The sequence below is a fragment of the Novosphingobium olei genome, assembly GCF_012927405.1.
GTDB classification, from domain to species: Bacteria; Pseudomonadota; Alphaproteobacteria; order Sphingomonadales; family Sphingomonadaceae; genus Novosphingobium; species Novosphingobium olei.
Genome location: NZ_JABBGM010000005.1, coordinates 113,826 through 171,292, shown reverse-complemented (window position 1 = coordinate 171,292; position 57,467 = coordinate 113,826). Strand labels below are relative to the sequence as shown.

Genomic DNA, 57,467 nt, shown 5'->3' with positions numbered 1-57,467 from the left:
CGCGCTTGGCCTGGCTTGGCTGCGGGCCAATCTTCCGCCGGAGGCCCAGCCGAAAGTGGTGCACGGCGATCTGCGCATCGGCAACGTGATGAGCCACGAAGGCCGTCTCTCCGGCGTGCTGGACTGGGAGCTCACCCACCTTGGCGATGGACACGAAGATCTGGCCTACGGTTGCATGACCGTCTGGCGCTTCGGCAGGCTCGACAAGCTGGGCTTCGGCCTGACCGACATCGATACGCTGGCACGCGCTTATGAAGGGGCTGGCGGCGAGCCGTTCGATCCCGTGCGCTTCCGTTTCTGGCTGATCTACCGCACGGTGTGGTGGGCGCTCGGTACGCTCGGCATGGGCAAGACCTGGCGCAGCGGCGTGGACCGCCAGATCGAACGTGTCGTGGTTGGCCGCCGCACCTCGGAACAGGAACTGGACCTCCTGCGCCTGCTCGAAGGCGATGCCCCTGAAGCCGAACGGGCTCGCCCGCTGGCGCCTGCACCGGCCGCGCCAGAGCCGGGTGATGGCGAACCGACCGCTATCGAAATGCTGACCGCCGTGTCCGAGTGGCTGGCCTCGACCGTCAAGGAGCGGCTTTCGGGCCGCGAGCGCTGGGAGCTTGCAGTGACGCAGAACGCTCTCGGCATCGTGCGGCGCCAGCTCGCCGGGCGCCCTGCCACGTCGGACATGGCGCTCACGCAGGATATCCTGGCCGGGCGGGTAACGCTCGCCACACCGGGCCTGCTTGCCGACTTGAGACGCCGGGCACTGGATACGCTTTCCGCCGACATGCCGAAATATCCCGCGCTCGCCCAGGCGCGCGGCCTTTGGGAGTGAGATAAATGGACTTCGACCTGCCGCAGGATCTGCTGGACTATCTCGACGAACTCGACCGCTTCATCGAAGCCGAGATCAAGCCGCTCGAGGAGCAGGACGACAATATCCGCTTCTTCGACCACCGCCGCGAATGGGCCCGCACAGATTTCGAGAACGGCGGCCTGCCACGCCACGAATGGGAAGCGCTGCTGGTCGAGGCGACGAGGCGCGCCGACAAGGCCGGTCACTGGCGCTTTTCCGCTCCCAAGAAATACGGCGGCAAGGACGGCAAGAACCTGTGGATGGCCGTGATCCGCGACAAGTTCGCGGCGAAGGGGCTTGGCCTGCACAACGACCTGCAGAATGAACATTCGATCGTGGGCAACTTCCCCTTTGTCGCGATGTTCGAACACTTCGGCACCGAAGAGCAGCAAAAGGAATTCATCTTCGGCGGCTTCGAACGCACCCGCCGCACCGCCTTCGGCCTGACCGAGCCGGAACACGGCTCGGACGCCACGCACATGGAAACGCGCGCCGTGCGCCAGCAGCGTGACGGCGTCGATGGCTGGCTAATCAACGGCGAAAAGATGTGGACGACCGGCATGCATGTCGCGACCCACGTCGCCACGTTCTGCCGCACTTCGGGCGAGGATGGCGCGGCGCGCGGCATTACCTGCCTGCTCGTCCCCGCCGATGCGCCGGGGCTGAAGGTCGAGGAATACCTCTGGACCTTCAACATGCCGACCGACCACCCGCGTGTGTCGTTCACCGATGTCTGGGTGCCAGAAAGTGCGGCGCTTGGCCCGGTCGACGGCGGCTTGGCCATCGCGCAGTCGTTCGTCCACCAGAACCGCATCCGGCAAGCCGCCTCATCGCTCGGCGCAGCGACCTACTGCGTCGAACAGTCGGTCGATTATGCCCGCGCCCGCAAGCCGTTCGGCGAAGATCTTGCCCGGAACCAGGCGATCCAGTTCCCGCTGGTCGAGCTTGCCACCCAGTGCGAAATGCTGCGTGCGCTGATCTACAAGACGGCGTGGCAGATGGACAAGATGGAGCACAAGCAGATCGAGCGCGATCTGTCGGACAAGATCTCGATGTGCAATTACTACGCCAACCGCCTGTGTTGCGAGGCGGCGGATCGCGCGATCCAGGTGCACGGCGGCATTGGCTATTCCCGCCACAAGCCGTTCGAGCACATCTATCGCCACCACCGCCGTTATCGCATCACCGAGGGCGCCGAAGAGATCCAGATGCGCAAGGTGGCCGGCTATCTGTTCGGCTACATGGGCCCGAAAAAGGCCAAGTACGCGAAATAGCTCGCTATAGTGGCGTCTCAAGAGAAAGGGGCGGCGGCCAAATGGCCCCGCCCCTTGTTCATTTCAGCGCTGGCGAGGATCAGGCGGCGACTGCAGCCTTGAGTTCGTCAACCAGGTCGGTCCGCTCCCACGGGAACAGATCGCCCTGGGGCCTGCGGCCGAAGTGGCCATAGGCGGCCGTCTTGGCGTAGATCGGCTTGTTGAGGCCAAGGTGCGTGCGGATGCTGCGCGGCGTGAGCCCACCGAGGCGGGCAATGCCGAGAATGGCCTTCTCGATTTTGTCGTCGGCCACGGTGCCCGTGTCGTGCGTATCGACATACAGCGAGAGCGGTTCGGACACGCCGATCGCATAGGCGATCTGGATCGTGCAGCGCGTGGCAAGGCCCGCCGCGACGACGTTCTTGGCAAGATAGCGAGTGATGTAGGCCGCCGAACGGTCGACCTTGGTCGGGTCCTTGCCCGAGAATGCGCCACCGCCATGCGGAGCCGCCCCGCCATAGGTGTCGACGATGATCTTGCGTCCGGTCAGGCCGGCATCGCCGTCCGGGCCGCCGATCTCGAACGCGCCGGTCGGGTTGATGTAGTACTTCGTGCCCCGCAGCAGCACCGGCGGGATCACTTCGGCAACGACCTTCTTCACGTAGGTTTCGAGCTCGGCGTACTTGGCCGCGTCGGCATTGTCGCCGGTCAGGCAGTAGCCGGGCTTGTGCTGGGTGGAAACGACCACCGCCGTCGCCGCGACGGGCAGCGAACCTTCATAGCGCAGCGTCACCTGGCTCTTCGCGTCCGGCTCAAGAAATGGGGCCGCGCCGGAATGGCGATCGGCCGCCATCCGCTCAAGGATCTTGTGGCTGTAGTACAGCGTTGCCGGCATCAGGTCGGGCGTCTCGTCGGTGGCATAGCCGAACATGATGCCCTGGTCGCCCGCGCCCTCGTCCTTGTTGTCGCCAGCATCCACGCCTTGCGCGATATGCGCGGACTGGCCGTGCAGGTTGTTTTCGAAGCGGAAGGTTTCCCAGTGGAAGCCGTCCTGCTCATAGCCGATCCGCTTGACCGTTTCGCGCACGGTCGCCTCGATTTCGTCCTGCGCGCCCGGAGCCCATGCGCCGTCTTCGTAGACACCCTTGCAGCGGATTTCGCCGGCCAGCACGACCAGCTGCGTCGTGGTCAGCGTTTCGCAAGCGATGCGCGCCTCGGGATCTTTCGAAAGGAACAGGTCGACGATCGCGTCGCTGATCTGGTCGGCGACTTTGTCCGGATGCCCTTCGGAAACGCTTTCGGAGGTGAACAGGTAATCGGTGCGCATTGGCCGGGTCCATATAAAGAAAGCTTTATGTGCTTGCTCTAGCCCACGGTCCTGCGCCTTGCAACCATCGCGATGACCAGAAGCAGGCCAGCCCAGGCAAGCGGAAGGGCGTTGCCGGTCCGGGCAAACAAAGTCGATGCGTGCGCCGGGGGCACCATGCCGTCCAGCCGGCCCGCCACGCCCCGGCCCAGATGCTCGCGCACCACGCCGTCCGCATCGATCACGGCGCTGATGCCGGTCGTGGTCGCGCGCAACACCGGCAGGCCTTCCTCGATTGCGCGCAGCCGCGCCTGCGCCAGATGCTGCGGCGGTCCCCAGCTGCCGAACCAGCCATCGTTGGACGGATTGAACAGGTAGTCGGGGCGGTGCGCCCGATCCACCACTTCGCCCGAAAAGATGATCTCGTAGCAGATCTGGAATCCCGCCTTGCCGAACGGGCCGAAGTCAACGGTGCGCGGACCGGGGCCCGCGAAGAAGTCCAGCTGTCCTGCAACCAGGCGAGAAAGACCCAGCGGGGTGAGAAGCTCGCGCATCGGCAGGTACTCGCCATAGGGGACGAGATGCGCCTTGGCGTAGGACCCTTTGATCGTGCCGGTGGGATCGAGAGCGGTCACCACGTTCCACGCGCCGTTGATCGCGCCCTTGCGATCCTGCGACAAGTCCACTGCCCCGGTCAGCAGCAGGCTGCCGGGACCGATCACCCTCCCGATGCGCTCGCGCGCCATGACCGGGTCGCCGGCATAGGTTGTTTCGGCATACCAGAACGGTGCGTAGCCGGTGCGCAGGTAGTCGGGCACTGCACTCTCTGGCCAAAGCACCAGGCGGAGGTGCCCCGGGTTCCTCGCCAGTGAAAGCGCGGCAATGTTCTGGAACTGGCTTTCAAACAGCCTGGGATCGTTGATCTCGTCTTGGCGCAGGTTCGGCTGGACAAGCGTGAAGGGAAGGGTGCCGGTATCGTTGTGGCCGTGCATCGGCAGCAGGAACAGCACGACCGGCACGAGCGCATGGCCCACGGCCGCCTTCCGGTTGCCCTTGGCGAGGGCCCGTTGCGCAAACAGCCATTGGCCTGCGAGCAGGACGACGAGGCCCGACAGCGCATATGTGCCGAGCCACGGTGCCACTGCGGCAAGGCCCGGCCTGCCAAAGCCTCCCAGCGCGACCGCACCTACCGGATTCCAGGCAAAACCCGTAAACACCCAGGCTCGCATCCATTCGGTAACGATCCAGAAGGCCGCGAACGCCGGAAGGATGGCGGCGCGCGCCTTTTGCGTCACCAGCCACGTAGCAAGGGTCGCGAGGGCGGGGAACACCGCCAGATAGAGCGCCAGCAGCACCACGGCGATCCAGCCGAGCCAGGCAGGCATCTGCGCCTGATAGGTGAAGGCCGTGGCGATCCAGCCGTTGCCCACGGTGAACAGGCCAACGCCGAACAACCAGCCGACCAGAAACGCCCGCCCCGGACCGCGGGCCCGTTCGACCAGTGCGATTGCCACGGCAAACGACACCAGCGTAATCGGCCACATTGCCAGCGGCTGAAATCCGGTGGCGGCAAAGCCACCTGCAATCAGCGCAAAGATCGGGCGTGCGGTCGCCATCACCTTGGCACGGGAAGACTTGGCCTTGGGGGCAGACGCGTCGGGCAGGCGGGTCATGAATCCTCGGGCTCGTGGGTGCGCAGGCTATGAACGGCAAGGGGGCCGATCGCAAGCGATCGACCCCCTATAATGGTTCCGTAACAGGACTGGCCCGTCAGCCTTCTGCTGCAGCAGTTTCGGCCGGAGGAGTCTTGCGAGGACGGCCACGGCGCTTGGGTGCCGGTGCCTCTTCAGCCGCGGCTGCGACGGGAGCTTCCTCGACGGTTTCCTTGCGCGCGCCGAATGCGGGCGGCAGGCTGGACGGATCCAGCGCCGGTGCCGGTTCGACACTGCCGTCGTCGTCAGCCGCCTTGCGACGGCGATCGGTGCGAGGCTTAAGGCCACGAGATGGGCGGGCATCGCGCACGAACGGGTTGTCACCTGCATCGCCGATGGGCTCGCCCTCGGCCGCACGAACCCCTTCTCCCGGAAGAGGTGCTTCGGCAACCGCTGCGACAGGTTCTGCCGCGTCATCGCGAGCGCGCTCGGGACGACGACCGCGTTCGCGGCGCTCATCGTCGCGGCGGTTGTCGTCACGGCGGTTTTCATCCCGACGGTTGTCCTCACGGCGGCCCTCTTCGCGACGATTCTCGTCACGACGCCCGTCATCGCGGCGGCCATCTTCCCTGCGGCTGTCCTCGCGGCGAGGCTCTTCCCGGCGCTGCTCGTCGCGACGCGATTGGGGGCGATCGAACGCGGGGAAATCGTTCTCCATCGAGAACTCGCCCGCATCGTCCTCGCCTTCGGCATCCTGCCAGCGGTCACCCGAGACGCCACCGTTCTGCCGCGCACGCTGCTCTTCCTGGCGGAGGCGGGTATCGGCCATCACGCGGAAGTAGTGGTCGGCGAACTGGAGATAGTATTCCGCCTGCACGCGGTCGCCGTTGAGGTGCGCGTCCTGCGCCAGCTTGCGATACTTCTCGAGCAGCTGCGGCGCATTGCCCCGCGCACGGCTGTCGATCCGGTTCAGCTGCTGTCCGCCGCCGCCACCGCCGCCGTTTTGCGGACGGTTGTTGCCGCGGCTGCGCCGGCGGTTGTTGTTGCCACGATTGTTGTTCAACTCAGGCACTTCCTTGTCTGGGGCGGCCAGTCCGGTTTCAATGCACCCTGCTGCCGCGCAACCCTCCGCCACGGCGCCACACCTGCAGCCCGTGCTATCCAGCACCTGCCTGCCTCCGGTCCGTCTTGACCGGCGATCGTGAGCAAATGGTGGAGTTGGCCGGGACGGGAAGCCTTCATCCGTCGCCCTGCCTGATGTCTAATTAGGCAAGGCGCGCGCCGTTGCCAAGAGCTATTTGGCCATTCTGGCGCATTTCCACTGCCCTTTCGCGTCCACCAAGGTCATGATGCAAACGCGTTGAAAGTCCGGCCCCTTCGGCAAGCGCCATCACATCGCGTCCCTGGGTCCATCCGATCTCGAAAAAGGCGATTCCCCCGGAAGCTAGCAAGGCAGGTATCTGCGGGATGAGCAGGCGGTAATCGTCGAGGCCGTCTTCGCCGGCAAAGAGCGCGCTCGCCGGCTCGAAATCGCGCACCGAAGGACTGAGCGGTTCTGCTGCCTCGATGTAGGGCGGGTTGGCTAGGATCAGGTCAAAAGTCCCGAGTGCCCCTGTCCAGTCGGTCGCGGTCCAATCTCCCGCGCGGATTTCTGCGCGATGGGCGAGGCCCAGTGCCTCCGCGTTCCGACGCGCCGTGGCTTGGGCCCCGGGCGAGCGTTCTACGCCGATGCCTTGGGCATCGGGCCATAGCGACAAGGCCGCCAGCAAAAGCGCCCCAGACCCCGTGCCCAGATCGAGCACCCGGGCAGGAGGCGGTTGCCCTTCGAAGGCGGTTCGGGCCGCATCGATCAGCGTTTCGCTGTCGGCGCGCGGGATCAGGACGTCCGGCCCCACCGCGAAGTCGAGCCCATAGAATTCCTGCCGCCCCACGATGTATGCCACCGGCTCAGCCTTCAGGCGCCGCTCGATCAGCGTTGCAAACGAAGATGGTGGCTCTGAGCGCATGTGGCGCAGCAGGACGTCGCTGCGCGAACAACCCAGCGCGTGCGCCATCAGAACTTCGGCATCAAGACGCGCCGTATCGCTTGTCGCTGCCAGTCGGTCGGTTGCCGCGCGCAGCGCCTCGCCGACCGTCATGCGTCCATCGCGGCAAGGCGCTTGGCCTGATCCTCGGCAATCAGCGCGTCGACCAACTCGCCAAGTCCCGGGCCTTCCAGCACTTCCGGCAACCGGTGCAGCGTCAGGTTGATGCGGTGGTCGGTTACGCGGCCTTGCGGGAAGTTGTAGGTGCGGATGCGTTCGGACCGGTCGCCGCTCCCGACCATCGCCCGGCGTGCCTCGGCTTCGGTGCCCTGCGCTTCATCGCGCATCTTCTCGTAAAGCCGCGTGCGCAGAACCTGCATCGCCTTGGCCTTGTTCTTGTGCTGGCTGCGCTCGTCCTGGCAGATGACCACGAGACCGCTGGGCAGGTGGGTAATGCGCACGGCGGAATCGGTGGTATTGACATGCTGCCCGCCCGCCCCGCTTGCGCGGTAGATGTCGATCTTCAGATCCTTGTCCTCGATCTGCACGTCGACTTCGTCGGGTTCGGGGAGCACCGCCACGGTTGCGGCGCTGGTGTGGATGCGCCCACCGCTTTCGGTGACCGGTACGCGCTGAACGCGATGCACGCCGCTTTCGAACTTCAACCGCGCGAACACACCTTGGCCCGCCACATTTGCGACCACTTCCTTGAAGCCCCCCAGCTCGTTGGCGTTGGCGCTGATGACTTCGACGCGCCAGCCTTGCTCGGCCGCGAAGCGTTCGTACATGCGGAAAAGGTCCGCCGCGAACAGGGCGGCTTCGTCGCCACCGGTACCGGCCCTGATCTCTAGCATCGCCGGGCGGACATCCGCGGTGTCGCGCGGCAACATGGCGATCGACAGGCGATGTTCGGCATCGGGCAGCTCGGCCTTCAGCCGGCCCATTTCCTCTTCGGCCAAGTCGCGCATTTCCGGGTCATCGAGCGCGGCGAGGCTTTCCAGCTCGACGCGCATGGACCGCACTTGCTCGGCCACGCGCGCCACCGGCTCAAGCTCGGCATAGTCACGGCTCGCGGCGATGAAGTCGCTCCCTTCGAGCGTGCCCGAAGCAAGGCGCGCTTCCAGTTCGGCAAAGCGCGCGATGATCTGGGACAGGCGCTGGTCGGAAACGCTCATCAGGCCGAAATGTGCGCCGGGATCGCGTGAAGCGGCAGGCGCGCCTGATCGCCGGTGCCCAGGTTCTTGACTGTCGCCTCGCCGGCGGCCAGCTCGTCGTCACCGACAATCAGCGCAAAACGCGCCCCGCTCTCGTTGGCGCGGCTCATCCGCTTCTTCATGTTGCCGCGAAAGCCCATTTCAACCGCAAGGCCACTGCGGCGCAATGTGGCTGCAAGGCCGATGCACGCTGCCTCTGCGGCCGCGCCCATCGGCACGATGGCGACATCGGCCGCCGGCTCCTTCACCTCACGCGCGTCGGCCACCAGCATCGCCAGTCGCTCGATCCCCGCCGCCCAGCCCACGGCCGGCGTCGCTGCGCCACCGAGTGCTTCCATGAGCCCGTCGTAGCGCCCGCCGCCCAGCACGGTCCCTTGCGCGCCAAGGCGATCGGTCACGAATTCGAACGCGGTGTGGCGATAATAGTCGAGCCCTCGCACGAGCGCCGGCGCACGTGTCCAGGCGACGCCCGCGGCATCGAGCCCGTCAGTAACCTTCGCGAAGAAGTCCTGCGCCTCGATGGAGAGAAACTGGTCGATCTTCGGCGCATCCGCCGTAAACGGCTTGTCGCGCGGATCCTTGGAATCGAGGATGCGCAGCGGGTTCCGCTCGAGGCGGTCCTGCGAATCTTCGCTAAGTTCATGCTTGTGAGCAATGAAATATTCGATCAGCGCGGCGCGCCAGGCTTCGCGGCTGGCGGCATCGCCCAAGGTGTTGAGCTGGAGCGTCACGCCGTTGGCGATGCCCAGTTCCTTCAGCAACTGGTCGGCCATTACCAGCAGCTCGACATCGGCGTGCGGTTCGCCCGCGCCAATCACTTCGGCGTCGATCTGGTGGAACTGGCGATAGCGCCCCTTCTGCGGCCGTTCGTAGCGGAACAGCGCTCCATGCGTCGCAATCTTGAGCGGGGCGTGCTGCTGCCAGCCGTTGGTGAGGAAGGCGCGCGCAAGGCCCGCCGTAAACTCCGGCCGCAGCGTCAGCGATTCGCCGCCGCGGTCCTCGAACGAATACATTTCCTTGGACACGACGTCGGTCGTCTCGCCAAGCGAGCGGGAGAACACGGACGTCTTTTCGAACACCGGCATCTCGACGCGGCGGAAGCGATAGAGCTTGCGCACGCGTTCGAAGGTTTCGACGACGAAACCGAAGGCTTCGGCATCGGGGCCGAAAATGTCCTGCGTGCCGCGGATGGCCTGTGGTGTTTCCTTGCTCATTGCGCGCGCCGATAGCGCCAAAGCCGCGATCTTGAAAGAGGCGCGGCGCGACGGAGCGCCTGCGCCAAACCGGCCGGACGGATGGTAAGCGACCGTGCGCGCGTCAAAGCGCATTGACGCGCCCTTGATCCAGAAGGTATCACGCAGACTACATTTCACCGGAGGTTCCGATGACGGCGATGGAAAACCCCGATATCGCGCGTGTCATGCGCCACAGCGTCCAGCATGCGCGCGACAACACCTATGAACTCGTCGACGATATCCTGAAGGTTCCCGCGACCAACTACACCGATCCCGGGCGCTTCAAGCTTGAGGTCGATCGGATCTTCCGCCGTCTGCCGCTGATGCTGGCCCCTTCGTGCGAGATTCCCAATCCCGGCGACTTCAAGACGATGGAAGTGGCAGGCGTTCCGATTCTGCTCACGCGCGGGTCCGACGGAAAGGTCCGATCGTTCATCAACAGCTGCACCCATCGGGGCACCAATGTCGCCACCGCGCCGACCGGCAATGCCAAGCGTTTCACCTGCCCCTATCACGGCTGGACGTTCGGGCAGGACGGCAGCCTTCTTGCCGTCGCGGCCTCCGCCGACTTCGGCGCGGTCGACAAGTCGTGCCTCAGCCTTAAGGCGCTGCCGGTGGCCGAACGCGCCGGGCTGATTTTCGGCAGCGTCGATCCCAACCTGAAGCTCGATATCGATGCCTTCCTGTGCGGCTACGATGCCTTGCTCGAAGCCTTCAACTTCAAGGACTGGCACTTCTTTTCCAGCCGCATCCTGCGCGGGCCGAACTGGAAGATCGCCTATGACGGCTATCTCGACTTCTACCACCTGCCGGTGCTGCACAAGGACACCCTCAATGCCACCGGCATGCTCGGAAATCGCGCGCACTATCACGCGTGGGGGCCGCACCAGCGCCTGGTCGCGCCCGATCGCGCGGCGCGCGAACTGGGCGACAAGCCCGAGAGCGAATGGACCGACGATCTTGTCCTCAACGGCGTCTGGACGATCTTCCCCTGCATTTCGATCGCCAGTTTCAACGGCGGCGGCCGCGGCGTGATGATTTCGCAGCTGCTGCCCGGCGACAAGGTCGGGGAATCCTGGACCCGGCAAATGTACCTGATGGAAAATGCGCCGAGCGCCGATCAGGAAGCCGCAGCGCACGAACAGTTCGCGTTTCTTGAGGTGGTGGTCCGCGACGAGGACTATGACACCGGCCTTCGCCAGCAGCGCGCGCTTGATCACGGTACGCTCGATCACGTCCTGTTCGGCCGCAACGAAGGGGGAGCGCAGGCTTTCCACAAGTGGACCGACCGGATCATCGCCGCGTCCGACGAAGAGCTTCCGGCGCTGTTCGCCGGGGCCGACATCGTCGCCTGACAGATACCGGGAAAGGACGCACGATGGACCAGTCCGAAATTGCGAAGATCCACGCGCTGATGGAATACGAAGCGGCGCGCACTGCGCCGCCGCGCGCCTTTCCCAAACTGCCCGACCTGCCGGGAGGGCGATATACGGACCCCCGCTTCGCCGAGCTGGAGCGGGACCATCTCTGGCGCAAGTCCTGGCTGCTTGCTGCGCACATGGACGAGATCCCGCGCGCGGGTTGCTTTAAACTGTGGGAAATCGCCGGGCAGCCGATCGTGCTGGTCCATGCCCGATCGGGGGAGGTCAACGCGTTCTACAACACCTGCAGCCATCGCGGCGCGCCGGTGGTGACCAAGGAGAGCGGCCGCAGCGCCAGGCTGACCTGCAAATACCACGGCTGGGTCTATGACGATGAAGGCAAGCTCTGTTCGATCCGCGACCCCGAAGACTTCGCCGATCTCGACTTTTCCTGCCGTTCGCTGCGCAAGGTCGCCTGCGAGCGGTATGGCCAGCTTGTGTTCGTCCGCTTTTCGCAGGACGGCCCCAGCCTGTCGGAATGGCTAGGATCGCTGAAGGAGGAGTGGGCGGAGTTCCGCTTCGACGCGATCCGGCTGGTCGATTACCAAGTGTGGGACCTAGAGTGCAACTGGAAGATCGCGATGGAAGCGAACATGGAAGTCTACCATGTTCCGAACATACACCCGACGACGGTCGCGGTTGGTCTTGATCATCGGCGCAACGTCAATTCGTTCTATCCCCACGGCCATGGCCGCATGATTGCGCCGGGTTGGGACCGGTCGGAAGGATCGAGTTACCGCGCGGCCAAGGTCGAGGGGATTGAGCGACTGCAATTCGACACCGTTGGCGAGATCGGGCGGACCTGCACGCAATCCTACAACCTCTTCCCCAACTGGGTTTCGCCACTGTCGCCCCACGGCTATTTCGTGCTCAACTTCTGGCCCAACGGCTTGAATCGCTCGAAAATGGAAGTCTGGTGGTTCGGGCCGGACTGGGGCGAGGGACCCCGACCGGCGTATTGGGATACCACCATCACCTATCTCGACAGCGTGCTTCGCGAAGATACCGAGTTCGGCGTGTGGATACAGAAAAGCCAGGAATCCTACGGCTTTGCGGGCGTTCCGCTCAGCTACCAGGAGGCGCGCATCTATCATTGGCATCAATCGGCCGACGCGCTGATCGGGCCGGAGAACATCCCCGACGAACTGCGGGCGGCGCCGGTCATCGGGCAGGAATGGATCGTGCCCGGCGATCCCCGGCTCGAGGAAATGGCGCTGCAGCAGGCGGCCGAATAGCAGTTCCCTCTTTTTGACAGGATCTTTGCGGATGCAGCTTCGCAACCGACAATGGAAGATTGCCGGCCGCCCGGCCGGCCGCGACGTGACCGAAGCCGATTTCGCGCGGGATGAGGTTCCGGCCCGCGCGCCCGAAGAAGGCGAGGTGCTGGTGCGCGTAGACCTGCTTGCGTTCGAACCGGCCATGAAGGGCTGGATGGAGAACATCGGCGGGTACGTTGCCCGAACCGAGATCGGCGACGTGATGCGGGGCAGCGGTGTCGGGACAGTCGTCGAAAGCCGCGCCCCCGGCTTTGTACCGGGCATGCAGGTGACCGGCCCGATGGGCTGGCAGGACTATGCAACCGTTGCGGCGGGCGAGCTTCGGCCGGTGAGCAATCCCGAAAGGCCTTCCGACGATCTGGGCGTGCTGGGGATCGTCGGTCTGACCGCCTATTGCGGGTTCAAGGCTATCGGCCAGCCTTTTCCCGGCGATACGGTGATGATCACCGGCGCGGCGGGCGCTGTCGGTTCGATTGTCGGACAGATTGCGCGGATCGGCGGCTGCCGCGTCATCGGCGTGGCCGGCGGACCGGACAAATGCCGCATGCTGGTAGACGACTACGGCCTGGACGCCGCCATCGATTACCGGGCGGACGACTTCGCCGCGCAAGTAGCGGCGCAGGCGCCCAACGGGATCGACGTCGTTTGGGACAACGTCGGCGGCACGATCCTCAACACACTGCTCGGCAACTTGGCCATGAACGCGCGGGTGGTGATCTGCGGCGGGATATCGCGCTCCAAGACCGGCGGCATGCCGGTCGGCCCGGAAAACTATTTCAACCTGGTGTTCAAGCGCGCGACCATGCGGGGTTTCATCCTGAACGACCACGAGGCGATGTTCGACGAAGCGCGCCGCCGCATGAGCCAATGGCTCGCCGACGGACGCCTGGTTGCCCGCGAGGATATCCAGCACGGGTTCGACAACGCGCCACGCACGCTGATGCGGCTGTTTTCCGGCGCGAACACCGGCAAGCAGCTGCTGCGCTTCGAGGAGGATCGCTGATGACCGTCTACATGCAATCGACGCTCGAACTGCGCGCGGGCGACATGACGCAGTTCGAGGCGGTGATGAAGGATCTGGTCGCGCTGGTGGAGGCCCAGGGGTGGCGGCTGATCACGGCGATCTCGCAGATCAGCGGACGGCTGCACACTGCAATCGACATCTGGTCGATGCCGGACCTTGGCGCCTACGAGCGCGGATTGACGGCGCTGCGCACCAGCCCGCAGTTTCCGGACATGGCCAAGGCGCTCGCGGCGGCGATCGAGCGCGAAACGGTGGTGTTCGGCGTCCGCGCCGGCTGGGTGCCCGAGGGGCGCGAATAGCCGTCAGGCGCTGGGCTTGCGCGGAGTGACGCGCGGCACCGACATGTCCGCAATCGACGCGATCGTACCGGTGGTTTCCAGCTCTGCCAGCAGTTCTGCCGCTTCTTCGGCGAGCGAGCCCTGGACCGCGCCGACCAGCATCATCAGCATGTTTTCGACAAGCGAGGGCAGGTATCGTTCGTCGGGCGTGCGGCCCAGGCACCAGTCATTGATCGTTGCATACTGCACGTCGGCCAGCGAACGGGCGAAGTGCGGCAGGTCGATCCAGTCACCGATGTCGCCCCGGCGCTGCTCCAGCCACGTCAGGTTGCCGCGCAGCGACATGTCGAGCAGCGTCTCGAATACGTCGCGTGCGGTGCCCGGCGCGAAATAGAGCGCACAGACGGCAGTGGTGTAGTTGCGCACGTGGAAGTTACGCCGATTGATCGAGACGGTGCGCGAAAGCCAGCCCTTGACCGACACTGTGTCGCTGCTCTGGCGCACGAAAGCGCTGTATTCGTCGAACGCTTCGCGGATGGCGAGGGCGATGAGGCGGTCCTTGTTGTGGAACGCGTTGTAGAGCGTGCGCTGCGCGACTTCGGCGCGTTGGCACAGCTTGCGGATGCTGAAACCGTCGATCCCATCTTCCGCCAGCATGCGCCGGGCTTCCTTCAGCAGCCTTCGCCTGCGCGCAAGGATCTGCGGGCTCGAATAGAGCAGCGGCCGTTCGGGATGCGGGGCAAGGGAACTGGAGGTGTCGTCGGTCTTCATGAGCGTCCGGTGCAGCGCGGAGTGGTTGCGGCCCCCGCATAGAGGACAAAGCTGTTCGCCAATTCCCTGATCTTTGCAAGGGGCGAAGGGCTTGCGCCATAAAACTAACGCGTGCACTATCTTTTGATCGACGCAGACAGGCGCGATTCTTCGGGAGAGACAGGCAATGCGGACAGTCGCGGTGATCGGTGCCAGTGGGCGCCAGGGCGGAGCGCAGGTGCGGCAACTGGTGAAGGCGGGATTCGCGGTGAAGGCGATCTCGCGCTCGCCCGATCCCTTCTATGGCGAACAGCAGCCCGACACGGTGACGGTGGTGCCCGCCGACCTCTATGACGAAGCATCGCTGATCGCGGCGTTCGATGGTGCCGACGCCGTGTTCCACACCCACCCGTTGCGTGCCCGCGCCGACCGGGCGACGATCGCCGGCAGCGTCGGCCGCGCGGCCAAGGCCGCCGGGGTCGATCGCGTGGTGTGGAACACGTCGAGCTGGATTCCCGATCGTCCGGGCGATGCTCATACCTATGTCGGCAATACCGCGGGCCTCAACGCCTTGTTCCGTAGCGGGGTGGGGGCAACGGTGTTCGGCTCGGTGCTGTTCATGGACAACCTCCTCACCAACTGGGCGCGGCCGTTCATCGTCAACGAGGGCCGCTTCGTTTACGCGCACACGCCTGAGACCGAGGCCAACTGGATCAGCCTCGACGACGTGGCGCGGATCATGATCCACTCGCTCGATCGGCCCGACATGGAAGGCGCGTGGATGAACATCGGCGGGCCCGAACGGCTCCGTCCTCCGCAGCTGGCGCAATCGCTGTCGGACGCGCTGGGGCGGGAGATCCGCTACGATGCTTGCAGTCCGGCCGAATTCGGGCGGCTTCTCGCCAACGCCTATGGCGATGCCATGAGCAAGGAAGAGCAGGACGCAACGGCCGAGCAGATCGGCAGGTTCTACGAATACAACGTGACGGCGCCGACAAGGCCGTTCGAGGTCGATGTCGCGGAAATGCAGCGGCGCATTCCGCTCGAGCTGTAGACGTTCGGCGATTGGGCCAAGCGGCAGGACTGGCGCAACAGCAATGCGCCGCGCCCGCCGGCGGGCTGAACCACCAAAGTCAGGACGCCGCCGTTCCCTCCGGCGGTGTCCAGGTCGGCAGCGGGTAGGTGGGGATCTGGCCGGTGCGCTTGATCTCGATCAGATGGGTGCGGGCCTCCTCCCGCACCTGACCGCGCACCGCCCCGATCAGCAGGAGCAGCATCCGTTCGATCAGGTGGGGCAGGTATTCCACATCGGATAGGCGGCCGAGCGTCCAGTTGTTGATCGTCGCGTACTGCAGATTGGCCATGGTCGTGGCGAAGTGTTCGGCGCTGACCCAAGGCTGCAGGTCGCCGCGTGCCTTCAGTGCTTCGACCCAGCCGGTCACCCAGCCGACCGACATGTCGCGCAGCGTTTCCCAGACATCGCGCGGGGTGCCGGGCGCAAAATAGATGGCAACGACAGCGCGGGTGTAATTGCGCACGCGGAAGTTGCGGCGGTTGATCGCGATCGTGCGGTCGAGCATCCCGTCAAGCGTGTGCGGTTCGGTGCGATAACGCACGTGGTCGTTATAGGCGTCGTACGCTTCGCGGATGGCCAGCGCGATCACGCGATCCTTGGTGTGGAAGGCATTATAGAGCGTACGCTGCGCAACTTCCGCGCGGCGGCACAGCTCGCGGACGCTGAAATTCTCGATGCCGCCATCGGCAATCATTTGCCGGGCTTCGCGCAGCAGCCGCCGCCGCCGCTCGAGGATGAGCGGGCTGACGTAAAGCAGCGGCTTGTCCGGATGCGCATCGAGCAGATCGCGCGGCGCGACATCGGGAGCCGGTGCAAGGGGGCGTGCGGCCTTCGGCATGGACTTCCCGTTTCGACGATCCTGCTGCGGATGTCCAGTTCCTATCAAAATGCGTACGCGCTGCATAAATGGATTGTGCCGAGTCCAAAAATTGATACGCTGCATCACGTTGGCGGACTCGGGCTGAACCGGGCTGCGTGAAACGAAGGAGGGGAGGCCCCATGCGGCACTCGGATCTTGCGCGACTCACATTCCTGACGACAACCGCGCGCAGCGCCACAATTGCCGCGCTCGGCCTGGGGGCATTCGCGATCTCAGCACCGGCGCTCGCCGCCGATGATCAGGCCGCTTCCCAGACCGCGCCCCAGTCCGGTGCGGAGGCTTCCGCCAGCGCACCAGTCGGCGTGCAGGACATCATCGTGACGGCACGCCGCCGCAGCGAGAGCGTTCAGACCATTCCGGTCGCGGTGCAGGCCATCAGCGCGGAAACGGTGCAGGCACGCGACCTGACCAGCCTTGAAAAGATCGCCGCGGCCACGCCGCAATTCACCGTCGCGCGTGCCTCGAACGGTGCGGGCGCGCAGCTGACCATGCGCGGCATCGGCTCGTCCGCGACCTCGATCGGCATCGAGCAGTCAGTCGCGATCGTGGTCGACAGCGTCTATTACGGCCAGGGCCGGGTCATCAACGAAGGCTTCTTCGACCTTGCCCGCGTGGAAATCCTGAAAGGCCCGCAGGCGCTGTTCTATGGCAAGAACGCTACTGCCGGCGTGATCAGCCTGACCACCGCCGATCCGGGCAAGGACCGCGAGATCCTTGCCCGCGTCGGCTACGAACTCAACGCCCGGCAGCTTTACGGCGAGGCGATCTATTCGACCCCGCTGAACGATTCGCTCGGCCTTCGCCTGGCCGTGCGCGGCTCGAAGATGTTCGGCGGGTTCTACCGCAATGCCGCGAACGTACAGTCTTACCCGACCTTCGACGTCGCCACCGGCACGACCAACGCCCATACCGCCCAGCCTGCGGCCAAGGACCAGCCGCAGGAGCGTGAGCTGATCGGCCGCGCCACGCTGAAGTACGATCCCGGCGGCGGTCTGACGATGACGCTGAAGGCGTCGGGCTCGTACAACGAGACCGAGGGCAACGGCTGGAACTATTCGGCCGTGCGCTGCCCCACCGGGGCGACCGCGCTTAACCCGGCCTATCCCTGCGACGGCGGCTTCCGCCTCTACCAGAACAACATGCCGGCCGACATTGCGCAGGCAACGCCGTACGGGCGCAGCAATGGCGAGCTCTACAACCTGTACAAGTCGTGGGCGGTCACCGGTACGATCAACTACGACCTCGAGAACGTGACGCTCAACTCGGTCACCAACTACAGCTGGAACAACAACAAGTTCGCCTGCGACTGCGACTTCCTGGGCGGCGGGGTCTGGGCGACCGAAAACGCGACGTACCATGCTTTCAGCCAGGAACTGCGCGCGCTGACCAAATTCGATTCCCCGGTCAACGTCATGGTCGGCGGACTTTACCAGAAGACCAAGCGCGAGTTCTTCCAGGCGGTCCTGTTCGCCAACATCGAGAATTCGGCGGCGCCCGATGGCATGCGGTATGTCGCCTATGCCAAGGATTCGCAGACTGACGGTGAAACGCTGTCCGCTTATGGCCAGGCGATCTGGAAGATCCTGCCGACCGTGGAGGCAACGGCCGGCGTGCGCTACACGCATGAAACCAAGAAGAGCTACTTTACCCAGCCTTACGTCAACCCGGCGCTGACCGGCATTTTCCGCCCGCAGAGCGCGGCCGCCAATGGCACGCTCTATGGCAATCAGACATTCGACGACTGGTCCCCCGACGTGACGCTGAGCTGGAAGCCGACGAGCGACATCATGCTCTATGGCGCGTACAAGACGGCCTACAAGTCGGGCGGCTTCTCGAACAGCGCGATCAACTCGTCGCTGGTGACCAACAATCCTTCGGGCGACCTTGCGTTCAATCCAGAGCGCGGACGCGGCTTCGAAGCGGGTATCAAGACCACCCTGTTCGACCGGCAACTGCGGGCGAACCTGACACTCTACAACTTCAAGTATACCGATCTGCAGATCGACTACTTCAACGCGCAGGTCTTCTCCTACGTCACCTACAACGCGGGCGCTGCGCGGTCGAAGGGCGTCGAGCTGGAGCTGGAGTACGCGCCCCGCCAGGTGCCGGGCCTCTCGCTCCACGGCACGCTCAACTACAACCGCGCGCGGTACGAGAACTTCATCGCGCCGTGCTGGTCGGGGCAGAGCATCGCTGCGGGCTGTTCGCTGCGGACGGCCGATGGCCAGCCGCGCCAGGACCTGTCTGGAGCTCCCACCGCGGCGGCGCCCGAATGGACCGCGACGGCGGGCGTTTCGTACGAGACCGATGTCGGCAACGGGCTGAAGGTCGGCGGCAATATCGACACCCGCACGACCAGTTCGTACCTGGGTTCGAGCTTCGGCGATCCCTACACCCGGCAGAAGGCCTACGCCGTGCTTGATGCCGGCTTCCACATCGGATCGGCCGATGACCGCTGGCAGTTCGCTGTGCTGGGCAAGAACCTGACCAACAAGTTCTACTTCATCGGCGGCGGCACCGCACCGCTGACGGGGGCGGGCACCGGCACCAACAACGCGACGCTGGGCGACATCATCGGGTACGGGTCGATGCCGCGCACCGTCCGGCTGCAGGCGACCTTCCGATACTGACGATCCACCGGGGGAGGGGCAGACACGAGCGACAAGGACCAACTTGGCGATGAATCTCGAAACCAGCCTGCCGCTCCCGCCGGAACCGGGCACAGCCCGGTGCCCCGGGCCCAGCACGCGCGATATCATCCTGTCCGACGGGCAGGACGTTCCGCCCGCGCTGGTCGCCGAAGCCTATACCTTCGCCGGCGACGCCGACATCGAATACGACCGGTACCTTTCGCCCGAGTTCATGGCGCGGGAATTCACGCAGATGTGGGCGCGGACATGGCAGTGGGCCGCGCGCGAGGAACACGTGCCCGATGCCGGCGACTACATCACCTACGACATCGGGCCGTGGTCGATCCTGATCGTGCGCGGCGATGATGGCGCCATCCGCGCCTACCGCAACGCCTGCCTTCATCGCGGCACGCAGCTCAAGCGATCCGATACCAGTGGCCATTCCGCCGAGCTGCGCTGCCCGTTCCACGGCTGGAGCTGGACCCTCGACGGCAAGCTCTCGAACATCCCATGCCGCTGGGATTTCCCGCACGTGACCGACGACGAATTCGGCCTGCCGCAAGTCCGCGTCGAAACCTGGGGCGGGTTCATCTTCGTCAACCTCGATTCGCAGGCGCGCCCGCTTGCAGAACAGCTCGGCCCCTTGGCCGACCACTTCACGGGGCGCTGGGACCTGGCCGACCGGCGCATCGCGCTGCATTTGCAGAAGGAGCTGCCGAGCAACTGGAAGGCAGCGCAGGAGGCCTTTCTCGAAGCCTACCACGTCTACGAAACGCATACGCAAGGGCTGGCCACGGCGGGCGATGCCAATGCGCAGTACGACCTATTCAGCGACCATGTGACGCGCTTTGTCCACACCATCGGCGTGCCCAGCCCGCATTATCGCGAGCCGCAGTCGCAGCAGGACGTCTACGACAAGATGCGCGTCGAGCCGGGCGAGGTGCCTGAAGGCCGCAGCGCGCGCTCGTTTGCGGCAGAGAGGTTGCGCGAAAGGATCTCGGCCGAAACCGGGGTGTCGCTTGATGCCTATTCCGACAGCGAGATGCTCGATTCGATCGAGTATCACCTCTTCCCGAACATGTGCCTGTTCCCGGGCGTATCGCTGCCTATGATCTATCGCTTCCGGCCGATCGGCAACGACCCGTCGCGCACGCTGTTCGACCTCGTGTTCCTCAAGCTGGTGCCGCCGGGCACGCCGCTCGACCATCCGCCCGAACCCGTGCGGGTGGGCGTCGACCAGTCCTATGCCGAGGCGCCGGGCATGAATCCGGGCCTTGGCGCGGTCTATGATCAGGACACCGACAATCTCGCCATGCAGTATCGCGGATTCGAGGGTTCGGAAAAGCGGGGCCAAACGCTGGGCCACTATCAGGAAGCGCGCATCCGCCAGTTCCATCAGACGCTCGATGCCTACCTTGCAGGAGCGTGACGGGATGGATCCGCTCGACCGCCTCGTTTCGTGGCAGGCCATCTATGACCTGAGCTGCGACTACATGCGCGCGCAGGACCGGCTCGATCCGGTGTTGCACCGCTCGGTGTTCCATGACGATGCCACCACCGACTACGGCGCCGGCTGGCAAGGGGATGCCGAAGGCTTTGTCGCCTTCGCCCAGGGTGTGTTGGCCCCGCACAAGGCCAACCATCACATGATCGGCCAGATGCGGATCGATTTCGAGAGCGAGACCCTCGCCTTCGGCGAAGTCTATTACCAGGCGCACCACCGCATCATGGGCGACGACGGCGCGGAATATGACCTGTTCGTCGCTGGCCGATACGTCGACCGGTACGAACGGCGGCAGGGTGTCTGGAAGATCGCCCATCGCACCGAACTTGCCGACTGGATCCGCAACGAACCCGCCGCCGATCTGGAAGGCGGAGCCATGATGCTGCCGTGGGGCGCCCGCAGCCCGCACGACCTGAGCTGCCGCCGCGAGGAGATGCGCGTCCGATGAGCAAGGTTCATCTTGAACAGGTCGCCGATCGTCTTGCGATCATGGATCTCCTCAACCGCTATGCCCGCGGCATCGATCGCTGCGATATCGACGTGTTGCGCTCGGTATGGTGGCCGGGGGCGAAGGCCGATTACGGGCAGGGCGAGATCGACGCGCTGGAATGGTTCGACGGCGTGATCCCCGCGCTTCTGGGCATGCGCCGCACGCAGCATTTTCTCGGCAACATGCTGATCGAGATGGGGAACGGCGTGGCCACCGCCGAAACCTATTGCCGCGCGTGGCACGAAGTGGATTCGCCCGATGGCCCGCAGGAGATGGAAGTCGGCGGGCGCTATCTCGACCGGCTGCAGCGCCGTGGCGACGAATGGCGGTTGCTGCACCGCCGCTACGTGCTCGACTGGAGCCGCAACGGACCTTCCACCGCACGCTGGGACGGCCCGCTCTACGAAGGGCTGACCCGACGCGGCAAGCGTGCCCCCCACGATCCCAGCCATACCGGAGAATGACGCGATGAGCTCCGACACCCTTGCTCTCGATTCCCGCCTCGCGCGCCTGCTGGACAAGCAGGACTGCGTCGAGCTGGTGCACAAGCTGGCCCGCGCGATAGATCGCTGCGACGCCGACCTGGTCCGCAGCGTGTTCCACCCGGACGCCACCGACGATCATGGCATGTTCAAGGGGACCGCCGCCGACTTCGTGCCGTGGGTGATGGAGGTGCTCGCCGGAATGCGGCGCACCCAGCACGTGATCGGCAACGTCCTCGTCGAAGTCGACGGAAACAACGCCCGGGGCGAGGCCTACTTCATCGCGCATCACTGCCTGCCGGGCGCCGATGGCGCGGGCGATACCTTCATGGTCGCGGCCGGGCGCTATCTCGACCGGTTCGAAAAGCGCGCCGGGGAGTGGCGAATCGCTCATCGCGGCGCGGTCTACGATTGGAGCACGACCGCGCCATCTACCGACATGTGGGACCGCGTAGCGATGCCCACCCATGCCTTCGGCGAGCGGGGGCACGCCGATCCATCCTACCGCCATTTCGAGGGGGCTTGAGACAAGCTTCGAGGAGACAAGCCATGACCGCTTCCACCGATCTACCCCGCGCCCGTGCCAAGTCCCTGGCCGACATCTCGAAACTGGCCGACCCGCCGCTCGGCAACGCGCCAATCACCCCGGACCGCTATTTCTCCAAGGAATGGGCGGATCGCGAATGGGACAAGGTGTGGACCCGCACCTGGCAGATCGCGGGGACTCAGGCGCAGATCCCCAACACCGGCGACTGGCTTACGGCGGACTTCGGACCCGAAACGATCGTCTGCGTGCGGGGCGACGATGGCCATGTGCGCGCTTTCTACAACGTGTGCCAGCATCGCGGGATGCCGGTCGTCTCGGGAGCGCAGGGCAATGCCAAGCGGCTGCTCTGTCCCTATCACGGCTGGGCTTATGATCTTGCGGGCAAGCTGAAGGTCGTGCCCGACGAGGCGGACTTCGTGCAGGGCTCGCCCTGCGGCAAGCTCAACATGGTCGAGATCAAGTGCGAGCTGTGGGCAGGGTTCGTGTGGATCAACATGGACAATGACGCGGCGCCCTTGCGCCAGTTCATGGGGCCGATTGCCGACCAGATCGATACCTATCCGATGGATCGCATGGTGCGCACCCACTGGGTGACGATCGAAGGCAACTTCAACTGGAAGCTGGTGCAGGACAACTTCAACGAAAGCTACCACGTCCCCTTCGTCCATCCGCAGACCAAGTTCGTGATGGAATACGCGCACAGCTATTGCCAGTTCGACCTCTACCCCGAAGGCCACGCGCGCATGTTCATGCCGGGGGCAGGGCCGACCAAGCAGCTGCGCGGCGGCGAGAACGAAACGCTGGAGATGCTGCGCAACGAGCTGGAATTCTGGGGGCTCGACCCTGACCAGTTCCGCGGCGGCAAGACGGGCGAAATCCGCAAGGCGCTGCAGAAGGCCAAGCGCGAGAAGGGCGAGGAGAAGGGCTTCGACTTTTCCACCTACCACGACGACCAGCTGACCGATCACTGGCACTACACGATCTTCCCGAACCTTTCCTTCAGCCTGAAGCCCGATGGCAACATCTGGCTGCGCGCCCGGCCGCACGAGAGTGACCCGGAAAAGTGCTACTTCGACATGTGGTACATGACGCTCTTCCCGGCCGGGACCGAGCGCTACTATTCGCAGTCGATGTCCGAATGGGTCGATGTTTCGGTGCCGGGCCCGCACATCCAGGGCAAGGTTCACGAGGTATCGGCGGGACCGGGCATCGACCAGGACGTCTCAGTCTGGGAGCATCAGCAGCGCGGTCTTCATTCGCGCGGCTACAAGCGCGATTACCTCGCGTTCCAGGAACGGCGCGTGCGCTACTTCCACCAGAACCTGGAAAAGTGGATGGCCGACTGACCATGGTCGAAACCACCCGCGCTGGGCAGCGGCGGATCGTGGCGCTGATGGCGCTGGTCAAGCTGGTGACGACCGCCGATTTTGCGCTCGTCAGCATCGCGATCCCGTCGATCGGCCGCAGCCTTGGCGCGGGGCCGGCGATGCTTTCGTGGATCGTCACCGCGAACACGCTGGTGCTGGCGGGAACGCTTATCCTGGGCGGCAAGCTGGTGGACCGCATCGGCCAGCGCCGCGCGCTTGCCTGGGGGATCGCGCTGTTCGGCGCAGGCTCCATCGCCGCGGGCGCCGCGCCCTCGCTTGCCTTCGTACTTGCAGCGCGGGTGGTCCAGGCCTTTGCCGTCGCACTGCTTTCGCCGGCGGCCTTCTCGCTGATCACCGTCCTGCTGCCCGAAGGCGAACCGCGCCACCGGGCGATGGGAGTGTTCGGCGTGACGCAGGGTTTTTCGCTGATCGTCGGCTTGCTTGCGGGCGGCGCGCTCGTGACCGCATTCGGCTGGCGCGCGGCCTTCTTCGTGAACCTCCCGCTGCTCGCCATCGCCTTGGCCATGGCGCTGCGCTGGATTCCGCGCGGTGCCGCGCGCGCCGCGCCCGAACGGCTGGACCAGATGGGTGCCGCGCTGCTGACCACGGCGCTCGTGCTGTTCGTGGGCGCGGTGGTCCTGTTCGGCAAGGGCGTGGCGGCAGAACTTACGCTGGCCATGATCGCGGGTGCGGTCGCTGCGGCCATCGCCTTCGCCATCGTCGAACGCCGCGTCCCCGCACCGTTGGTGCCGCCCGTCCTGTTCGCCAACCCGCTCTATGCGCTCTCGGTCTGGCTGCTGCTGCTGGTCCTGGCCGGCGTCGGCGGGCTGCTGCTGCTGATGCAGCTCTATCTCCAGCGCGTGGCGGGCTATTCAGCGGCGCAGGCAGGGCTCGGAGCCATGCCCTATGCCATCGCGGTGATCGCGGCCGGGCAGGTCGCACCGCGCCTGCTGGCGCGCTTCCGGCCGCTCGTCCTGGCGCGCGGTGCGGCAGTGCTCAACCTTGCGGGGCTTGGCTGGCTCGCCTTCGCCATCGGCCTGCCATACGGGTTGGGTGTCGCACCGGGCATGGCTGTGGCCGCGCTCGGCAGCGTCACCTGCTTCATTGCGCTGATGCACGGGGCCCTGGCGACGCTGCCGTCCGAACGACAGGGACTTGGCAGCGCGGTCCTGTTCACCGCCCAGCAGGTCGGCACCGGCCTTGGCGCGACCATGACCATGATGCTGCTCGACGGCACGGGTACTGCCCCCGATGCGGCGGCTTTCCGCGCGCCGTTCCTGCTGCTTGCCGCAGGGGTCGCGCTTGCCCTTGTCACCCTGCTCGCCGTCGCGCGGTTGCCGCGCCTTTCGCCTGCCTGATCACGCCACAAGGACCCGTCCCATGCCCATCCTCATTGCCGGCACCATCGATTTCGACCCCACCCGCGCCGAAGCCGCGATCCGCGACGGCGAGCCGTACATCGAGGCTTCGCGCCGCGAAAAGGGCTGCATCGCCTACAATTGGGCGCTCGATCCGCTGGTCCCGGGCCGCGTCCATGTCTACGAAGAGTGGGAGGACGAACCCGCGCTTGCCGGACATTTCCGCGACCAGAGCTATGTCTCGATGCGCGATCACCTCGGCCAGTACGGACTGATCAAATCTAGCGTGCGCAAGTATCGCTGCGACGCAGTGGCGAGCGTCTATGACAGCAAGGGCGTTCCCCGGCCCGACTTCCAGGCGGAGGGCGAATGATGCGCGGCTTTTCGGGGGATCTGGCCGACCGCATCGCCATCCGCGAACGGATCGAGGCCTACAACGACGCCGTCTTTCGCAAGGACGCCGAAGACTGGGCCGAATGCTGGGCGCAGGATGCGCAATGGCAGGTTGGTGATCACGCCGCGTCCGGTCGCGAAGCGATCCGCGACCTGTGGGTCCGCCTCATGGCCGGGTTCGACGCCGCCTCGATGTACGTCAACCACGGCGCGCTGGCCATCGACGGCGACCATGCCGACAGCCGGTGCTACATGCTCGAGATGTTGAAGGGGGCCGACGGCAGCGAACGCCTGGTCTCTGGCCAGTACGACGATATGCTGCGGCGGGACACGGATGGGATCTGGCGCTTCACAGCGCGACGCTACACCGTCCTGCAGGTGCGCTGACGTCCTTTACGATGCGGGCTAAGGCCCCGCGCGCTTGCGCGGCCGCCTGCTTCGCGCCAAGTTGCGGTGATGAAAAAATCGTTCGGGTTCGCGATCTTCCCGCTGCTTGCCGCCTCCATGCCCGTTCTGGCGCAAGTCCAGCCGGCCACCAATTCTCGCCCGGCCACCGCGCCGCTGCCGCCCCCGCTGCCAGAACCGCAGGACGTGCCTTATGCCGGCACCATCGCGCTAGATGTCGATGCGAGCGATGTCGTCACGGGGGCCATGCGCGTGATCGAAACCATCCCGGTCGCGCAAGGGACACAGCGCCTCACCCTCCTTTCGCCGCGCTGGCTTCCCGGCAAGCATGGTCCGCGCGGACCGCTCGCCGAACTGACCGGACTTACCTTCACTGCCGCTGACGGCACCGCCTTGCGCTGGCGGCGCGATCCGGTGGCGGTGGAGGCGTTCCACGTCGATCTTCCCGCTGGCACGCGCGAGATCGTCGCGAAGTTCATCTACACCTCACCCCTGCGCGATGCCGAAGGCCGCGTTGCCGTCACGCGCGAGATAAGCAATCTTCAGTGGGAGACGGTCAGTCTCTATCCCGCCGGGCACTACGTTCGCCAGATCCGCGTGCGCCCAACCGTGCGCTTCCCCGCCAACTGGAGCGTGTTCACCGCGCTCGAAGGGCAGAAGGCCAGCGCCGGCCGCACCGCCTTTGCCGAGACCGACTACGAAACGCTGATCGATTCGCCGATTTTCGCCGGCGCTTATGCCCAGCGCTTCGACCTGGGACGCAACGTCGCGCTTGATGTGGTTGCCGACAAGCCCGGGCTGCTGGCGATTCGCCCTGAAAACCTCAGGACTTATCGCAACCTCGTCGAAGAAGCGCAGGTGCTGTTTAGTGCACAGCATTTCGACCATTACGATTTCCTGCTGGCGCTGACCGACCGGATGGGCGGGATCGGGCTCGAACACCACCGTTCGAGCGAAAGCCAGATGGAACCGCGCACCTGGGTCGACTGGGCGGCGAATGACTGGGACCGTAACGTCGTCCCGCACGAATTCGTACATTCGTGGAACGGCAAGTTCCGCCGTCCCGCCCGGCTGTGGACGCCGGACTATTCGCGGCCGATGCAGGGTGATCTGCTTTGGATCTACGAAGGCCAGACGCAGTTCTGGGGCAATGTGCTGGCCGCGCGATCCGGCGTCCAGACCAAGGACACCGTGCTGGGCATGATCGCCACCACGGCGGGGCTTTACACACAGTACCCCGGACGGGCGTGGCGTTCGGTAGAGGATACCACGTTCGATCCCGTCTTTGCGGCGCGCAAGCCCAAGCCGTTTTCCTCGCTCGCCCGCAACGAAGAGTATTACGGCGAAGGTATGCTGGTGTGGCTTGAAGCCGACCAGATCATCCGCGCAGGCACCGGGGGAGCCAAGGGCCTCGACGATTTCGCGCGCGCGTTTTTCGGCGTGCGGCCCGGCGATTGGGGCGTCATGCCCTATGAACTGGACGATGTCGTCGCCGCGCTTCAGGCGATCTACCCCTACGACTGGGCCGGATTCCTGGCGACCCGGATTCAGAGCCCCGGCCAGCCCGCCCCGCTGGCCGGCATCGAGCAAGGCGGCTACAAGCTGGTCTGGCGGGACACGCCCAACGCTTACGACAAGGCGAGGATGGACGAGACGAAAACGCTCAACCTCAACCATTCTATCGGCCTCACGCTCGACAAGGCCGGTGCGGTCAGCGCCAGCCGCTGGGACGGACCGGCGATGCGCGCCGGCATCGTCACCGGCATGCAGATCGTATCGGTCAACGGCGTCACCTACGACGGCGAAGGGTTGAAGGCCGCGATAACCGCCGCCAAGGGTACGGCGGCCCCGATCGCGCTGGTGGTGAAGCGCGACGACCAGGTCTACCCTCTGACCATCGATTATCACGACGGGCTGCGCTGGCCGTGGCTCGAACGGGCGGGCGATGTGGCGACCGGCGGCCTCGACCGCCTGTTTGCGCCACGGGCCACCGCACGGAGCAAGGGCGCATGAGCATCGGCCTGCGCCTGGGCAAGCGGATCGCGCCCCCTCGGTTCATCCTGTTCCTCGTCCTGCTCGTGAGCGTTTCGCTCGGCTGGCACGGTTTGATGCATTCCAGCGGCTGGGCGGATTCTCTTGCCATGGGCTTCGATTTCGCGGCCATAGCCTTCCTCGTTTCGCTATGGCCGCTCTTGGGTAAATGCGACACCGACACGATGCGGCGCCATTCGGCGGAAAACGATGCGAACCGGATACTTGTGCTGGGGATCACGACCGTGCTGACTGCCGTGGTCATGGCGGCCATCGCCGGCGAACTGCCCGAAGCGAGCAAGGGCAGCCACCTTGCCATGCTGCGGCTGATCGGCACGCTGGCGCTGACCTGGGCCTTTGCCAACACCGTCTACGCGATGCATTACGCCCATCTCTACTACTCGGCGGATGGCGAGCAGGGGAAGGATACTGGCGGGCTAGACATCCCGGGCACGAAGACGCCCGATTATCTCGATTTCGCCTACTTCTCCTTCACCCTCGGCATGACCTTTCAGACATCGGATGTCGAAATCACCTCTCGTGAGGTGCGGCGCATAGCGACACTGCATTCGCTGGCGGCCTTCGTGTTCAACATCGGGGTGATCGCCTTCACCATCAATGCCCTTGGCGGAAGCTCGTAAACGCCAGCGCACTCTAATCCATAAGTCTTGTTGCAGCGCACAAGGGGCTTCGCTAGAGCCCGGCCCAACTTGGGCAAAACCGGCCGTCCCACGGCCCAGCAGCGAAGGCAGACCATGCGCATCGACATGATTCCGACGGGCGACAATCCCCCCGAATGCCTCAATGTGATCATCGAGGTTCCGGTTGGTGGTGAACCGGTCAAGTACGAATTCGACAAGGCTTCGGGCGCGCTGTTCGTCGATCGCATCCTGCACACGCCGATGCGCTACCCTGCCAACTACGGCTTCGTGCCGCACACGCTCTCGCCCGACGGCGACCCGCTCGATGCGCTGGTCATTGCCCGCTCGCCCTTCGTGCCCGGCTCGGTAGTGCGCGCGCGTCCGATCGCGGTGCTGAACCTTGAAGACGAGCATGGCGGCGATGAAAAGCTGGTCTGCGTCCCCGACGACAAGACCTTCCCATATTACCGCGATGTTGCCGAGAAGGGCGACCTTCCCGAGATCGTGCTGCAGCAGATCGAACACTTCTTCACCCACTACAAGGATCTGGAGAAGGAAAAGTGGGTCCGCGTCGGCACCTGGGGCGGCGCCGAGGATGCCAAGCGCATCACGCTCGAGGCGATCGAGCGCTACAACGCCGACAAGGCTGACTGATCAAGCCGGAATGATGCGCCGCATCCTTGCGCGGCGCGTCATTCTACGGGGCGGCTGGTATCGAGCAGATCCTGTCCGTCCTTCTTGCCGGCGCGTTCGCGCTCCGCCATCTGCGTGATGTGGCTTTCGGGCGCGACGTCGGCACTGGCTGACACCGACGCAGCGCCCGGCGCCGGGGCGGCAGGCGAGCGCGCATCCTCGTCCTTGCGCTCCAGCCGGACGCGCGAACCCGGCAAGGCGGCGGGGAAGCCGCCTTCGCGAAGGGCATGGCGCACCGCCTCCATCGCATTCGTGCGCGCCTTGCCGAAATCGCTGTGTTGCTGATCGACCCAGGCGCCGAAGCGCAGCACCTGCGTCGCCCCGGCAATATCTACCAGCTCTGCCCCGGGCTCCGGCTTGGCCAGCACGAAATCAAGCTTGCGCAGCACGTCGAGCCCCACACCCCGTGCGTGGCAAGGGTCGGCATCCTGCGCCAGCGGATAGTCGAACGTGAACTTGCGCTGCGGGTTGGCGGTGAAGTTCAGGATCACCGCCTTGAACACGGTGCTGTTGGGGATGCGCAAGTGATTGCCATCGCCGGTGATCAGGATCGTCGCCCGGCTGGTGAGGCGCACGACGGTCCCTTCGTGATTGTCGATCCGCACCGAATCGTTGGCGCGGAACGGCTGGCGCACCGACAGCATCAGCGACGAGACGTAGTTGTCGATCGAATCCCTGACGGCAAACCCCAGCGCGATGCCGATCACGCCAGCGCCACCCAGCACGGCGCCGAGCAGGGCGGTCGCGCCCAGGATTTCCAGCGCCAGAACGATCCCGCCCACGACGAAGACGAAACGGATCGCCGTCTCGATCAGTTCGGCCAGGAATGGATTGGGCGCCACGCGGGCCCACAGTCGCTTGCGCCCGGCAAGCGCGTAACCGGCAAAGCCGACCATTACCGCGACAAGCAGCGCAACGCCGATCAGCGGCAGCGCACGCCAGAGCCCGACTATCCTGTCGGTGACGCCCGACACCGCAGGGCTGAGATTGCGTTCGACCTGAAGATTGCGATCAAGCCGGTTCTGGACCGTCACCACGCCCGAAAGCCGCCCGGCGATGCTGGCGGCCTGGTCGATCGCGGCCTGGTCCGCAACCGTGCCGGTCAGCGTCACCACGCCCGCCGAAACCCGTACCGTCACCGGCTGCAACGCGGGGATTTCGGCGAAGATCGTGCGGATGCGTTGCGCCACCTTGGCATCGTCGTTGACGGCCTCGTCCGTCGCGATTTCCCCGCTCGGCTGTGCCGGGGGCGCGCTGGCGGACGGCAGCACCGAGGGGCTGGACTGCGCCAGCAACGGCGGCGCCACGCTGACGAGCAGGAGAGCGAGCAGGGGGCGAATGACGGGGCGCATGCGAAGGCAAGCGCCCCGCACCGCAACCTGTTCCCGAAAAGGGCGGGCTCAGTCGCCTGCCACGCTCATCCCGTCGATCCGGATGGTCGGCACGTCGATTCCGCGCTCGATCACCAGATCGTTGGCGACACGCATCGCTGCGAACATGTCGATAAGATTGCCCGCCACGGTGAATTCGGCGATCGGCCCGGCAATCTCGCCGTTCACGATGCGCAGGCCCGAAGCGCCCCGGCTGTAATCGCCGGTCACGCCGTTGACGCCCTGTCCGATCAGTTCGGTCACATAGACCCCGTCGGCAATGTCGGCGATCAGCGCGGCGGGGGTCAGTTCGCCGGGCTGCAGCACCAGGTTGCTGGGCGTGACGTGCGGCGCACCCGATCCACCGCGACCGGCGTGGCCGGTGGGATCGCCACCCAACTGGCGCGCAGCGGCGCTGTCCATCATCCAGCCGGTCATGCGGCCATTGTCGATCAGCTTGCGCGCCGCCGTGGGCAGCCCTTCGCCATCGAACGGGCGCGAGCGCAGGCCGCGCAGCCGGTGCGGTTCATCAAGCAGGGTGATCGAGGAATCGAACAGCTGCTCGCCATCCTTGCCCAGCAGGAAGCTGGCGCGGCGGGCGATCGATGCGCCCGACATCGCGCCCAGCAGGTGGCCGATCAGGGAACCGCCGACGCGCGGATCAAACACCACGGTGGCGGGGCCGCTGCGCACGCGGGCGGGGGCAAGGCGGCGCACGGTGCGCTCTGCGGCAAGCCGGCCGATCTCGGCAGGCGCGGGAAGGTCAGCGAAGAACCGGGCGCTGCGCCACGCGCTGTCGCGCTGCATGCCGCTGCCTTCGCCACCGAGCACGCTGGCCGAGATGCTGAAGCTGGTGGCACCGTACGAGCCGGAGAACCCGTGACTGGTGACAAGCGCGAAGATCCCCGCCCCGGCACTGGCGCTGGCGCCTTCGCTGTTGGTGATGCCCTGCACCGCGCGGGCGGCGTCCTCGGCTTCCTCTGCCAGCGCGCGCAACTGTGCGGGCTGGACCGTGTTGCGATCCTCCAGATCGAGCCGGGGTGTTTCCCCCTGAAGCAGCAGTTTGGAAGGCGCGAGGCCGGCGAAGCGGTCCACCGGCGCCAGTCGTGCCATCGCCACCGCGCGTTCGGCCAGTTCGTCGAGCGCGGCGTCGCCAAGGTCGCTCGATCCGATCGAGGCGGAAGCCCCATCGACGAACACGCGCAGCGAGATTTGCTCGCTTTCCGAACGCTCCACGTCCTCGAGCTTGCCCAGCCGGACCTGCACCGCTTCCGCGGAGCTGCCATGATAGCTCGCATCCCCGGCTTGCGCACCCATGCGGCGGGCACGTTCGATCAGCGCATTGCAACGCTCCTCGGCCTGGTCGGGCGACAGCATGTGAAAAGCACCTCCTGCGGGATGGAAGACGCGCGCCTTAGCGCGTGGGGCGTCCTACCACAATCGCGCGGGAAGCGGCTCAGAACAGCGTGGACACAGCCTTGAACAGCGCGGTCAGCAGAAAGGGAAGGCCGATCGAGCATGCCCACACGATCAGCTGGTCGCGCCGGCAGGCAGAACGCAGCGCGGGATCATGCGCGGCTGCATCGTCAAGATGCTCCCAGCGCCGCTCGAACCGGCGGAACAGCGGAATGACCGCAGCGACCAGCACCACGAGCGCCAGCATCGGCAGCATGGAGGCGGAATGCCCCACTTCAATCGCCTGCATCGTCACGAAAATCTGCAAGCCGGTATAGACCAGCAGCCCGTAAGCGACGGTGTCGCTCATCCGCTTGCGCCAGTCGACGGCTCGCCTCGAAAAGGCCGACGTCCTTTCCATCTGCCACCCCGCTTGTTTTCACTCTCCCGCAAACGAGTAGAACATCTGTCGCTGCGGGTTTCAAGCAAGTCTTGGTCCCTCTGTGGAACGGGGGCGCGCACTCGTCGTTCCATGCACAAATCCTGCCAGATCGGCTCGCACGGGCTTTGCCGCGCCCGCGTTGACCGCTATGGCTGCAACCGACACTTTCGATTCAACAGCCTAACGGTCACCAAGATCCGATGAATGCCGAGACTGCCGCCAGCGCGGCCACCGTATCGCCGCCGTCAGCCGTCGGCACCATTCCGGGCGGCCTGGAGGTCGTCTCGATCGCCAAGAGCTATGACAAGCGGGCGGTGCTGACCGACATTTCGCTGTCGGTCGGCAAGGGCGAAGTGCTTGGCCTGCTTGGCCCCAACGGCGCGGGCAAGACCACATGCTTCTATTCGATCATGGGGCTGGTGCGGCCGGATTCGGGCCGGATCCTGCTTGATGGCGTCGATATCACCAAGCTGCCGATGTACCGCCGCGCGATCCTCGGGCTTGGCTACCTGCCGCAGGAAACCTCGATCTTCCGCGGCATGACGGTCGAACAGAACATCGCCACGGTGCTCGAGCTGATCGAGCCTGACAAGGACGTGCGCGCCGCAGAGCTCGACCGCCTGCTCGATGAATTCGGCCTCACTCGGCTGCGCACCAGTCCGGCGATGGCACTGTCGGGCGGCGAACGCCGTCGCTGCGAAATTGCCCGCGCGCTTGCCGCCAAGCCGTCGATCGTCCTGCTCGATGAACCCTTCGCCGGCATCGATCCCCTGTCGATCAGCGACATCCGCCATCTGGTGAAGGACCTCAAGCGTCGCGGCATCGGTGTGCTCATTACCGATCACAACGTGCGCGAAACGCTCGATATCGTCGATCGCGCCTGCATCATCTACGGCGGGCAGGTGCTTTTCGCAGGCAGCCCTGAAGCGCTCGTCGCCGATCCCAACGTGCGCCGGCTTTACCTCGGCGAAGGCTTCACGCTCTAAAGCGAGCAGCCGGGGGGAGGGACAAGATGGCGCTAGGACCACGGCTGGATCTCCGCCAGAGCCAGTCGCTCGTCATGACGCCGCAGCTGCAGCAGGCGATCAAGCTGCTGGCGCTGTCCAACCTCGAGATCGAGACCTTCATAGGCGAGGCGCTCGATTCCAATCCGCTGCTCGAACTGGGCGAAGCCGCACCGGCCGATGCGCCGGAGGCTCCGGAGGAGCTGCGCCGCACGCATCTCGAAAGCTCGCCCGTCGACCAGCTCGTCGGCGAAGGGCGCGCCGACGAGGATCGCCCGCTCGACATCGACCCGACCGCGCTCGACCGCGATCGCGATACCGGGGATGGGAGCGGGGGCGAAGGCGGCACAGCTTTCGATGGCGAACAGCGTATTTCGGGCGGCGGCGAAGGCCTCGAAATCGACGAGCGCGGCAGTGTCGAGGCGACGCTTGCAGAACATCTCCACGCCCAAGTCGGCGCGGCGGCGCGCGATGACCAGCAGCTGTTCGTCGCGCGCTGGCTGATCGACCAGCTGGACGAGGCGGGCTACCTTTCGCTGCCGCTGTCGGAAGCGGCCCAGGCGCTCGGCCTGCCGCTGGCGACGATCGAGGCCGCGCTCGAACTGGTCCAGTCGCTCGATCCCACCGGCGTCGGCGCGCGCAGCCTCTCAGAATGCCTGGCGCTCCAGGCCCGCGAGGCCGATCGCTACGATCCGTGCATGGCGCGCCTGATCGACAACCTCGATCTCGTCGCGCGGGGCGAACTCGCCCGCATCAAGCGCATGTGCGGCGTGGATGACGAGGATTTCGCTGACATGCTGGCCGAACTGCGCGGCTACGATCCCAAGCCCGGGTTGCGGTTCGGTGGCGGCGTGGCCGAAGCGGTGGCGCCCGACATTCTGGTGCGCGCCAGCGGCGGCGGCTGGGACATCGCGCTCAACCAGGCGACGCTGCCGCGCCTCGTCGTCAACCGCCGCTATTACGTCGAAATGCGCGGTGCCTGCGTCGCCAAGGAGGCCAAGGCTTGGCTGGGCGAAAAGCTGGCCGATGCGAACTGGCTGCTGAAGGCGCTCGACCAGCGGCAAAAGACGATCCTGAAGGTCGCGGCCGAGATCGTGAAGCAGCAGGACGGCTTCTTCCGCCACGGCGTCGCGCATTTGCGGCCGTTGACGCTGCGCACCGTCGCCGAAGCGATCGAGATGCACGAATCGACCGTCAGCCGCGTCACGTCGAACAAGTACCTGCATTGCGAGCGCGGCACGTTCGAACTGAAGTACTTCTTCACGTCGGGCGTTGCCTCCACCGATGGCGAAGGCGCGGTTTCGGCCGAAGCGGTCAAGGCCGCGATCCGCCAGCTGATCGATGCCGAAGATCCCAAGGCGATCCTTTCGGACGATGCGCTCGTCGACCTGCTGAAGGGACGCGGGTTCGATCTCGCACGCCGCACGGTCGCCAAGTACCGCGAGGCGATCGGCCTCGGCAGTTCGGTACAGCGGCGCCGGCAGAAGGCGCTCGCCGGGGTGCGCTGACCGCTATTCCGCTGCGGCGCGGCCGGGCCGCTCGGCCATCATGTGCTGGACCATCCCCTGCAGCCGCGCATCGAACCGGGCGAGCACGTCCTTCTCGCCCGCGCTGTCCCAGTGGGTGATCAGCTCGCGACCGTTCCACCAGTGCAGGGCATAGCCTGGCGCATCGGCAATGATCAGCGCCCGCTCGTCGGGCTGGTCGGGATCGAGCGGGCGCAGGTCGAGCCCTACCTGCGGCGCGGTCGAAGGGCAGGTGGCGACGATGTGGCCTTCCCACCGCGCGGTAATCGCGCGGTGGATATGCCCGCAGATCAGGCCGACGACGTTGGCGCGGCCTGCCAGTACGCCGGCGAGGCGCGCGACCCAAGGTTCGGCGGGGTCGGTGTTCATCCACGCGATGCCCACTTCCATCGGCGGGTGGTGCAGCACGATCAACGTGCGCTGGTGGGGCGCTTCATCCAGGCGTTCGGTCAGCCAGCGCGCGCGTTCGTCACAGAACGCGCCGCCGTGGCGGCCTTCTTCCAGCGTATCGAGTACCAGCAGCCGCAGCGTCGGGTCGTCGATCGCGTACTGCAGGAAACCGCCGGCGAACGGCGCCTGGGGGAACACCGACCGGAACGTCGCGCGCTCGTCGTGGTTGCCCAGCGCGAAGTGCACGGGGAAGGGCAGGCCATCGAGCGCCTCGCGCAGCCGTTCGTAGCTTGCGACGTCGCCGCGATCGACCAGGTCGCCTGTCAGCAGCAGCAGATCGGGACGGGGCGACAGGCCCGAAAGCTCCGCGAGCACGCGGTCGAGCCGCTGGCGGTTGAACTCGTCGGGCGTGTCCGGCTCGAATCCGAGATGGATGTCGGTGATCTGGGCAATCAGCATGAAACGCGGCCTAGCGTGCCAGTGCCACGCGGCGCGGCCGGTCCGCATCCGCCGTGGTGACAATCGCGCGCTTCTTGCGCTGGTCGGCTGGCTTCCACGGCTGTCCTCCCGTCGGATCGTTGGCGTCCATATGGTACGCATGGCACATCGCACAGCCCGACTTGACCGGATCGGTCACGTGCGCGCCTGCCAGCTTCGTGCCGGTCTCGCCCACGTGGCACGAACGGCAGCCCCCCGGGCCATCGAGGCCCGGCACCAGCAGGTCGCGTGCATCGTTCGAGCTCTTGGCGCCGGTGTGGCAGGTGGCGCAGTCGGTCTTGCGGTGATCCGAATGGTCGAACCAGCCTACGTGGTAGTAACGCGTGTTCTGCGCCACCGGCTGGACGGTGAAGCCGTCGGTCGCGGCGCTGCCGCCACGGGTGATGACGTGGCAATCGGCGCACATGCCGCCCTGGCCGAACACCTGGGCCACCGCCTGATCACCGCGCACGGGATAGAAATGCACCGCCCGGGCATAATCGGCCGCGCTCGCCGCGCGCGCCGCGTCCCCGGGAATGCGGCGGCCAAGGCCCGAAAGCGTTGCCGGCCGGGCCGGCGCGCCGCCGCGATAGAAAGCGCGCAAGTCGGCCACGACCTGTTCGGGTTCGCCATGGCGCAGCGTGCGGAACGTGCCCCCCACCTGGTCGAAGGTCAGCGAATGGCAGCTTTCGCACGCCTCTTCCATCACCACCGGCTTGAACCGCGCGCCGCCAGCCTCGGTCTTGTGGCAATCCTGACAGCCGAGTGCGTCATTCGCCGCAAAGCGCCCCGGACGGCGGCGGACCATCTGCGCCACGCCGTTGCTGTGCGACAGGTGCTGCGCGTGGGTGAACTTGAGGCCGTTCGCCTCCTTCAGCCCCGGCGCCCAGCTTACTTGCGCGAACACCGGCTTGCCTCCCGGCGCCACCGCCGCGATCAGCGTCGGGCGGAACTGCGGGTGGGCCGTTCCGAAATCGGCGGCATTGTCGAGTTTGCTGTCGGGCAAGCGCGTCCTCAATCCGTCGTGGCAATCGGTGCAGAATTGCTGCCGGGTGGCCGGCATAGCACCTGCCCCCTCATGCTCGGTGTGACATGCGACACACCTGCCTTGCGGACGGTTGAACGCGGTGGCCACCGCCTGGGTCAGCCGCGCCATGCCCTGCGGTTCGCCGCGCGCGCGCAGCAGCCGTGCGCCATCGGGAATGTGGTTGTGCGCGTCTTCCTTGTGGCACGACAGGCAGGCGTTGTCGGTCACCGCGACGAAGGCCTTTGTGTGGCAGGCTTGGCAGTCGTTTTCCAGGTTGTGGTGGGCAAGGCTGAGGTGCCCGGACGACCAGGCGGTATCGCCATGGATTCCGGCAGGCCGCCGCGCATCCTTGTGCATCGCCAGCGGCTGGTAGGTCGCATAGGACCAGATCGGCACCGCCAGGAACGCCACCAGCATTAGCACCGCAAAGGCCCAGGCCGACACGCGCTTGCCCGGCAGCAGGCCCTTCAGCGTGAAGGCGGTGCCAAGGTCGATGTCCTCGGCGCTTTCCGAAACGACCTCCACCCGCCGCACGGTCAGCACCGCCGCGCCGCTTTCGCCATCGCGCGAAACCGTGATGCGATGGCCGCCAAAGCCCAGTTCCGCACCCACGCCCAGATCGATGCGCGTACGGGTGGTGCTGCGCCCGTCGGCTTCGAACGGCTGGTCGCCCACCGATTCGACCAGCAGTGTGCCATCGCCCTCGATTACCGCGTGGGCATGGCGCGGATCGACCGCAAGGTCGGGCAGGTGGACGGCACAGGCCGAATCGCGGCCGATCAGCAGCTCGGCGCCTTCCACCGTGGTGGGGCGGACGATCTCCTCGCCGTTGGACTTGAGCGCGATCTGGCGGACCAGGAACGTCATCGTGCGGCCCTTACCAGTAGAAGAACACGGCGATCACGTGCGCGGACAGCGCGGCGATCAGGGCGAAGGTCACCGGCACGTGGACATAGAGCCACGCCTGCAACCAGGTCTTGAGCTTCAGATGCCGCCGCATGCGCGACAGCATGGCCTCCTTGCGCGTGAGCAGCGCGTCCACCTTGTCGAGCGGATCGTCGGCGCGGCGCGGCAGGAAGGCGCGCCGCTGGCGCAGTTCGGCTGCCGCGCCGCGCGTGGCATCGCGCGGGTAGCGGCCGGTCAGGCGGTTCCAGAACGTTCCCGCGAAGGGATCTTCTTCCAGGCTGCGGTTCACCAGCGTCGCGCTTTCCGCGTCGAGCGGCTGCGCGGCATCGTGGATCTGCCGGTCGAGCGAGCGGATCGCCTCGACCATCTGCTTTTCGGTGATCGCGCCTTCGGCGTCATAACGGTTTTCCGAAAGGGCGCGTGGCAGCGAGGCATAGACCCAGATGCCGAACATGCCCGAAACGATCACCAGCATCATCAGCGCCCAGGCCAGCGTGTGCACGTTCCAGCCGAAGGCAAAGCCCGAATGCAGCGTGCCGACCACGATCAGCAGCATCCCCAGATAGACATGGGCGCTGGTCCACGCCTTCAGGCTCCAGCGCCCCGGCGTGATCGCCCGCTTGCGCACCCCCAGCATGGTCAGCCACAGGATCAGCAGCGCGCCGATCGTGCCCAGCGTATAGCCCAGCCAGCTCGAACCGAAGTGCCCGGCGGGCAGCGGCACCCAGATGTAGAGCGCGATCAGGAGCACCGCGAGCGCGGCGGAGATCTTCAGCCAGCGGAAGTCGCGGTGGGCCAGGAAGCCCTCGTGCGTGCTCGTGCGTTCGCGGCTGGCGCCGGTGCGGCGGCGCGGTGCGATGCTCGCCATACCGTCAGGCCCCCTCGTTCTCGAGCCGCGCGACGGTCAGGAACTCGTCGGGCGAGACGCGGATGGCAGCGCCCGTGGGGCAGGCGCGCACGCAGCTGGGGCCGCCTTCGATTCCCGCGCACATGTCACACTTGATCGCCTTCTTGCGGTCGAGCGCTTCATCCACGGCGGGATCGCCGGTGTACTTGGTGTTCTTCTTCGACCACTTGTAGGATGGTTCGCCCGGCCCCGGCCCCTTGCCGAAGAACAGCCAGCTCAGCAGGCCGGGCTTCTTCGGTGGCACCTTGTCCATGCGGATCACGCCATAGGGGCAGTTGCGCTGGCAGTTGCCGCAGCCGATGCAGGTGTCGTTGATCCGCACTTCGCCGTCGGGTCCGCGCTGGATCGCGTTGGGCGGGCAATCGGCCATGCAGTGCGGGTGTTCGCAGTGGCGGCAGCTGGTCGGCACGTGCAGGTGGGCAAAGCTCTTGCCCGCCTCGCGGTCCAGCCGCGACAGGCCGTCGTGGCTGTCGGCGCAGGCCTTCTCGCAGTTGTCGCAGCCCACGCACAGCCGCTCGTCGATCAGCAGAACGTCGGTCGCTTCGCCAAGGCCCTGGCTGACAAGGAACTTGGCCTGCTCGGAATAGAGGTCGACGACGCCCGAAAAGCTGTCCTTCTTCGATTCGACGAAGGCGTTGGTGCGCCGGCGCACCTCCATGTCCTTGCGCGCGCGCTCCAGCAGGGCGGGCTTCGCCGCCAGCACGCGGCCGAAGGCTTCGCCATCGACCTTGATCACCTCGCTCTTGATCGCCGCGCGCACCGTGGCGGTGCGCTGCCCGCCATCGATCAGCGCCATCTCGCCGACATAGGAACCGGCGGGAAGGTAGGAGAGGAACACCGGCTTTCCACCGACTTCCTTTTCCACAATCATCGAGCCGACGCGGATGACGTAGATGTCCTTGTCGTCGTCGCCTTCCTTGATGATCGCATCGCCCGCGCGGACCGACATGATCTTGGCGGTCTTCACCACCTCGGCCACATCTTCCTTGGTCAGCCCCGATCCGAACATCTGCAGCAGCTGGCGCTCGATCGAGATGCGCTCGATCGCGCGCTTTGCGGTCGGCACCTGGCTCTGCAGCTTCAATGCGGCGTTGCGGCTGATCTCTACGCAGATGCAGTCTTCGGCGGCCACGATCGTTGCGCCGCGCCGGCGGCCCGAAATGAGGCCGACTTCGCCGAAGATAGACCCTTGCGGGATCGGCACCACCTTGCTGGCATCGTTGGGGGCTAGCCGCACGTTGACCGATCCGTCGGCAATGGCGAACAGCGACGATCCGGGATCGTTCTTCTCGAACACCGTCGCGCCGGCCGAATAGAAGCGTGCATCGGAATCGAGCATGAACTCGCGCAGCTGCAGCGTGGTCATGCCTTCGAGGATGCTTACCCGCGTGCGCAGGAACTCCAGCCATTCGTTGACGCTGCGCTTGCCGGGCAGCCCTGCGAACTTGGCTTCGAGCAGCGGTTCGTCGGCGGGCTTCAGGTCGCGGTTGCCGGCGATGAACTCGACCACGTCGTAGCCCTGGTTCATGCAGTGCTTGATCAGCGGATAGCCGGCCAGCGCGCCGATCACGAAAATGCCGGGCGCGCTCGATTCGAACTGCGGGGACAGCGTCGGGAAAGCCAGCCGGTCGTTGCTGGCGAATTCGATGCCGCAGCCTTCGACAAAGGCGCGTGGCGGTGCCGATCCGATGCGGGCGATGATCCGGTCGCAGCGAATGCGTTCCTCGCCATCGCGGGTGCTGAGCGTGATCCAGCCCGGCTCGATCGCCTTGGTTTCGGATTCGTAGCGGATGGTCAGCTTGCCGGCGGCATCGTCCTCCACCAGCGCCTTGGCGTTGGGTTCCTTGGCGGTGGCGAAGCTTTCGCGCACGTTGGTGGATTTGGGGCTGCGGTTGAGCACCGTCACCACATTGCCCTGCGCCGGGTCTTCGACCAGCCCGCGCGCGTTCTCGATTCCCGCATCGCCCGTGCCCACGACCACGATATGCTGGTCAAGCACGGCGTAGGGGTCGTCGAGCTGATAGGTCACGTGCGGCAGATCGGCGCCGGGGCAGCGCATCAGGTTGGGGTTGCCCTGCGTGCCGATGGCCAGGACCACCGTCTCGGCCATGATCGTTTCGCCGTTCGTCAGCTCGATCGCATAGGGCGGGGCGTGGCGCTGGATCTGCGTGGTCGTGGTCGATCCGTCGCGGGCGCGCGTGACGATCGTCTGGACCGAGCCGTCGATCGCGGGCCCGGTGCCGCGGATCGCCTTCACGTCGGCATTGTACTTCACGTTGACGCCCAGCGCGGCGGTACGTGCGTTCCAGCGCTCGAGGATATCTTCGCGCTTGCCGGCGTCGAACTCCTGGTCCGATCGCAGGATCAGCTGCGATGGCGTCGCCATCACGTGCTTGCCCTTCTGGTACTTGAAGATGGTGTCCGACAGGTGGTCGGTCTTTTCCAGCAGAACGTGATCCAGCCCCAGCTGCGCGGCGCGGCTGGCCGCGCTCATCCCGGCCGGGCCCGACCCGACGATTGCCACCTTGTAGAGCACGCTCACAGGTCCAGTGTCCCCCGCCCACAGAGAGACCGGCGCTGGTGCGCGCGCGTTTGCCCCCCTGTCGTCTTTTCCGTTTGGCGCGAACCCGTTTGGAGCCTGACCTTAGCGCAAGACGGCCCGTTTGCCAGCAGCAATTTGCCCCGCGAAGGCGACCGCCCAAGGCGGGCGGCCGCCGCAAGTGCGGCGTTCTCTTGCGCTTGGCGGCGCGTGCGCGATATGCGGCGCGTCGATAAGACGTTGCGCGCATGGGCGGCGCAGGGCAGGAGCAAGCGATGACCGAGGCTGACTCCCGATCGACCGGCACGGCGCCCGCACCAGCGGGTGCGGCATCCGGCCGCGCGGGCAAGGTTGTGCTGGGCTTTGCCGCCGCCGTGGCCCTGGCCGCGGGCGGCGTGGCCGCCTTCCGCAAGCCGCACGAAGATGTCGCGCTGGTCCAGCCGCAGCCGCCCGCGCCGACCGAAAGCCAGACGCCCTCGGTCGACGATGTCATCGCCAAGCTTGAAAAGCGGCTCGCCGAAAATCCCGAGGACGCAGAAGGCTGGCGCATGCTCGGCTGGTCCTACTTCCAGACCGAACGCTACGCCGAAGCGGCCACCGCGCTCAGGAAGGCGACCAAGCTCGATCCCGAGCATGCCGAAACCTTCTCGTTCCTGGGCGAGGCGCTGGTGCTCGCCAGCAACAAGGAAGGCCGGATCCCGCCCGATGCGCGCGCGGCCTTCGACAAGGCGCTCAAGCTCGATCCCAAGGACGCGCGCGCCCGCTACTTCAAGGCGGTGGCGATGGACCTTGCCGGCAACCACCGCCGCGCGATTAACGCGTGGTTCGCGCTGCTTGCCGATACCCCGGCCGATGCGCCCTATGCCGAAGACATCCGCAAGGTGATTCGCGACGTTGCCGACAAGTACAAGATCGACGTCGAGAAGCGCCTGGCCGAAGCGCAGTTCGCAGCGCCGGCGGGCGGCATGGCCACGGATGGCGCAAAACTGGCCGCAGGGGCCATTCCCGGGCCGACCAGCACCGAGATGCGCGCCGCCGCCGGGCTACCCAAGGGGCAGCAGGAAGCGATGATCAACGGCATGGTCGATGGTCTTGAAGCCAAGCTCAAGGCGCGGCCCGAGAACCCCGAAGGCTGGATCATGCTGATGCGCAGCCGCATGCAGCTAGGCCAGCCGGCGCGTGCGGCGCAGGCGCTGCAGGATGGCCTTGCCGCGCTGCGCAACGATCAGGAAAATGCCCGCCGCCTGCGCGAAGCCGCGTCAAGCCTCGGAGTCGCCGGCGCCTGAGGGTGGCTTTGCGCGGTTCAATTTAAGCGCTTGTGTTGCGTCGCATCATCCATTCCCGCCCGCAAGATCACGTATATTCAGGGAAAATGCCGTAAACGATCATCTTCACTTTGGAGCGGTTACGATAAATTAACCTTTAACGTTCATTCCTCCTATGGTTAATAGAGCGCAGGATCACAAACGACTGGCCATGTCGGATCCGCGCCGGGGAATGGCATTAGGGGGCACTTACATGCGTGTGCTGCTGATCGAGGACGAGCCGACCACCGCCAAGGCGATCGAGCTCATGTTGAGCGCCGAGGGTTTCAACGTCTACTCCACCGACCTCGGTGAAGAAGGCCTCGATCTGGGCAAGCTCTACGATTACGATATCATCCTGCTCGACCTGAACCTGCCCGACATGCACGGGTACGACGTGCTCAAGAAGCTGCGCGTCGCCAAGGTGCAGACCCCGGTGCTGATCCTCTCGGGCATCTCGGAAATGGACAGCAAGGTCCGCTCGTTTGGCTTCGGCGCCGACGACTACGTGACCAAGCCCTTCCACCGCGAGGAACTGATCGCCCGCATCCACGCCGTGGTGCGCCGCTCGAAGGGTCACTCGCAGTCGGTCATCCGCACCGGCAAGCTTTCGGTCAACCTCGACGCCAAGACGGTCGAGGTCGACAGCGCCCGCGTCCACCTCACGGGCAAGGAATACGCCATGTTGGAGCTGCTTTCGCTCCGCAAGGGCACCACGCTGACCAAGGAGATGTTCCTCAATCATCTCTATGGCGGCATGGACGAACCCGAACTCAAGATCATCGACGTGTTCATCTGCAAGCTGCGCAAGAAGCTCGCGCATGCTTGCGGCGGCGAAAACTACATCGAAACCGTCTGGGGCCGTGGCTACGTGCTGCGCGATCCGGACGACATGAGTGCAATCGAAGCGGCCTGAACCGCTCGACCCCCCTTCACACCTCTGCAACGGCTCGCGTCCACCAGCGCGAGCCGTTTCCTTTTGTGCGCCGGCGGCGTCCGTCGATGCTCCTTCGGTCGATGCTTCTTCAATCGATGCGTCGGAACACCGTGGTCTCAAGCTTGGGCAGGTCCTTGCCCGCCCACACGATCGTCTCGGTCATCGTGCGCCGGTCCTTTGCTACCGCATAGACCCGGGTCGAGATCGGCTGGCCCCCCTTGCCCAGCGTCATCACCAGCGTGTTCGGCGCGGGCTGGCGCAGCGAGGCGGTATCGATGGCGGCGAAGTTGCCGCTCACCGGCACCGCCACGCCATCGGTTGCAGCGGTCGAATGCGCCTTCATTACCGAACCGTCGGGCGCGGTGATCTCGACATCGGTGGTCCATTTGCGGTCCGCCCCGGTCGCAAAGGCGATCGTCACGCCCCTGGGCCGCTCCTCGGCGGGAATGCGTGCTACGTCGAGCGCCCACCGGCCGACCAGCGGCGATGGGGCCGCCGCCGCCGTCGTGGCGCGGTCAGGCGCAGCGGCGCGCCAAGGCGAATCGGTCATCGACAGCAAGCCGCCGATAGCGATGGCGGGTAGAAGGATCAGCATGGCAAGGGCTCCTTTCGAAAGGGGCCACCCCGATCGGGGCGGCATGGACCCCTGATCGGCTCCACCATCAGCCGTGTGCAGATCGATTTTCTCGTCCCGATTTTTCTGTGCCGCCGCCCAGGCATCGTGCAGCCGGGCCAGTTCGCGGCTACTGCCGATCCCGGTCTTGCGGCGCGCATCGCGCAGGCGTTCGTTGATCGATGCTTCGGAGCGGCCCAGAAGCCCCGCAATCGACTTCACTGTGTGCCCGGCGGTCAGCAAGCCCAGGATCTCGCGCTCGCGGTCGCTCAGCGCTCCCAGCGACGCATCGAGATCGGGGTCTGCCAGTTCCGCTACCATCAAGGTCGATTGATCATCACACGGCCCCGCGGGCGTCCATCCCAATTTTTTCGTGGAGCCACCGGCTCGGCGCGCGCCGGTTGCCAAACCGCGCCATGCCTGCCATCGGCCCCGCAATTTCCGAGAGAGCCCATGACCGCCCACAAGCCCGGTGACCCGACCACGATCAATCGCCTCTATGGCCGCGCCAAGGGCAAGCCCCTGCGCGCCGGGCAACAGGCGCTGGTCGACAACCTGCTGCCGCAGATCGCGGTGCCCGCCGATGGTCCGGTCACGGCCCTCGCGCTGTTCGGGCAGGATTGCCCGCTTCATTTCGAGATCGGATTCGGCGGCGGCGAACACATGGCCGCCCGTGCCGACATGCTGCCCGATCACGGCTTCATCGGCGCCGAACCGTTCCTCAACGGCGTGGCCCAGGCGCTGACCCACGTCGATGGCGATGGCGGCGCGCATCCGCCGATCCGCAACGTGCGGATCCACCATGGCGATGCGCTCGAAGTGCTGCGCCGCATTCCCGATGGCGCGCTCTCGTTCCTCTACCTGCTCCACCCCGATCCCTGGCCCAAGGCGCGCCACGCCAAGCGCCGGATGATGAACGATGGGCCGGTAGACCTGTTCGCCGCCAAGCTCAGGCCGGGCGGCGAATTCCGCTTCGGTACCGATCATGCGGTCTATCTGCGCCACGCACTTGGCGTGATGCAGCGCCACACCGACCAGTTTGAGTGGCTGGCGAAGGAAGCGCGGGACTTTCAGGTGCGCCCCGGCGGCTGGCCCGAAACCCGCTACGAACACAAGGCCCGCACCGTCTACGGGCACGAGGTCTGGTACTTCCGCTACCGCCGCAGATAGGGGCTCAGCAGCGAATCAGCTCTATTCCCGCGTCCTCGATGATCGCCGCGCTGTGATCGGAGATGTTGCCGTCGGTGATCAGGGTGTCGATTTCGGACAGACCGCACACGATCGTGCCTGATTCCGTGCGGAACTTGCTGCTATCGACCAGCAGGATGACCTTTTCGGCACGGTCGATCAGCCGCCGCTCCGCAGCGACCAGTACGGGGTCGGCCTGCATGACGCCCTGCGGACCGACAGCGGCGGCCCCCATGAACAGCCGCGGGGCGTGGAAGCGAGGCATGGATTCCTCGCCCGCAGGGGCCAAGATGATGTTCTGTTCCCTGAAAACCGCCCCCGACGGGACGAGGATGCGCGTGCTGGCCTGACCCAGCAGGGCGTTCACGATGTGCAGCGAATTTGTCAGCACCTGCAGGCCAAGGCCGTCAAGATGCGGGCACATCTGCAAGGTAGTGGTGCCGCCATCGATCATCACGCCTTCACCGGGGCGGCACAGCGCTGCAGCCGCCCTGCCGATGGCCTGCTTCCAGGACAGGTTCTGCGTGATGTTCAGATCGAACGGCGTGCCAAGAAGGTTGCGGGTGTCTGCCTCTTCTTCGCGCTGTTTCGCCCCGCCGTGGACGCGGACGAGTTTGCCGTCCTCTTCCAGGCGCGTCAGGTCGCGCCTGATCGTCGCGGGGGAAGCATCCAGCAGCGCCTCCAGATCGCGATAGCTGATGAACCCGGTCGGGCGCAGCGCCTCGATGATCATTCTTTCGCGTTCGGCCGCGTGCATGGTCGTGTTTGGCCCCTGAAACCTGCTGTGACGCCTATGCAGCAAGGATTGAGCGAATTCCATCGTTCCTGACGATGTCGCGCTCAGCCTGCGGTCACGGTCGCAGCTTCGATCATGTTGCCGATGCCGATGACGACAGTCGCACCGACAAGCAGGGCGATGCCGGTCCAGACGAGCGTACGTGTGCGGCGGCTCGCGCCCTTCCATTCCTTGAGAGCGAAACCCCACAGCGTGGAAAACAGGATGATCGATGCCATGTGCAGCGTCCAGGACGAGAAGCCGAAGCGGCCCATCTGGCTTTCGCCCATCGTGTAGAAGAAGAACTGGCCGTACCACAGCGTTCCGCCCAGCGCGGCAAGCAGCCAGTTGGCCAGCAGCGGCGCCGGCCCGCCATTCTCGGGATCGGAGACGGCGCCGAAGAACTGGCCGAAGCTGCGGTTCTTGCCGATGAGATAGGCGCACCACAGAAGATTGGTGGTCAGGCCGCCAGCAAGGACGACGCAGAGCACCGGCAGGCCCTGGCTCAGCGGATCAGTGCCGGCGGCAAGGGTCAGGTCGCGGATTGCCTGGCCGGCGTCGAGCCCCCAAGCAAAGCAGCCCGACATGCAGCCTGAGAAGACCGCGATCAGCAGGCCCTTGCGCAAGTCGAATTCGGCGACGCCTTCCGAAGCCTGGCCGCCGAGGTCCTGTTCCTTGGCGCTGCCCGCACGGGCGACCACGACGATGCCGACGAGGGTGATGAGAATGCCCAGCAGGGTGAGTTGTCCGCTGGACTTGGCCGCGATTTCGCCAATGGTGCCGTGGAAGATCGGCGGCCCCATCGTCCCGATGACAGTGGTCAGCCCTAGCGCCACCGCCATGCCGAGCGAGAGGCCGAGATACCGCATTGTCAGCCCGAAGGTGAGACCGCCAAAGCCCCACATCGCGCCCCAGAACCAGCACCAGGCGAGCGTTTCGCGTGGAGCCGACGAGAGCACACCGAGCAGGTCTTCGGTGCGCAAGGCAGCGAAGACCCAAGGGGCGATCGCCCATGAAAACAGGCCGCCAGCAAGCCAGAACACTTCCCACGACCAGCGCTGGATGCGCTTGTAAGGCACGTAGAAGCTGGCCGAGGAAAACCCTCCGATCCAGTGGAAAAGCACGCCCAGCAAAGGGTTCCCGCCCATCGATCCAATCCCTTCCTTGTCGTTTTATCGTTGTGCGAGGATCGACCGGTCGATCTCGGCAATGGAGGTGACGCCGGTGAGCGTCATCGCGACGCGCATCTCGGCGTCGATCAGGCGGAGCATGTGCTCGACCCCGGCCTGCCCGCGCGCGGCAAGGGCAAAGGCCCAGGCCCGGCCAAGCAAGACACCTTTCGCCCCGAGCGCCAGCATGCGCAGAACGTCCAGGCCCGAACGCACACCCCCGTCGGCAAGCACGGTGAGCTGGTCGCCCACAGCCTCGGCAATGGGAGGCAGCGCCTGTGCGGTGGACAGCACGCCATCGAGCTGTCGGCCGCCGTGGTTCGAAACGACGATACCATCGGCGCCGATCGCGGCGGCTTCGCGCGCGTCCTCGGGATCGAGCAGCCCCTTGATCACCAACGGACCGTTCCATTCCGAGCGGATGAAATCGAGATCCTTCCACGAGATCGAGTTGTCGAAGTTCTCGCGCATCCAGGCAAAGAAGTCCTCGATCCCGGTCTTGCCCTGCAGCTTGCGGGCGACGTTGCCGAGCGCGTGGGGCCGGCCCATGACGCCCACGTCCCAAGCCCAGTCTGGCTTCATTGCACCTTGCAGGGCGCGGCGCACCGCCCCCTGCAGGCCCGGCGCGCCGGCAAGGCCCGAGTGGTAATCGCGATAGCGGCTTCCCGGCACCGGCATGTCGACGGTGAAGACCAGCGTCGAGCACTTGAGCTCGACCGCTTCCTGCAACAGCTCGCGGACGAAGCCGCGGTCGCGGATCATGTAGAGCTGGAACCAGAACGGCCGGCTGGCGGAGCGGGCGACTTCGGCCATCGAGCAGGCAGAGACGGTCGAAAGGGTAAAGGGGATGCCCGCCGTTTCGGCTGCGCGCACGGCTTGGCATTCGCCGCGCCTTGCGTTCATCCCGGCGAGGCCGATCGGCGCAAGGGCGACAGGCAAGGCCTGTCTCTGGCCGAACAGCTCGGTCGAAAGGTCGAGTTGCGACATGTCGCGCAGCACCCGCTGGCGTAGCGCTATGTTTTCGAGGTCGGCGATGTTCCGGCGCAGCGTCACTTCCGCATACGAGCCGCCGTCGATGTATTCGAACAGGAACCGGGGCAGCCGCTTGCGGGCGAGTTCGCGGTAGTCGGGGATCGAGGCGGCGATCATGCGGCGTTGCTCACGTTTGCGGCTTCCACTTCTGCCAGCCAGCGACTGCGATAGGTATCGAGATCGGCATCGAGCGGTCGCACCCGCACCAGGTCGCCCTGCGGTTTGAGGCCCGGATCGATCAGCCGCAGGGCACCGAAGGATACATCGTTGTGCGCGATGGCGGTGAAGACCTGGCAATCCGGGCGAAGTGTGGCGAGTGCGCGCACGAAGACTTCAGCTTCGGCAAAGCGCCCTTCAACCAGCAGGCGCTCCGATGCGCCGATAAGGTCCAGCGACGTGTCGGCGACCAGCGCGGCGTAAAGGCAGGCAAGGGCCCGGCGTTCGTACCAGTCGTCCGGCCGGTTGACCCAGGTGAAGGTCGCGTTCGGGTACGGGCCGCAACCGCCGCACAGGGTGGGCAGGATCATGCGGTTGTTCCTGAGCACTTCGGGCACCGCCGCAAGCAGCGCCGGCTGATCGGGCTTGATGTCGACCCTGCGAGTATCGATCTCGATCAGCGTTTCGATTTCGCGCCCACCCATGAAGCGCGCCGAGGGCACCGGATTGCCGTAGGCATCGACATTGACCAGGCAATCGCGCTCTTCCGGCAGCACCGCCGTGTCAACGGTCCGTGCCGGCACTCTTTGCGGTGTCCGCATCGCGATGAACCAGGTGCCGGTCGAAAGGACGGTCGCTTCGTTGTCCGCAATCTCGGCAAATCCGCGCGCGGCGAGAAGCGCGGCGTTCGAATCGTGCAACCCCGCCAGGACTTCGACGTCCGGTGAAAGACCCGTGGCTGCCGCGATGTCCGGCGTCAGCGTGCCGACTACATCACTCGCACGCACGACCGGCTTCAGCTTTTCGGCCCATCCCATGCGTTCGGCGAGGGGCGAGAAATCCTGCGCTCGCGGGTTCCAGAGGTCTGAATGACAGCCCAGGCTGGTGACCTCGCTGACCGCGCGACCGGTCAGGAAAAAGGCCCAGTATTGCGCCCAGGGCACCAGCGCGGCGCGGGCCATGATCTGCGGATACAACCGCTCCATCCAGAACAGTTGCGCGCCGAAATTCAATCCGCCGGAAAGCGCCGGGGAGCCTGTGACCGAAAACGGGTCCCGTGCCGCGCGATACTCGGCAAGCAATTCCTCGGGCAGCTCTTCTTCATAATCGAGCGGCGGAAAGGCCAGCCGGCCCTGATCCAGCGCGCAGACTGCGGCGCCGTGGCCAACGGGAACTATCGTCCGGACCGGATGCCCGGCGTGCCGTCCAAGCGTTTCGAGCAGCCACTGTGCGGTGCCCCCGGCGTCGAGTCGGCGCACTCCATCGACTTCGATCGGCGTATTCGGCCGCACCTGGCGGTCGAGCATCTGACCGGCCGGGTCCCAGAGACTGACCTTGCTGAGCGTCTTGCCCAGATCGATGACAATGGTGGTGCCGTTCGGCACGCTGCTCTCCCTGCTTTGCGTTAAATGATCAATATCGATCATTGTTGATCATTTCCAGTAGAAATGTTAGCAGCACCTTCGTACGGCGCAACGCCGACCTGATGCTTCAAAGGGATGCCATGAACGCCCAGACCTCGATTTCCGCAGCCGCGATCCCTTTCGCGGTGCCAACCAGCCGCTGGGACGACTCGGTCGCCGCGACGCTCAGTCCCGCGCAACTGCTGCTTTATCGTTCGAACCTGCTCGGAAGCGATCTTACGGTCACGAACTTCGGCGGCGGCAACACGTCGGCCAAGCTGGAGGAGGTCGACCCACTGACCGGCGAGAAGGTCGAAGTGCTGTGGGTCAAGGGATCGGGCGGCGACATCGGCTCGATGAAGCTCGATGGCTTCGCCACGCTCTACCAGTCGAAGCTGCTGGGGCTCGAGGCGCACTATGCTGGGCCCGACGATGACGACAAGATGGTCGGCTACCTGCCGCATTGCACCTTCAACCTGAATGGCCGCGCGGCCAGCATCGACACGCCGCTGCACTCGCTGCTGCCCTTCGCACACGTCGATCACGTCCACCCCGATGCGATCATTGCGCTCGCGGCCTCGTCCGGCGGGGAAGCGGCCACAAGGGAAATCTGGGGCGGCAAGATCGGCTGGCTGCCGTGGAAGCGCCCGGGCTACACGCTGGGCGTGATGCTGCGCGATTTCGTCGAGGCGAATCCCGGTGTCGAAGGCGTCATGCTCGCTGGCCACGGCATCATCTGCTGGGCCGACAGTGCCAAGGCCTGCTACGAACATACCGTTTCGCTGATCGCGGATGCTGCGGCCTACCTCAACGCCAAGCTGGGCGACAAGCCCGCGTTCGGTGGCCAGAAGGTCGCGCCGAATCCCGATCGCGCCGCCATCGCCGCCGATCTGATGCCCCGCCTGCGCGGCTTCATGACCGGCGCACGTCGCAAGCTCGGCCACTACTCGGACGATGCCGAGGCGCTGGAGTTCGTTGGCTCGGTCGAGTTTGAGCGCCTCGCCGCGCTCGGCACCTCGTGCCCGGACCACTTCCTGCGCACCAAGATCGCGCCGCTGACGCTCGATCCGGCGCGCCTTGCCGACGATGCCTATCTCGCCGAGCAGATCGCCGCCTATCGCGATCTCTACGCGGCCTATTACGAGCGCTGCAAGCGCGGTAACAGCCCGGCGATGCGCGATTCCAACCCGGTGGTCGTGCTTGTCCCGGGCGTCGGTCGCATCACCTTCGCCACCGACAAGACCACCGCCCGGCTTGCGGGCGAGTTCTATGGCAATGCCATCAACGTTATGCGCGGGGCTGAAGCGATCGGCGACTATATCGCGCTCGATGAACAGGAAGCATTCGACATCGAATACTGGCTTCTCGAGGAGGCCAAGCTGCAGCGGATGCCCGCGCCCAAGCCGATGGTCGGCAAGATCGCGCTCGTCACCGGCGGCGCGGGCGGCATCGGTGCGGCGACGGCCGCCCGATTCCTGCGCGAAGGCGCGTGCGTGGTGCTGGCCGACCGCGACGCCACCGCCGCCGAAGAAGTGCGTGCGGGGTTTGCGAAGCAGTTCGGCAAGGACGTGGTCCGCGCCGTGGCCTGCGACGTCACCGACGAAGCGCAGGTCGCCGCCGCGTTCGAATACACCGCGCGCGAGTTCGGCGGGCTGGATGTGCTGGTCGCCAATGCTGGCATCGCTTCGTCGGCACCCATCGAGCAGACCACGCTCGACCTGTGGAACCGCAATTACGACGTTCTGGCGCAGGGGTATTTCCTGACGGCCCGCGCCGCCTGGCCGCTGCTCAAGCGGATGAAGGAGCAGGGCGGTTCGTCGGTCGTGTTCATCGGTTCGAAGAACGCGGTCGCCGCTGCAGCTGGCGCATCGGCCTATGCCTCGGCCAAGGCAGCCGCCAACCACCTCGCACGCTGCCTCGCGCTGGAGGGCGCGCCTGAAGGCATCCGCGTCAACGTCGTGAACCCCGATGCGGTCATCCGCGGCAGCAAGATCTGGGACGGCGACTGGCGCAAGGAACGCGCGGCCTCGAACGGCATCGACGCGGGCGACGAACTCGAAGCGCACTATCGCAACCGCTCGATGCTCAAGCGCGACGTGCTGCCCGAAGACATTGCCGAAGCTGCCTACTGGCTGGGTTCGGAAGCATCGGCCAAGTCCACGGGCAACATGATCAATGTCGATGCGGGCAACGTGCAGGCCTTCACGCGCTGACGCCCTTGGGAGAGGATAAGGCAATGAAAGCCAGAAAAGCCGTTCTGCTTGCCCTGAATCTGGCCCTGACTGTCGCGGTGACTGCGCCTGCCTTCGCGCAAGGCGGGCCGCCGCCTTCGGAACCGGTCGCCGCGCCGGCCGAACCCGGAGCGATTGCGCTCTATGGAGACAAGACCCCCGGCAGCGCGGCCAGCGAACAGTGGATCAAGTTCATGGGTCGCGACCTTGCCGTCCGCAATGTCACCCGGCCTACGATCACTCCGGTCCTGCCTGATCCTGCCAAGGCCACGGGCGCGGCAGTGGTCGTCGCGCCGGGCGGGGCGTTCATGATGCTCGCCATGGACCACGAAGGGTGGAACGTGGCGCGCGCGCTGGCCGATCGCGGCATTGCTGCCTTTGTACTCAAGTACCGCCTCAACCCCACACCCAAGGACGATGGCGAAGCGGGCAAGTTCATGGGGGCGGCGCTGCAAAGCGAACTGGGCCATCCGATGACCGGCGAGCTGCTGGGCAAGTCCTCCGCGCCCGCCGACGGCAAGGCCGCTGTGGCGTGGGTTCGCGCCCATGCCACCCAATACGGGATCGACCCGGCGCGCGTCGGCATGATCGGTTTTTCTGCAGGCGCAATGACCACGCGCCGCGTCGGTCTCGATGCCGACACACCCTCGCGCCCGGCCTTCCTTGGCTACATCTACGGTCCGCAGGATGCCGAGCCGGTGCCCGCCGACGCGCCGCCGATGTTCGATGCCATTGCGCTCGACGACAGCCTGTTTCCCAGCAAGGGCTTTCCGATCGCGCAAGCCTACCTCGCTGCGAAGCGTCCGGTGGAAATCCACGGCTATCAGCGGGGCGATCACGGCTTCGGTCTCGGCGTACCCGGCACGACCACCACTCTCCTGATCGATCAATTCACCGCGTGGCTCTCGATGCAGGGCTTCCTCACGCGAAAGGACAGCAAGTGACCCTTCCCATTTCCGCAGACCTGATCGCAGAGCGCAACACAGCCCACCTCGACGCGTTGGAAGACGATTACGCAGCGCTCGGCCGCAAGCTCGCGCGCAGCGGCATCGACATCGATGCGATCAAGGCAAAGGTTGCCGGATTCTCGGTTGCCGTTCCTTCATGGGGCGCGGGGCGCGGCGGCACCCGCTTCGCCAAGTTCCCGATCCCGGGAGAGCCGACCAACATCCACGAAAAGCTGGAAGACTGCGCGGTCATCCAGCAGTTGAGCCGCGTCACCCCGCGCGTGTCGCCCCACTTTCCTTGGGACAAGGTGAGCGACTACAAGGCCCTGCGCGATGAAGCCGCCAGCCTCGGCCTCGGCTTCGATGCGGTCAATTCCAACACCTTCCAGGACCAGCAGGGGCAGGCGCATACCTACGCCAACGGCTCGCTGTCGGCACAGGATGCCGCCACACGCCAGCAGGCGGTGGACCACAACATCGAATGCATCGAGATCGGCAAGCAGCTGGGCTCGACCGACCTGACGGTGTGGGTGGGCGATGGCACCAACTTTCCCGGCCAGCAGGATTTCGCGCGCAGCCTCGACCGCTATCTCGAAGGCGCCGCGCAGATCTACGCCGCGCTGCCCGATGACTGGCGCATGCTGCTCGAACACAAGATGTTCGAACCGGCGTTCTACTCGACCGTGATCAGCGACTGGGGCTCCTCGATCCTCGCAGCGCAGGAACTCGGCCCCAAGGCCAAGTGCCTCGTCGACCTTGGCCACCATGCGCCCAACGTCAACATCGAGCAGATCGTCGCGCGCCTCCACCGCTTCGGCAAGCTGGGCGGCTTCCACTTCAACGACAGCAAGTACGGCGATGACGATCTCGATTCCGGCTCGATCAACCCGCACCAGCTGTTCCTCGTGTTCAACGAGCTGGTCGAGGCCGAGAACAACCCGCGAGACGGCTTCAACCCCAGCTACATGATCGACCAGTCGCACAACGTGACCGACCCGATCGAATCCATGCTCTCATCCGCCGAAACGATCGCGCAGTGCTTCGCCAAGGCGCAGCTGGTCGATCGCGCCGCGCTCCACGCCGCACAGGAATCGAACGACACGATGATGGCCTTCCAGGCGCTGCGCCGGGCCTACAACCTCGACGTCGCACCGATCCTCGCCAAGGCGCGGATGGAGGCCGGCGGCGCGATCGATGTGCTCGAAGCCTATCGCCTCAGCCAGTATCGCGGGCGCAAGGCGCAGGAGCGCAAGGCCGTGGGCCTTGGCGCGGGCATCGTCTGAAAACCAGCCAATAACAAAGACAAATCGGGAGTGAGCAGCATGAACCTTCGCCGTGGCGTTTCGCTCGCCAGCATCCTGGCAACCACCACGCTGCTCACGCCGGCCGCCTTGGCAGACGCGCCAGCGGCACCCGCGGCGCCGGCCTCCGCGCCCAGCCTTGAGCAGGAGTTCCAAGACCCTCCGGCGGAGGCGCGGCCGCGCGTCTGGTGGCACTGGATGAACGGCAATGTCACCAAGGATGGCATAGCCAAGGATCTGGCCTGGATGAAGCGGGTGGGCATCGGCGGCCTGCAGAACTTCGATGCCGGCCTCGCCACGCCGCAGATCGTCGATCACCGGCTGGTCTACATGACGCCCGAATGGAAGGACGCCTTCCGCTTCGCTGCGTCAGAGGCCGACAGGCTGGGTCTCGAACTCGCCATCGCGGCGTCACCTGGCTGGTCGGAAACCGGTGGGCCCTGGGTGAAGGCGCAGGACGGCCTCAAGAAGGTCGTCTGGAGCGAGACGGTCATTGCCGGGGGCAAGCGTTTTACCGGCAAGCTGGCCTCCCCACCGCAGGTTACCGGCCCGTTCCAGGATCTCGAAGCGTCCGATCCCATGGCTTCGCTGGAAGGCGGCCATGCCTTTGTCCCGCCGCGGTTCTACACCGACATCGCAGTCTTGGCCGTGCCGCATGCCGCAGTCGTCGATCCATTGCCGCAAATGGCCGATCGTGATGGAAAGACACTGGATGCCTCCGCGTTGAACGACGCCAGCCTGTCGACCGGCATTGTCCTGCCACGCGGTTCTGCCGAAGCGCCGACGACACTGGTCGCGACGTATGCCAGGCCGCAGTCGATCCGCTCTGCGACGCTGTATATTCCGGGCGCCAAGGCGCTGTTTGCCGGTGCCACCGTCGATCCCGTCCTGGAATCGAGCGATGATGGCAAGCTCTGGCGCAAGGTCGCCGACATCCCCGTGACTGCCGCCCCGACGACGATCAGCTTCCCCGCCGTCACGGCGCGCCAGTTCCGCCTTGTGCTCAAGCCCGCGCCATTCCGTGGATCGAACCTTGGCGATCCTATGCCCGGTGTCGAAGCAGACAGCGGCTTCATTGCGATGATGGCCGCTGCCGCGAAGGCACCGTTCGACATCAAGCAGTTCCGCCTGTCGTCTTCGGAGCGCGTCGACAAGTTCGAAGCCAAGGCGGGCTTTGCCATCGAGCGCGACTACTACGCACTGGGCACGCCCGATTCCGCTGCCGCGGGCATCGATCCCGCAAAGGTCATCGACCTTACCGCCAGGATGAAGACCGACGGCTCGCTCGACTGGACGCCGCCCAAAGGCTCGTGGCGGGTCATCCGGCTCGGCGCCAGCTTGCTCGGCACCACCAATCATCCCGCCCCGCCCGAGGCCACTGGGCTTGAGGTCGACAAGTTCGACGGGGCGGCTGTGCGCGGGTATCTCGAACACTACCTCGGCATGTACAAGGATGCGGCCGGTCCGGAGCTTGTGGGCCAGCGCGGCGTGCGCGCGCTGCTGACCGATTCCATCGAGGTCGGCGCGGCCAACTGGACACCGAAGATGGTTGCCCAGTTCAAGCGCCTGCGCGGCTATGACCCCACGCCGTGGTTCCCCGCGTTGACCGGTACGCTGGTTGGCAGCCGGACGCAGTCCGACGCCTTCTTGCGCGATTATCGCCAGACGCTGGCCGACCTGATGGCCTCCGAACATTACGGCACCGTCGCCAGGGTCGCGCACGAAAACGGCCTCAAGGTCTATGGCGAAGCGCTGGAGGATAACCGCCCGTCGCTGGGCGACGACATCGCCATGCGCAGCCACGCCGACGTGCCGATGGCGGCGTTGTGGACCTACTCGCGCAAGGCAGGACCCAACCCCAGCTATATTGCCGACATGAAGGGTGCGGCGTCCACGGCGCACATCTATGGGCAGAACCTCGTCGCGGCAGAGTCGATGACTTCGGCGCTCGCGCCCTGGGCCTATGCGCCGAACGAACTGCGCCGCATCATCGACCTGGAGTTCGCCAGCGGCGTGAACCGCCCGGTGGTCCACACCTCGGTCCACCAGCCTGTCGATGACAAGAAACCCGGCTTGTCGCTGCTGATCTTCGGGCAGTTCTTCAACCGGCATGAAGCCTGGGCCGAAATGGCGAAGCCGTGGGTCGACTACATGGCGCGTTCCTCGCTGCTGCTGCAGGCGGGCCGCAACGTGGCCGATGTCGGCTATTTCTATGGCGAGGAAGCGCCGATTACCGGGCTCTATGGCCAGATGCGCGTGGCGGACGCGCCGAAGGTCCATGCCTATGACTACGTCAACCGCGATGCGCTGTTCGATGCGCTCGATGTGAAGGACGGCGAGGTCGTCAGCAAGGGCGGGGCGCGGTACAAGGCGCTGTACCTTGGCGGGTCTTCACGCAAGATGACCTTGCCGACGCTCCAGCGCCTCGCCACGCTGATCGAAGCGGGCGCGACCGTGGTGGGCATGGCTCCCGAAGGTTCGCCCAGCCTCAACGACGATCCAGCAGCGTTCAAGGCGCTGACCGCCAAGTTGTGGGCTGGCGGCCCGGTCACGCAGATCGGATCGGGACAGGTAATCGCCAGCCCTGACATCGACGCCGCACTGGCTGGCGTGGGTGTCGCTCCCGATTTCCGCATGGATGGCGCGAGCAAGGATGCCGAAGTGCTCTTCGTCCATCGCCAACTGGCCGATGGCGATGCCTGGTTTGTCAACAACCGCAAGCAGGCGGACGAAACGTTCGACGCGCACTTTCGTGTTACCGGCAAACAGCCCGAACTGTGGCATGCCGATACCGGGCGGGTCGAGCCGGTGTCCTATCGGATCGCCAACGGCGAGACGATCGTGCCGATGACACTGGCCAAGGAAGATTCGGTCTTCGTGGTGTTTCGCAAGCCCGCCAGGACCGACGCTCTTGTGGTCGAAAAGCCATCGCAGGTGGCGATAGCCTCGCTCGACGCGGCGTGGAACGTCGCTTTCCAGGAAGGCCGGGGTGCACCCGCGACGCTTGCTCTGCCCAAGCTCATCCCGCTGCAGACCGCGAGCGATCCGGGCGTGCGGTACTTCTCCGGCATTGCCAGCTACAGCCGCACCTTCGATCTGCCGCGGTCGGCAGCGCCGGGGCGGCCCGTATGGCTCGATCTGGGTGCCGTAAGCGATATCGCGCAAGTGTCCGTCAACGGCATCGATGTGGGCACCGTCTGGCACGAACCTTATCGCCTTGATATCGGCAAGGCCGTCCGGCGCGGGCGCAACCTGCTCCAGATCCGCGTCGCCAACACTTGGGTCAACCGGTTGATCGGTGACGCACAACCGGGTGCCAAGCGGATCACCTGGACGGCGATCCCCACCTATCGCGCCGATGCGCCGCTGCGACCGGCAGGGTTGATCGGTCCGGTGCGGTTGCTGCAGGATGAAAACCGCGCGATATCGGAAAAATGATCGATCCCCGCGCCCTGTTGACGTTCCATGCCGTGTGTGAGGCAGGAACGATCAGCGGGGCGGCGCGGATGCTCAATCTTTCCCAGCCGTCGGTTTCGAATGCCATCGCCGCGCTGGAGGCGCGGATCGGCGCGCGCCTGTTCGATCGATCGCGAAGCGGCATCGTCCTGACGGCTGAAGGGCAGGCGCTTTCGCTTCGGGCGCGCATGTTGA

General features: G+C 65.7%; 49 protein-coding genes (2 of these 49 cut by a window edge). 29 read left to right on the top strand and 20 right to left on the bottom strand.

Annotated features, from left to right (window positions below; genetic code table 11):
* Positions 1-826 carry the 3' portion of a phosphotransferase gene (locus HHL27_RS12765; RefSeq protein ID WP_338114896.1) on the top strand. It extends 437 nt beyond the left edge of the window, so 826 of the gene's 1,263 nt are visible here — the last part of the coding sequence; its start codon lies off the left edge, out of view; it ends in the stop codon at positions 824-826.
* Positions 827-831: 5 nt separating this feature from the next.
* A complete protein-coding gene (locus HHL27_RS12760; protein WP_169493814.1) occupies positions 832-2,121 on the top strand; it encodes an acyl-CoA dehydrogenase family protein in 1,290 nt (429 codons plus the stop codon).
* A 79-nt stretch (positions 2,122-2,200) separates the two neighbouring features.
* Here the strand turns inward: HHL27_RS12760 and metK are convergent, their stop codons facing one another.
* The 6 genes from metK to hisS all read right to left on the bottom strand — a co-directional run bounded on the left by metK (position 2,201) and on the right by hisS (position 9,510).
* A complete protein-coding gene (metK, locus tag HHL27_RS12755) occupies positions 2,201-3,427 on the bottom strand; it encodes a methionine adenosyltransferase (protein ID WP_169493813.1) in 1,227 nt (408 codons plus the stop codon).
* A 38-nt stretch (positions 3,428-3,465) separates the two neighbouring features.
* On the bottom strand, positions 3,466-5,022 hold the full coding sequence (lnt, locus tag HHL27_RS12750; RefSeq protein ID WP_169493989.1) for an apolipoprotein N-acyltransferase: 1,557 nt from the start codon (positions 5,020-5,022) through the stop codon (positions 3,466-3,468).
* Between the two features lie 154 nt (positions 5,023-5,176).
* Positions 5,177-6,130 carry a DUF4167 domain-containing protein gene (locus tag HHL27_RS12745; RefSeq protein WP_420874059.1) on the bottom strand — a complete coding sequence of 318 codons (954 nt, stop codon included), beginning with the start codon at positions 6,128-6,130 and terminating at the stop codon, positions 5,177-5,179.
* A gap of 193 nt (positions 6,131-6,323) precedes the next feature.
* Positions 6,324-7,196: a peptide chain release factor N(5)-glutamine methyltransferase gene (gene prmC, locus HHL27_RS12740; RefSeq protein ID WP_169493811.1), complete on the bottom strand. Its 873-nt coding sequence runs from the start codon at positions 7,194-7,196 to the stop codon at positions 6,324-6,326.
* Positions 7,193-8,257: a peptide chain release factor 1 gene (gene prfA, locus HHL27_RS12735; protein ID WP_169493810.1), complete on the bottom strand. Its 1,065-nt coding sequence runs from the start codon at positions 8,255-8,257 to the stop codon at positions 7,193-7,195. Before prfA ends, prmC begins: the two co-directional genes overlap by 4 nt.
* Positions 8,257-9,510, bottom strand: coding sequence for a histidine--tRNA ligase (gene hisS, locus HHL27_RS12730; protein ID WP_169493809.1), 1,254 nt, complete (start codon positions 9,508-9,510; stop codon positions 8,257-8,259). The genes prfA and hisS overlap by 1 nt, the downstream gene beginning before the upstream one ends.
* Positions 9,511-9,680: 170 nt before the next feature.
* Here hisS and HHL27_RS12725 point away from each other — a divergent pair, with 170 nt between their 5' ends.
* From HHL27_RS12725 to HHL27_RS12710, 4 genes are read left to right on the top strand one after another with little or no spacing between them, the layout of a single operon-like run.
* The gene (locus HHL27_RS12725; protein ID WP_169493808.1) at positions 9,681-10,886 is read left to right on the top strand and encodes an aromatic ring-hydroxylating oxygenase subunit alpha; all 1,206 of its coding nucleotides are present in this window, start codon (positions 9,681-9,683) and stop codon (positions 10,884-10,886) included.
* A 23-nt stretch (positions 10,887-10,909) separates the two neighbouring features.
* A complete protein-coding gene (locus HHL27_RS12720) occupies positions 10,910-12,187 on the top strand; it encodes an aromatic ring-hydroxylating oxygenase subunit alpha (protein WP_169493807.1) in 1,278 nt (425 codons plus the stop codon).
* Between the two features lie 31 nt (positions 12,188-12,218).
* Entirely contained in the window at positions 12,219-13,232 is a 1,014-nt protein-coding gene (locus HHL27_RS12715; protein ID WP_169493806.1) for an NADP-dependent oxidoreductase, read from the top strand.
* A complete protein-coding gene (locus tag HHL27_RS12710) occupies positions 13,232-13,552 on the top strand; it encodes an NIPSNAP family protein (RefSeq protein WP_169493805.1) in 321 nt (106 codons plus the stop codon). The genes HHL27_RS12715 and HHL27_RS12710 overlap by 1 nt, the downstream gene beginning before the upstream one ends.
* A 3-nt stretch (positions 13,553-13,555) precedes the next feature.
* Here the strand turns inward: HHL27_RS12710 and HHL27_RS12705 are convergent, their stop codons facing one another.
* Complete coding sequence (locus HHL27_RS12705; RefSeq protein WP_169493804.1) at positions 13,556-14,302, bottom strand: TetR/AcrR family transcriptional regulator; 747 nt, start codon at positions 14,300-14,302, stop codon at positions 13,556-13,558.
* Positions 14,303-14,468: 166 nt separating this feature from the next.
* Here HHL27_RS12705 and HHL27_RS12700 point away from each other — a divergent pair, with 166 nt between their 5' ends.
* Positions 14,469-15,335: an SDR family oxidoreductase gene (locus HHL27_RS12700; protein ID WP_169493803.1), complete on the top strand. Its 867-nt coding sequence runs from the start codon at positions 14,469-14,471 to the stop codon at positions 15,333-15,335.
* A gap of 79 nt (positions 15,336-15,414) precedes the next feature.
* On the opposite strand, the gene HHL27_RS12695 is transcribed toward HHL27_RS12700, so the two are convergent.
* Positions 15,415-16,194 (bottom strand): TetR/AcrR family transcriptional regulator, encoded by a 780-nt coding sequence (locus HHL27_RS12695; RefSeq protein WP_169493802.1) that lies wholly within the window; start codon positions 16,192-16,194, stop codon positions 15,415-15,417.
* A 161-nt stretch (positions 16,195-16,355) separates the two neighbouring features.
* Here HHL27_RS12695 and HHL27_RS12690 point away from each other — a divergent pair, with 161 nt between their 5' ends.
* The 12 genes from HHL27_RS12690 (at position 16,356) to ppa (ending at position 28,738) form a co-directional block, all read left to right on the top strand.
* Entirely contained in the window at positions 16,356-18,866 is a 2,511-nt protein-coding gene (locus HHL27_RS12690) for a TonB-dependent receptor (RefSeq protein ID WP_169493801.1), read from the top strand.
* Between the two features lie 49 nt (positions 18,867-18,915).
* Positions 18,916-20,295 carry an aromatic ring-hydroxylating dioxygenase subunit alpha gene (locus HHL27_RS12685; protein ID WP_169493800.1) on the top strand — a complete coding sequence of 460 codons (1,380 nt, stop codon included), beginning with the start codon at positions 18,916-18,918 and terminating at the stop codon, positions 20,293-20,295.
* A 4-nt stretch (positions 20,296-20,299) separates the two neighbouring features.
* Positions 20,300-20,818: a nuclear transport factor 2 family protein gene (locus tag HHL27_RS12680; RefSeq protein ID WP_206069584.1), complete on the top strand. Its 519-nt coding sequence runs from the start codon at positions 20,300-20,302 to the stop codon at positions 20,816-20,818.
* A complete protein-coding gene (locus HHL27_RS12675; RefSeq protein ID WP_169493798.1) occupies positions 20,815-21,324 on the top strand; it encodes a nuclear transport factor 2 family protein in 510 nt (169 codons plus the stop codon). Before HHL27_RS12680 ends, HHL27_RS12675 begins: the two co-directional genes overlap by 4 nt.
* A gap of 4 nt (positions 21,325-21,328) precedes the next feature.
* Positions 21,329-21,868 (top strand): nuclear transport factor 2 family protein, encoded by a 540-nt coding sequence (locus HHL27_RS12670; protein WP_169493797.1) that lies wholly within the window; start codon positions 21,329-21,331, stop codon positions 21,866-21,868.
* 23 nt (positions 21,869-21,891) lie between these two features.
* Positions 21,892-23,235: an aromatic ring-hydroxylating oxygenase subunit alpha gene (locus HHL27_RS12665; RefSeq protein WP_169493796.1), complete on the top strand. Its 1,344-nt coding sequence runs from the start codon at positions 21,892-21,894 to the stop codon at positions 23,233-23,235.
* Between the two features lie 2 nt (positions 23,236-23,237).
* The gene (locus tag HHL27_RS12660; protein WP_206069583.1) at positions 23,238-24,614 is read left to right on the top strand and encodes an MFS transporter; all 1,377 of its coding nucleotides are present in this window, start codon (positions 23,238-23,240) and stop codon (positions 24,612-24,614) included.
* Between the two features lie 22 nt (positions 24,615-24,636).
* Positions 24,637-24,987, top strand: coding sequence for a putative quinol monooxygenase (locus HHL27_RS12655; RefSeq protein WP_169493794.1), 351 nt, complete (start codon positions 24,637-24,639; stop codon positions 24,985-24,987).
* A complete protein-coding gene (locus tag HHL27_RS12650) occupies positions 24,987-25,394 on the top strand; it encodes a nuclear transport factor 2 family protein (protein ID WP_169493793.1) in 408 nt (135 codons plus the stop codon). The genes HHL27_RS12655 and HHL27_RS12650 overlap by 1 nt, the downstream gene beginning before the upstream one ends.
* Positions 25,395-25,463: 69 nt before the next feature.
* Positions 25,464-27,425: a M61 family metallopeptidase gene (locus HHL27_RS12645; RefSeq protein WP_169493792.1), complete on the top strand. Its 1,962-nt coding sequence runs from the start codon at positions 25,464-25,466 to the stop codon at positions 27,423-27,425.
* Positions 27,422-28,084, top strand: coding sequence for a DUF1345 domain-containing protein (locus HHL27_RS12640; protein WP_169493791.1), 663 nt, complete (start codon positions 27,422-27,424; stop codon positions 28,082-28,084). Before HHL27_RS12645 ends, HHL27_RS12640 begins: the two co-directional genes overlap by 4 nt.
* A gap of 114 nt (positions 28,085-28,198) precedes the next feature.
* Positions 28,199-28,738, top strand: coding sequence for an inorganic diphosphatase (ppa, locus tag HHL27_RS12635; RefSeq protein WP_169493790.1), 540 nt, complete (start codon positions 28,199-28,201; stop codon positions 28,736-28,738).
* A 38-nt stretch (positions 28,739-28,776) separates the two neighbouring features.
* Here the strand turns inward: ppa and HHL27_RS12630 are convergent, their stop codons facing one another.
* The 3 genes from HHL27_RS12630 to HHL27_RS12620 all read right to left on the bottom strand — a co-directional run bounded on the left by HHL27_RS12630 (position 28,777) and on the right by HHL27_RS12620 (position 31,912).
* Positions 28,777-30,129: a mechanosensitive ion channel domain-containing protein gene (locus HHL27_RS12630; RefSeq protein WP_169493789.1), complete on the bottom strand. Its 1,353-nt coding sequence runs from the start codon at positions 30,127-30,129 to the stop codon at positions 28,777-28,779.
* A 48-nt stretch (positions 30,130-30,177) separates the two neighbouring features.
* Positions 30,178-31,524 carry a TldD/PmbA family protein gene (locus HHL27_RS12625; RefSeq protein WP_169493788.1) on the bottom strand — a complete coding sequence of 449 codons (1,347 nt, stop codon included), beginning with the start codon at positions 31,522-31,524 and terminating at the stop codon, positions 30,178-30,180.
* A gap of 79 nt (positions 31,525-31,603) precedes the next feature.
* Positions 31,604-31,912 carry a hypothetical protein gene (locus tag HHL27_RS12620; protein ID WP_240959744.1) on the bottom strand — a complete coding sequence of 103 codons (309 nt, stop codon included), beginning with the start codon at positions 31,910-31,912 and terminating at the stop codon, positions 31,604-31,606.
* Positions 31,913-32,184: 272 nt separating this feature from the next.
* On the opposite strand from HHL27_RS12620, the gene lptB reads away from it, so the two are divergent.
* Positions 32,185-32,970: an LPS export ABC transporter ATP-binding protein gene (lptB, locus tag HHL27_RS12615; protein WP_169493786.1), complete on the top strand. Its 786-nt coding sequence runs from the start codon at positions 32,185-32,187 to the stop codon at positions 32,968-32,970.
* A gap of 26 nt (positions 32,971-32,996) precedes the next feature.
* Entirely contained in the window at positions 32,997-34,496 is a 1,500-nt protein-coding gene (rpoN, locus tag HHL27_RS12610; protein ID WP_169493785.1) for an RNA polymerase factor sigma-54, read from the top strand.
* 3 nt (positions 34,497-34,499) lie between these two features.
* On the opposite strand, the gene HHL27_RS12605 is transcribed toward rpoN, so the two are convergent.
* Genes HHL27_RS12605 through HHL27_RS12590 form a run of 4 tightly spaced genes read right to left on the bottom strand, consistent with a single transcriptional unit; the run spans position 34,500 to position 40,763 of the window.
* Positions 34,500-35,363 (bottom strand): phosphodiesterase, encoded by an 864-nt coding sequence (locus HHL27_RS12605; RefSeq protein ID WP_169493784.1) that lies wholly within the window; start codon positions 35,361-35,363, stop codon positions 34,500-34,502.
* Between the two features lie 10 nt (positions 35,364-35,373).
* Complete coding sequence (locus HHL27_RS12600; RefSeq protein WP_169493783.1) at positions 35,374-37,275, bottom strand: cytochrome c3 family protein; 1,902 nt, start codon at positions 37,273-37,275, stop codon at positions 35,374-35,376.
* Between the two features lie 10 nt (positions 37,276-37,285).
* Complete coding sequence (locus tag HHL27_RS12595) at positions 37,286-38,182, bottom strand: hypothetical protein (protein ID WP_169493782.1); 897 nt, start codon at positions 38,180-38,182, stop codon at positions 37,286-37,288.
* Positions 38,183-38,186: 4 nt separating this feature from the next.
* Positions 38,187-40,763 carry a cyclic nucleotide-binding domain-containing protein gene (locus HHL27_RS12590; RefSeq protein ID WP_169493781.1) on the bottom strand — a complete coding sequence of 859 codons (2,577 nt, stop codon included), beginning with the start codon at positions 40,761-40,763 and terminating at the stop codon, positions 38,187-38,189.
* A 272-nt stretch (positions 40,764-41,035) separates the two neighbouring features.
* Between HHL27_RS12590 and HHL27_RS12585 the strand changes: the two genes are divergently transcribed.
* Together HHL27_RS12585 and ctrA are read left to right on the top strand one after the other, a co-directional pair.
* Positions 41,036-42,046 carry a tetratricopeptide repeat protein gene (locus tag HHL27_RS12585; protein WP_169493780.1) on the top strand — a complete coding sequence of 337 codons (1,011 nt, stop codon included), beginning with the start codon at positions 41,036-41,038 and terminating at the stop codon, positions 42,044-42,046.
* A gap of 232 nt (positions 42,047-42,278) precedes the next feature.
* Positions 42,279-42,980, top strand: coding sequence for a response regulator transcription factor CtrA (gene ctrA, locus HHL27_RS12580; protein WP_169493779.1), 702 nt, complete (start codon positions 42,279-42,281; stop codon positions 42,978-42,980).
* Between the two features lie 109 nt (positions 42,981-43,089).
* Here the strand turns inward: ctrA and HHL27_RS12575 are convergent, their stop codons facing one another.
* Positions 43,090-43,935: a helix-turn-helix domain-containing protein gene (locus HHL27_RS12575; protein ID WP_240959794.1), complete on the bottom strand. Its 846-nt coding sequence runs from the start codon at positions 43,933-43,935 to the stop codon at positions 43,090-43,092.
* Positions 43,936-44,067: 132 nt separating this feature from the next.
* On the opposite strand from HHL27_RS12575, the gene trmB reads away from it, so the two are divergent.
* Positions 44,068-44,784: a tRNA (guanine(46)-N(7))-methyltransferase TrmB gene (gene trmB, locus HHL27_RS12570; protein ID WP_169493778.1), complete on the top strand. Its 717-nt coding sequence runs from the start codon at positions 44,068-44,070 to the stop codon at positions 44,782-44,784.
* Between the two features lie 4 nt (positions 44,785-44,788).
* Here trmB and HHL27_RS12565 read toward each other — a convergent pair whose 3' ends face one another.
* The 4 genes from HHL27_RS12565 to HHL27_RS12550 all read right to left on the bottom strand — a co-directional run bounded on the left by HHL27_RS12565 (position 44,789) and on the right by HHL27_RS12550 (position 49,319).
* Positions 44,789-45,559: a DeoR/GlpR family DNA-binding transcription regulator gene (locus HHL27_RS12565; RefSeq protein WP_169493777.1), complete on the bottom strand. Its 771-nt coding sequence runs from the start codon at positions 45,557-45,559 to the stop codon at positions 44,789-44,791.
* Between the two features lie 83 nt (positions 45,560-45,642).
* Positions 45,643-46,725 carry an L-rhamnose/proton symporter RhaT gene (gene rhaT / locus HHL27_RS12560; protein WP_169493776.1) on the bottom strand — a complete coding sequence of 361 codons (1,083 nt, stop codon included), beginning with the start codon at positions 46,723-46,725 and terminating at the stop codon, positions 45,643-45,645.
* Positions 46,726-46,749: 24 nt separating this feature from the next.
* Entirely contained in the window at positions 46,750-47,895 is a 1,146-nt protein-coding gene (gene lldD / locus HHL27_RS12555; protein WP_169493775.1) for an FMN-dependent L-lactate dehydrogenase LldD, read from the bottom strand.
* Positions 47,892-49,319 carry an FGGY-family carbohydrate kinase gene (locus tag HHL27_RS12550; protein ID WP_338114895.1) on the bottom strand — a complete coding sequence of 476 codons (1,428 nt, stop codon included), beginning with the start codon at positions 49,317-49,319 and terminating at the stop codon, positions 47,892-47,894. The genes lldD and HHL27_RS12550 overlap by 4 nt, the downstream gene beginning before the upstream one ends.
* A 119-nt stretch (positions 49,320-49,438) precedes the next feature.
* On the opposite strand from HHL27_RS12550, the gene HHL27_RS12545 reads away from it, so the two are divergent.
* The 5 genes in view from HHL27_RS12545 to HHL27_RS12525 are tightly spaced (at most 39 nt apart) and all read left to right on the top strand, a layout consistent with a single transcriptional unit that may run on beyond the window.
* Positions 49,439-51,550, top strand: a complete 2,112-nt coding sequence (locus HHL27_RS12545) for a bifunctional rhamnulose-1-phosphate aldolase/short-chain dehydrogenase (protein WP_169493773.1) — start codon at positions 49,439-49,441, stop codon at positions 51,548-51,550.
* Between the two features lie 23 nt (positions 51,551-51,573).
* A complete protein-coding gene (locus HHL27_RS12540; RefSeq protein WP_169493772.1) occupies positions 51,574-52,512 on the top strand; it encodes an alpha/beta hydrolase in 939 nt (312 codons plus the stop codon).
* Positions 52,509-53,798: an L-rhamnose catabolism isomerase gene (gene rhaI / locus HHL27_RS12535; RefSeq protein ID WP_169493771.1), complete on the top strand. Its 1,290-nt coding sequence runs from the start codon at positions 52,509-52,511 to the stop codon at positions 53,796-53,798. Before HHL27_RS12540 ends, rhaI begins: the two co-directional genes overlap by 4 nt.
* 39 nt (positions 53,799-53,837) lie before the next feature.
* Entirely contained in the window at positions 53,838-57,254 is a 3,417-nt protein-coding gene (locus tag HHL27_RS12530; RefSeq protein WP_169493770.1) for a glycosyl hydrolase, read from the top strand.
* Positions 57,251-57,467: the beginning of a LysR family transcriptional regulator gene (locus HHL27_RS12525; RefSeq protein ID WP_169493769.1), read on the top strand. It continues 674 nt past the right edge of the window; 217 of the gene's 891 nt are visible here — the first part of the coding sequence; the start codon lies at positions 57,251-57,253; its stop codon lies off the right edge, out of view. The genes HHL27_RS12530 and HHL27_RS12525 overlap by 4 nt, the downstream gene beginning before the upstream one ends.

Bases quoted from the DNA above. Each gene is read 5' to 3' on its own strand.
- ctrA (WP_169493779.1), top strand. From the start codon at position 42,279: ATGCGTGTGCTGCTGATCGAGGACGAGCCGACCACCGCCAAGGCGATC.
- prmC (WP_169493811.1), bottom strand. From the start codon at position 7,196: ATGACGGTCGGCGAGGCGCTGCGCGCGGCAACCGACCGACTGGCAGCG.
- hisS (WP_169493809.1), bottom strand. From the start codon at position 9,510: ATGAGCAAGGAAACACCACAGGCCATCCGCGGCACGCAGGACATTTTC.
- HHL27_RS12715 (WP_169493806.1), top strand. From the start codon at position 12,219: ATGCAGCTTCGCAACCGACAATGGAAGATTGCCGGCCGCCCGGCCGGC.
- HHL27_RS12600 (WP_169493783.1), bottom strand. From the start codon at position 37,275: ATGACGTTCCTGGTCCGCCAGATCGCGCTCAAGTCCAACGGCGAGGAG.
- HHL27_RS12655 (WP_169493794.1), top strand. From the start codon at position 24,637: ATGCCCATCCTCATTGCCGGCACCATCGATTTCGACCCCACCCGCGCC.
- trmB (WP_169493778.1), top strand. From the start codon at position 44,068: ATGACCGCCCACAAGCCCGGTGACCCGACCACGATCAATCGCCTCTAT.
- HHL27_RS12605 (WP_169493784.1), bottom strand. From the start codon at position 35,363: ATGCTGATTGCCCAGATCACCGACATCCATCTCGGATTCGAGCCGGAC.
- HHL27_RS12545 (WP_169493773.1), top strand. From the start codon at position 49,439: ATGAACGCCCAGACCTCGATTTCCGCAGCCGCGATCCCTTTCGCGGTG.
- HHL27_RS12645 (WP_169493792.1), top strand. From the start codon at position 25,464: ATGAAAAAATCGTTCGGGTTCGCGATCTTCCCGCTGCTTGCCGCCTCC.
- prfA (WP_169493810.1), bottom strand. From the start codon at position 8,257: ATGAGCGTTTCCGACCAGCGCCTGTCCCAGATCATCGCGCGCTTTGCC.
- HHL27_RS12595 (WP_169493782.1), bottom strand. From the start codon at position 38,182: ATGGCGAGCATCGCACCGCGCCGCCGCACCGGCGCCAGCCGCGAACGC.
- HHL27_RS12630 (WP_169493789.1), bottom strand. From the start codon at position 30,129: ATGCGCCCCGTCATTCGCCCCCTGCTCGCTCTCCTGCTCGTCAGCGTG.
- HHL27_RS12725 (WP_169493808.1), top strand. From the start codon at position 9,681: ATGACGGCGATGGAAAACCCCGATATCGCGCGTGTCATGCGCCACAGC.
- HHL27_RS12540 (WP_169493772.1), top strand. From the start codon at position 51,574: ATGAAAGCCAGAAAAGCCGTTCTGCTTGCCCTGAATCTGGCCCTGACT.
- metK (WP_169493813.1), bottom strand. From the start codon at position 3,427: ATGCGCACCGATTACCTGTTCACCTCCGAAAGCGTTTCCGAAGGGCAT.
- HHL27_RS12530 (WP_169493770.1), top strand. From the start codon at position 53,838: ATGAACCTTCGCCGTGGCGTTTCGCTCGCCAGCATCCTGGCAACCACC.
- HHL27_RS12680 (WP_206069584.1), top strand. From the start codon at position 20,300: ATGGATCCGCTCGACCGCCTCGTTTCGTGGCAGGCCATCTATGACCTG.
- HHL27_RS12640 (WP_169493791.1), top strand. From the start codon at position 27,422: ATGAGCATCGGCCTGCGCCTGGGCAAGCGGATCGCGCCCCCTCGGTTC.
- HHL27_RS12665 (WP_169493796.1), top strand. From the start codon at position 21,892: ATGACCGCTTCCACCGATCTACCCCGCGCCCGTGCCAAGTCCCTGGCC.
- HHL27_RS12585 (WP_169493780.1), top strand. From the start codon at position 41,036: ATGACCGAGGCTGACTCCCGATCGACCGGCACGGCGCCCGCACCAGCG.
- HHL27_RS12695 (WP_169493802.1), bottom strand. From the start codon at position 16,194: ATGCCGAAGGCCGCACGCCCCCTTGCACCGGCTCCCGATGTCGCGCCG.
- lnt (WP_169493989.1), bottom strand. From the start codon at position 5,022: ATGGCGACCGCACGCCCGATCTTTGCGCTGATTGCAGGTGGCTTTGCC.
- rhaT (WP_169493776.1), bottom strand. From the start codon at position 46,725: ATGGGCGGGAACCCTTTGCTGGGCGTGCTTTTCCACTGGATCGGAGGG.
- rpoN (WP_169493785.1), top strand. From the start codon at position 32,997: ATGGCGCTAGGACCACGGCTGGATCTCCGCCAGAGCCAGTCGCTCGTC.
- HHL27_RS12620 (WP_240959744.1), bottom strand. From the start codon at position 31,912: ATGAGCGACACCGTCGCTTACGGGCTGCTGGTCTATACCGGCTTGCAG.
- lptB (WP_169493786.1), top strand. From the start codon at position 32,185: ATGAATGCCGAGACTGCCGCCAGCGCGGCCACCGTATCGCCGCCGTCA.
- HHL27_RS12625 (WP_169493788.1), bottom strand. From the start codon at position 31,524: ATGCTGTCGCCCGACCAGGCCGAGGAGCGTTGCAATGCGCTGATCGAA.
- HHL27_RS12660 (WP_206069583.1), top strand. From the start codon at position 23,238: ATGGTCGAAACCACCCGCGCTGGGCAGCGGCGGATCGTGGCGCTGATG.
- HHL27_RS12705 (WP_169493804.1), bottom strand. From the start codon at position 14,302: ATGAAGACCGACGACACCTCCAGTTCCCTTGCCCCGCATCCCGAACGG.
- HHL27_RS12710 (WP_169493805.1), top strand. From the start codon at position 13,232: ATGACCGTCTACATGCAATCGACGCTCGAACTGCGCGCGGGCGACATG.
- HHL27_RS12760 (WP_169493814.1), top strand. From the start codon at position 832: ATGGACTTCGACCTGCCGCAGGATCTGCTGGACTATCTCGACGAACTC.
- HHL27_RS12575 (WP_240959794.1), bottom strand. From the start codon at position 43,935: ATGGTAGCGGAACTGGCAGACCCCGATCTCGATGCGTCGCTGGGAGCG.
- HHL27_RS12720 (WP_169493807.1), top strand. From the start codon at position 10,910: ATGGACCAGTCCGAAATTGCGAAGATCCACGCGCTGATGGAATACGAA.
- HHL27_RS12685 (WP_169493800.1), top strand. From the start codon at position 18,916: ATGAATCTCGAAACCAGCCTGCCGCTCCCGCCGGAACCGGGCACAGCC.
- lldD (WP_169493775.1), bottom strand. From the start codon at position 47,895: ATGATCGCCGCCTCGATCCCCGACTACCGCGAACTCGCCCGCAAGCGG.
- HHL27_RS12670 (WP_169493797.1), top strand. From the start codon at position 21,329: ATGAGCTCCGACACCCTTGCTCTCGATTCCCGCCTCGCGCGCCTGCTG.
- HHL27_RS12675 (WP_169493798.1), top strand. From the start codon at position 20,815: ATGAGCAAGGTTCATCTTGAACAGGTCGCCGATCGTCTTGCGATCATG.
- HHL27_RS12565 (WP_169493777.1), bottom strand. From the start codon at position 45,559: ATGCACGCGGCCGAACGCGAAAGAATGATCATCGAGGCGCTGCGCCCG.
- HHL27_RS12700 (WP_169493803.1), top strand. From the start codon at position 14,469: ATGCGGACAGTCGCGGTGATCGGTGCCAGTGGGCGCCAGGGCGGAGCG.
- HHL27_RS12650 (WP_169493793.1), top strand. From the start codon at position 24,987: ATGCGCGGCTTTTCGGGGGATCTGGCCGACCGCATCGCCATCCGCGAA.
- HHL27_RS12690 (WP_169493801.1), top strand. From the start codon at position 16,356: ATGCGGCACTCGGATCTTGCGCGACTCACATTCCTGACGACAACCGCG.
- ppa (WP_169493790.1), top strand. From the start codon at position 28,199: ATGCGCATCGACATGATTCCGACGGGCGACAATCCCCCCGAATGCCTC.